General features: G+C 70.9%; 52 protein-coding genes and 4 tRNA genes (1 of these 56 only partly in view). 29 read left to right on the top strand and 27 right to left on the bottom strand.

All coding sequences use genetic code 11. The features are described 5' to 3' along the window. Positions 1–106: 106 nt before the first annotated feature. Positions 107–955 carry a MurR/RpiR family transcriptional regulator gene (locus AB0M08_RS36980; protein WP_364504244.1) on the bottom strand — a complete coding sequence of 283 codons (849 nt, stop codon included), beginning with the start codon at positions 953–955 and terminating at the stop codon, positions 107–109. A gap of 244 nt (positions 956–1,199) precedes the next feature. Here AB0M08_RS36980 and AB0M08_RS36985 point away from each other — a divergent pair, with 244 nt between their 5' ends. Genes AB0M08_RS36985 through AB0M08_RS37000 form a run of 4 tightly spaced genes read left to right on the top strand, consistent with a single transcriptional unit; the run spans position 1,200 to position 4,680 of the window. Continuing rightward, on the top strand, positions 1,200–1,817 hold the full coding sequence (locus tag AB0M08_RS36985; protein ID WP_364504089.1) for a helix-turn-helix domain-containing protein: 618 nt from the start codon (positions 1,200–1,202) through the stop codon (positions 1,815–1,817). Positions 1,818–1,838: 21 nt separating this feature from the next. Further along, positions 1,839–2,855: a saccharopine dehydrogenase gene (locus AB0M08_RS36990; protein ID WP_364504092.1), complete on the top strand. Its 1,017-nt coding sequence runs from the start codon at positions 1,839–1,841 to the stop codon at positions 2,853–2,855. 12 nt (positions 2,856–2,867) lie between these two features. Then, positions 2,868–3,683 (top strand): MOSC N-terminal beta barrel domain-containing protein, encoded by an 816-nt coding sequence (locus AB0M08_RS36995; RefSeq protein WP_364504095.1) that lies wholly within the window; start codon positions 2,868–2,870, stop codon positions 3,681–3,683. A 43-nt stretch (positions 3,684–3,726) separates the two neighbouring features. After that, on the top strand, positions 3,727–4,680 hold the full coding sequence (locus AB0M08_RS37000; protein WP_364504098.1) for an expansin EXLX1 family cellulose-binding protein: 954 nt from the start codon (positions 3,727–3,729) through the stop codon (positions 4,678–4,680). Positions 4,681–4,744: 64 nt separating this feature from the next. Here the strand turns inward: AB0M08_RS37000 and AB0M08_RS37005 are convergent, their stop codons facing one another. Then, entirely contained in the window at positions 4,745–5,455 is a 711-nt protein-coding gene (locus tag AB0M08_RS37005; RefSeq protein ID WP_364504101.1) for a hypothetical protein, read from the bottom strand. A gap of 201 nt (positions 5,456–5,656) precedes the next feature. Beyond that, positions 5,657–6,103, bottom strand: coding sequence for an Asp23/Gls24 family envelope stress response protein (locus AB0M08_RS37010; protein ID WP_364504104.1), 447 nt, complete (start codon positions 6,101–6,103; stop codon positions 5,657–5,659). A 360-nt stretch (positions 6,104–6,463) separates the two neighbouring features. On the opposite strand from AB0M08_RS37010, the gene AB0M08_RS37015 reads away from it, so the two are divergent. The 4 genes from AB0M08_RS37015 to AB0M08_RS37030 all read left to right on the top strand — a co-directional run bounded on the left by AB0M08_RS37015 (position 6,464) and on the right by AB0M08_RS37030 (position 8,078). Beyond that, complete coding sequence (locus tag AB0M08_RS37015) at positions 6,464–6,901, top strand: S-adenosylmethionine decarboxylase (protein WP_364504107.1); 438 nt, start codon at positions 6,464–6,466, stop codon at positions 6,899–6,901. A 20-nt stretch (positions 6,902–6,921) separates the two neighbouring features. Continuing rightward, the gene (bcp, locus tag AB0M08_RS37020; protein WP_364504109.1) at positions 6,922–7,398 is read left to right on the top strand and encodes a thioredoxin-dependent thiol peroxidase; all 477 of its coding nucleotides are present in this window, start codon (positions 6,922–6,924) and stop codon (positions 7,396–7,398) included. A 188-nt stretch (positions 7,399–7,586) separates the two neighbouring features. Further along, entirely contained in the window at positions 7,587–8,015 is a 429-nt protein-coding gene (locus AB0M08_RS37025; protein WP_364504112.1) for a hypothetical protein, read from the top strand. After that, a tRNA-Leu gene (locus AB0M08_RS37030) sits at positions 8,006–8,078 on the top strand. The genes AB0M08_RS37025 and AB0M08_RS37030 overlap by 10 nt, the downstream gene beginning before the upstream one ends. Positions 8,079–8,179: 101 nt before the next feature. Here the strand turns inward: AB0M08_RS37030 and AB0M08_RS37035 are convergent. The 4 genes from AB0M08_RS37035 to AB0M08_RS37050 form a co-directional block, all read right to left on the bottom strand. After that, positions 8,180–9,157, bottom strand: a complete 978-nt coding sequence (locus AB0M08_RS37035; RefSeq protein ID WP_364504115.1) for a hypothetical protein — start codon at positions 9,155–9,157, stop codon at positions 8,180–8,182. Next, complete coding sequence (locus tag AB0M08_RS37040; RefSeq protein ID WP_364504117.1) at positions 9,154–9,900, bottom strand: thioredoxin domain-containing protein; 747 nt, start codon at positions 9,898–9,900, stop codon at positions 9,154–9,156. The genes AB0M08_RS37035 and AB0M08_RS37040 overlap by 4 nt, the downstream gene beginning before the upstream one ends. Then, a complete protein-coding gene (locus tag AB0M08_RS37045) occupies positions 9,897–10,373 on the bottom strand; it encodes a MauE/DoxX family redox-associated membrane protein (RefSeq protein WP_364504119.1) in 477 nt (158 codons plus the stop codon). The genes AB0M08_RS37040 and AB0M08_RS37045 overlap by 4 nt, the downstream gene beginning before the upstream one ends. Before the next feature lie 130 nt (positions 10,374–10,503). Then, positions 10,504–11,061, bottom strand: a complete 558-nt coding sequence (locus AB0M08_RS37050; protein WP_364504247.1) for a sigma-70 family RNA polymerase sigma factor — start codon at positions 11,059–11,061, stop codon at positions 10,504–10,506. A gap of 86 nt (positions 11,062–11,147) precedes the next feature. Between AB0M08_RS37050 and AB0M08_RS37055 the strand changes: the two genes are divergently transcribed. The 4 genes from AB0M08_RS37055 to AB0M08_RS37070 all read left to right on the top strand — a co-directional run bounded on the left by AB0M08_RS37055 (position 11,148) and on the right by AB0M08_RS37070 (position 16,719). Further along, a complete protein-coding gene (locus AB0M08_RS37055) occupies positions 11,148–12,815 on the top strand; it encodes a copper resistance protein CopC (protein ID WP_364504121.1) in 1,668 nt (555 codons plus the stop codon). Between the two features lie 149 nt (positions 12,816–12,964). Next, a complete protein-coding gene (locus AB0M08_RS37060; RefSeq protein WP_364504124.1) occupies positions 12,965–15,799 on the top strand; it encodes a hypothetical protein in 2,835 nt (944 codons plus the stop codon). Between the two features lie 164 nt (positions 15,800–15,963). Then, entirely contained in the window at positions 15,964–16,554 is a 591-nt protein-coding gene (orn, locus tag AB0M08_RS37065; protein WP_364504126.1) for an oligoribonuclease, read from the top strand. Positions 16,555–16,643: 89 nt separating this feature from the next. Next, a tRNA-His gene (locus AB0M08_RS37070) sits at positions 16,644–16,719 on the top strand. A 121-nt stretch (positions 16,720–16,840) separates the two neighbouring features. Here AB0M08_RS37070 and AB0M08_RS37075 read toward each other — a convergent pair. Both AB0M08_RS37075 and AB0M08_RS37080 read right to left on the bottom strand, forming a co-directional pair. Continuing rightward, positions 16,841–17,356 carry a DUF4352 domain-containing protein gene (locus AB0M08_RS37075; RefSeq protein ID WP_364504128.1) on the bottom strand — a complete coding sequence of 172 codons (516 nt, stop codon included), beginning with the start codon at positions 17,354–17,356 and terminating at the stop codon, positions 16,841–16,843. Positions 17,357–17,584: 228 nt separating this feature from the next. Continuing rightward, positions 17,585–17,854 (bottom strand): hypothetical protein, encoded by a 270-nt coding sequence (locus AB0M08_RS37080; protein ID WP_364504131.1) that lies wholly within the window; start codon positions 17,852–17,854, stop codon positions 17,585–17,587. A 211-nt stretch (positions 17,855–18,065) separates the two neighbouring features. Here AB0M08_RS37080 and AB0M08_RS37085 point away from each other — a divergent pair, with 211 nt between their 5' ends. The 3 genes from AB0M08_RS37085 to AB0M08_RS37095 are packed head-to-tail and all read left to right on the top strand — an operon-like array spanning position 18,066 to position 20,762. Further along, the gene (locus tag AB0M08_RS37085; RefSeq protein WP_364504134.1) at positions 18,066–19,349 is read left to right on the top strand and encodes a cellulose binding domain-containing protein; all 1,284 of its coding nucleotides are present in this window, start codon (positions 18,066–18,068) and stop codon (positions 19,347–19,349) included. A 50-nt stretch (positions 19,350–19,399) separates the two neighbouring features. After that, positions 19,400–19,918 (top strand): SigE family RNA polymerase sigma factor, encoded by a 519-nt coding sequence (locus tag AB0M08_RS37090; protein ID WP_364504137.1) that lies wholly within the window; start codon positions 19,400–19,402, stop codon positions 19,916–19,918. Further along, positions 19,911–20,762, top strand: coding sequence for a hypothetical protein (locus tag AB0M08_RS37095; protein ID WP_364504140.1), 852 nt, complete (start codon positions 19,911–19,913; stop codon positions 20,760–20,762). Before AB0M08_RS37090 ends, AB0M08_RS37095 begins: the two co-directional genes overlap by 8 nt. 163 nt (positions 20,763–20,925) lie before the next feature. On the opposite strand, the gene AB0M08_RS37100 is transcribed toward AB0M08_RS37095, so the two are convergent. The 3 genes from AB0M08_RS37100 to AB0M08_RS37110 form a co-directional block, all read right to left on the bottom strand. Next, positions 20,926–21,219, bottom strand: coding sequence for a hypothetical protein (locus AB0M08_RS37100; RefSeq protein ID WP_364504143.1), 294 nt, complete (start codon positions 21,217–21,219; stop codon positions 20,926–20,928). A gap of 361 nt (positions 21,220–21,580) precedes the next feature. Continuing rightward, entirely contained in the window at positions 21,581–22,828 is a 1,248-nt protein-coding gene (locus AB0M08_RS37105; protein ID WP_364504145.1) for an Ig-like domain-containing protein, read from the bottom strand. A 134-nt stretch (positions 22,829–22,962) separates the two neighbouring features. Beyond that, the gene (locus tag AB0M08_RS37110; RefSeq protein ID WP_364504148.1) at positions 22,963–24,225 is read right to left on the bottom strand and encodes an Ig-like domain-containing protein; all 1,263 of its coding nucleotides are present in this window, start codon (positions 24,223–24,225) and stop codon (positions 22,963–22,965) included. A gap of 134 nt (positions 24,226–24,359) precedes the next feature. Between AB0M08_RS37110 and AB0M08_RS37115 the strand changes: the two genes are divergently transcribed. The 3 genes from AB0M08_RS37115 (at position 24,360) to AB0M08_RS37125 (ending at position 25,578) form a co-directional block, all read left to right on the top strand. After that, positions 24,360–24,432, top strand: a tRNA-Lys gene (locus tag AB0M08_RS37115). A 77-nt stretch (positions 24,433–24,509) separates the two neighbouring features. Further along, a complete protein-coding gene (locus AB0M08_RS37120; RefSeq protein ID WP_364504151.1) occupies positions 24,510–25,466 on the top strand; it encodes an SEC-C domain-containing protein in 957 nt (318 codons plus the stop codon). Positions 25,467–25,502: 36 nt separating this feature from the next. Beyond that, a tRNA-Lys gene (locus AB0M08_RS37125) sits at positions 25,503–25,578 on the top strand. A gap of 204 nt (positions 25,579–25,782) precedes the next feature. On the opposite strand, the gene AB0M08_RS37130 is transcribed toward AB0M08_RS37125, so the two are convergent. Continuing rightward, entirely contained in the window at positions 25,783–25,962 is a 180-nt protein-coding gene (locus AB0M08_RS37130; RefSeq protein ID WP_364504154.1) for a hypothetical protein, read from the bottom strand. A 198-nt stretch (positions 25,963–26,160) separates the two neighbouring features. Continuing rightward, positions 26,161–27,903 (bottom strand): glycoside hydrolase family 9 protein, encoded by a 1,743-nt coding sequence (locus AB0M08_RS37135; protein WP_364504157.1) that lies wholly within the window; start codon positions 27,901–27,903, stop codon positions 26,161–26,163. A gap of 130 nt (positions 27,904–28,033) precedes the next feature. On the opposite strand from AB0M08_RS37135, the gene AB0M08_RS37140 reads away from it, so the two are divergent. Continuing rightward, positions 28,034–28,651, top strand: coding sequence for an NADPH-dependent FMN reductase (locus AB0M08_RS37140; RefSeq protein WP_364504160.1), 618 nt, complete (start codon positions 28,034–28,036; stop codon positions 28,649–28,651). A gap of 40 nt (positions 28,652–28,691) precedes the next feature. On the opposite strand, the gene AB0M08_RS37145 is transcribed toward AB0M08_RS37140, so the two are convergent. Further along, positions 28,692–30,221, bottom strand: a complete 1,530-nt coding sequence (locus AB0M08_RS37145; RefSeq protein ID WP_364504163.1) for a sulfatase — start codon at positions 30,219–30,221, stop codon at positions 28,692–28,694. Positions 30,222–30,712: 491 nt separating this feature from the next. Between AB0M08_RS37145 and AB0M08_RS37150 the strand changes: the two genes are divergently transcribed. Genes AB0M08_RS37150 through AB0M08_RS37165 form a run of 4 tightly spaced genes read left to right on the top strand, consistent with a single transcriptional unit; the run spans position 30,713 to position 34,126 of the window. Further along, the gene (locus tag AB0M08_RS37150) at positions 30,713–31,783 is read left to right on the top strand and encodes an ABC transporter substrate-binding protein (protein WP_364504166.1); all 1,071 of its coding nucleotides are present in this window, start codon (positions 30,713–30,715) and stop codon (positions 31,781–31,783) included. A gap of 23 nt (positions 31,784–31,806) precedes the next feature. After that, the gene (locus AB0M08_RS37155) at positions 31,807–32,598 is read left to right on the top strand and encodes an ABC transporter ATP-binding protein (protein WP_364504169.1); all 792 of its coding nucleotides are present in this window, start codon (positions 31,807–31,809) and stop codon (positions 32,596–32,598) included. Further along, a complete protein-coding gene (locus AB0M08_RS37160; protein ID WP_364504172.1) occupies positions 32,595–33,341 on the top strand; it encodes an ABC transporter permease subunit in 747 nt (248 codons plus the stop codon). Before AB0M08_RS37155 ends, AB0M08_RS37160 begins: the two co-directional genes overlap by 4 nt. Beyond that, positions 33,326–34,126, top strand: a complete 801-nt coding sequence (locus AB0M08_RS37165; RefSeq protein WP_364504175.1) for an ABC transporter permease — start codon at positions 33,326–33,328, stop codon at positions 34,124–34,126. The genes AB0M08_RS37160 and AB0M08_RS37165 overlap by 16 nt, the downstream gene beginning before the upstream one ends. Here AB0M08_RS37165 and AB0M08_RS37170 read toward each other — a convergent pair. The 3 genes from AB0M08_RS37170 to AB0M08_RS37180 are packed head-to-tail and all read right to left on the bottom strand — an operon-like array spanning position 34,123 to position 36,379. Continuing rightward, positions 34,123–34,761, bottom strand: a complete 639-nt coding sequence (locus AB0M08_RS37170; RefSeq protein ID WP_364504178.1) for a response regulator transcription factor — start codon at positions 34,759–34,761, stop codon at positions 34,123–34,125. The genes AB0M08_RS37165 and AB0M08_RS37170 overlap by 4 nt on opposite strands. Next, positions 34,758–35,894 carry a sensor histidine kinase gene (locus AB0M08_RS37175; RefSeq protein ID WP_364504181.1) on the bottom strand — a complete coding sequence of 379 codons (1,137 nt, stop codon included), beginning with the start codon at positions 35,892–35,894 and terminating at the stop codon, positions 34,758–34,760. The genes AB0M08_RS37170 and AB0M08_RS37175 overlap by 4 nt, the downstream gene beginning before the upstream one ends. An 8-nt stretch (positions 35,895–35,902) precedes the next feature. Then, entirely contained in the window at positions 35,903–36,379 is a 477-nt protein-coding gene (locus AB0M08_RS37180) for a hypothetical protein (protein ID WP_364504184.1), read from the bottom strand. 145 nt (positions 36,380–36,524) lie between these two features. On the opposite strand from AB0M08_RS37180, the gene AB0M08_RS37185 reads away from it, so the two are divergent. Both AB0M08_RS37185 and AB0M08_RS37190 read left to right on the top strand, forming a co-directional pair. Next, positions 36,525–37,742: a cytochrome P450 gene (locus AB0M08_RS37185; protein ID WP_364504187.1), complete on the top strand. Its 1,218-nt coding sequence runs from the start codon at positions 36,525–36,527 to the stop codon at positions 37,740–37,742. A 71-nt stretch (positions 37,743–37,813) separates the two neighbouring features. Continuing rightward, positions 37,814–38,425, top strand: coding sequence for a hypothetical protein (locus AB0M08_RS37190; protein WP_364504190.1), 612 nt, complete (start codon positions 37,814–37,816; stop codon positions 38,423–38,425). Here AB0M08_RS37190 and AB0M08_RS37195 read toward each other — a convergent pair. The 3 genes from AB0M08_RS37195 to AB0M08_RS37205 are packed head-to-tail and all read right to left on the bottom strand — an operon-like array spanning position 38,367 to position 45,633. Then, positions 38,367–43,169 carry a DNA repair ATPase gene (locus AB0M08_RS37195; protein WP_364504193.1) on the bottom strand — a complete coding sequence of 1,601 codons (4,803 nt, stop codon included), beginning with the start codon at positions 43,167–43,169 and terminating at the stop codon, positions 38,367–38,369. The two genes, AB0M08_RS37190 and AB0M08_RS37195, sit on opposite strands and share 59 nt — an antisense overlap. After that, entirely contained in the window at positions 43,166–45,109 is a 1,944-nt protein-coding gene (locus AB0M08_RS37200; RefSeq protein WP_364504196.1) for a flotillin family protein, read from the bottom strand. Before AB0M08_RS37200 ends, AB0M08_RS37195 begins: the two co-directional genes overlap by 4 nt. After that, positions 45,109–45,633, bottom strand: coding sequence for a hypothetical protein (locus tag AB0M08_RS37205; protein WP_364504199.1), 525 nt, complete (start codon positions 45,631–45,633; stop codon positions 45,109–45,111). Before AB0M08_RS37205 ends, AB0M08_RS37200 begins: the two co-directional genes overlap by 1 nt. A gap of 109 nt (positions 45,634–45,742) precedes the next feature. Between AB0M08_RS37205 and AB0M08_RS37210 the strand changes: the two genes are divergently transcribed. After that, complete coding sequence (locus AB0M08_RS37210; RefSeq protein WP_364504202.1) at positions 45,743–46,561, top strand: helix-turn-helix transcriptional regulator; 819 nt, start codon at positions 45,743–45,745, stop codon at positions 46,559–46,561. 6 nt (positions 46,562–46,567) lie between these two features. Here the strand turns inward: AB0M08_RS37210 and AB0M08_RS37215 are convergent, their stop codons facing one another. Next, the gene (locus AB0M08_RS37215) at positions 46,568–47,224 is read right to left on the bottom strand and encodes a DUF305 domain-containing protein (RefSeq protein ID WP_364504205.1); all 657 of its coding nucleotides are present in this window, start codon (positions 47,222–47,224) and stop codon (positions 46,568–46,570) included. 83 nt (positions 47,225–47,307) lie between these two features. On the opposite strand from AB0M08_RS37215, the gene AB0M08_RS37220 reads away from it, so the two are divergent. Beyond that, the gene (locus AB0M08_RS37220; protein WP_364504208.1) at positions 47,308–48,708 is read left to right on the top strand and encodes a hypothetical protein; all 1,401 of its coding nucleotides are present in this window, start codon (positions 47,308–47,310) and stop codon (positions 48,706–48,708) included. A 13-nt stretch (positions 48,709–48,721) separates the two neighbouring features. Here AB0M08_RS37220 and AB0M08_RS37225 read toward each other — a convergent pair whose 3' ends face one another. Then, complete coding sequence (locus AB0M08_RS37225; RefSeq protein ID WP_364504211.1) at positions 48,722–49,888, bottom strand: helix-turn-helix domain-containing protein; 1,167 nt, start codon at positions 49,886–49,888, stop codon at positions 48,722–48,724. A gap of 83 nt (positions 49,889–49,971) precedes the next feature. Next, on the bottom strand, positions 49,972–51,783 hold the full coding sequence (locus AB0M08_RS37230; protein WP_364504214.1) for a diguanylate cyclase: 1,812 nt from the start codon (positions 51,781–51,783) through the stop codon (positions 49,972–49,974). A 450-nt stretch (positions 51,784–52,233) separates the two neighbouring features. Between AB0M08_RS37230 and AB0M08_RS37235 the strand changes: the two genes are divergently transcribed. Further along, the gene (locus AB0M08_RS37235) at positions 52,234–52,548 is read left to right on the top strand and encodes a hypothetical protein (RefSeq protein ID WP_364504217.1); all 315 of its coding nucleotides are present in this window, start codon (positions 52,234–52,236) and stop codon (positions 52,546–52,548) included. Between the two features lie 160 nt (positions 52,549–52,708). Next, positions 52,709–53,587, top strand: a complete 879-nt coding sequence (locus AB0M08_RS37240; protein WP_364504220.1) for a hypothetical protein — start codon at positions 52,709–52,711, stop codon at positions 53,585–53,587. Positions 53,588–53,934: 347 nt separating this feature from the next. Here AB0M08_RS37240 and AB0M08_RS37245 read toward each other — a convergent pair whose 3' ends face one another. The 3 genes from AB0M08_RS37245 to AB0M08_RS37255 form a co-directional block, all read right to left on the bottom strand. Further along, positions 53,935–54,759: a serine protease gene (locus AB0M08_RS37245; protein ID WP_364504223.1), complete on the bottom strand. Its 825-nt coding sequence runs from the start codon at positions 54,757–54,759 to the stop codon at positions 53,935–53,937. 304 nt (positions 54,760–55,063) lie between these two features. After that, positions 55,064–55,279 (bottom strand): DUF397 domain-containing protein, encoded by a 216-nt coding sequence (locus AB0M08_RS37250; protein ID WP_364504249.1) that lies wholly within the window; start codon positions 55,277–55,279, stop codon positions 55,064–55,066. 42 nt (positions 55,280–55,321) lie between these two features. Next, positions 55,322–55,425, bottom strand: the end of a protein-coding gene (locus tag AB0M08_RS37255) for a helix-turn-helix transcriptional regulator (protein WP_364504226.1). Its footprint extends 745 nt past the window's final position; the window shows 104 of its 849 coding nt (coding positions 746–849); its start codon lies beyond the right edge, outside the window; its stop codon occupies positions 55,322–55,324.

The following is a 55,425-nucleotide window of genomic DNA, read 5'->3' on the forward strand; positions in this document are numbered from 1 at the left end:
CCTTCCGGGAGCGTGGATCAGATGCGGTCCGAGCTGGGAATCCAGGGCCTTGCCCCGGAGGGAAATCCCCCGGATTCATCCGTGGGGATCGTTAACGTCTCCTCCATCACGCCGTGAACACGTTTCGCCGGGCGGCCGTCGCCTCGAACTCCTCGAGCCGTCGCTGCACCGGCTCCGGCGACGCGTCGCACATCGCCTCCAGCAGCACCATCGCCATCGTCATCGGGCCGGTGTGCAGGTCGAAGACGAGCCGGGTGCCGACCGCGGCGGGCAGGACGACGTCGGCGAGCTCGGCGACCGGGCTGACCACCGAGTCGGTGATCGCCACGACCGCGAAACCCGTGGCGCGGGCCTCCCGGATCGCGTCCACGGCCTCGCGAGGGTACCGGGGGAGCACGATCGCCAGCAGGGCAGCGGCACCCGCGGCGCGGGCCTGGTCCAGCCGGTCCTGCAGGCCGGTGCCGCCGGTGTCCAGGACGCGCACGTCGGGGAGGACCTTGGCGGCGAAGTAGCCGAAGTAGGCGGCGAGCGGGGCGGCGGCCCGCAGGCCCAGCACCGGCAGCGGACGGCTCCCGGCCAGCAGCGCGGCGGCGGCGCGGACGTCGTCGAGGCGGTGCAACTGCTCGTCGAGCCGGCGCAGGTGTTCGGTCTCCGCGTGCACGGCCCGCTGCATGGCGTTCCGGCCGGTGTCGGGCTCGCCGGCCGCCGCGGCGGCCAGCGACCGCAGCTCCTGGCGGAGAGCGGGATAGCCCGCGTACCCGAGCGTCATGGCGAACCGGGTCACCGACGGCTGGCTCACCCCGGCCAGCTCGGCGACCTCGGCCGCGGAGAGGTAGGCGGCCCGGGCGGCGTTCTCCACCAGGCTGTGCGCGATCCGCCGCTGGGTCGGGGTGAGACGCGCCCCCTGGAACAGGTCGGCCACCCGTTCGGCGGTCCGCACCGCGTCGCCGTGCACGCCAGAAGGCCCATTCACGCCAGAAGGTTATGCATGAGAACTTTCACGCACCAGGCCATGCACTCTCCCGGGCGACGCCGGAGTCTGCCGATGTCCCGGGCGGAACCCAGCCGTGATAGGAGAGCCGCTGATGGACGTCCTGGTCGGCTACACCCAGCCGGACCTGACCGGCTTCCCCGAGGAGAGCTGACCCCGGCTCCCCTTTTTCGCTAGAGTATTCCTCTAGCGTAGAAGGGAGTGGCGGATGGGGAAGCGAGCGGCGAGTGCCGCGCAGACGCGCGGGAGGATGCTGGCGGCGGCACGGGAGCTCTTCTGCGCCCGCGGGTACGCGAGCACCTCGATGCAGGCCATCGCCGGTGAGGCCGGTGTGGCGGTGCAGACGGTGTACTTCACGTTCGAGAACAAGCGGGCGATCCTCAAGGAGTTGCTCGACGTCGGGGTGGCCGGTGACGACGAGCCGGTCGCGACTCTCGACCGGCCGTGGGTGGCGGAGGCGCTGGCCGCGCCGCCCACGACGCTCCTGCGGCTACTGAGCAGTAATTATGCCGCGACCCACGAGCGCGTCGCGGGGCTGCTGGACGCGGTGCGGTCGGCGGCGGCCACCGATCCGGAGATCGCCGGGATGTGGCGGGTCAACATCGCCCAGCGGCACACGGTGCTCGCGGTCTTCACCGGTGCGCTCGCCGCCAAGCGGGCGCTGCGGCCCGGCCTCGACCCGCTGCGCGCCGCCGACGTCGCGCTGGCCGTGCTCGCGCCGGAGTCCTACCGGCTGCTCACCGGCGACCGGGGCTGGACCGGCGAGGAGTGGGCCGACCTCAGCGCCGGGGTGTTGATCGACACGTTACTGGCGGACGGCAACTGACTGGAGTCATGCTCTAGTCAAATGACGACGGAGGGCGGAGTGATGGCGGACATCCTGGTGATCGGTGGGTACGGCGCGGTCGGCGCCGGGGTCTCGGTCCTGCTGGACGAGTGGTTCCCGGGCCGGGTGATCGCGGCGGGCCGCCGCCCGGACGCCGCGACACTGCCCGCCACGATCCGGCGGGCCCGGCTCGACCTGGCCGACCCGGCGAGCCTCGGCCGGCTGCTCGACACCCACGCGATCGAGGCCGCGGTGCTCTGCGTCGAGCCGGCCGACGCCACGGTCGCCGCGACCCTGCTCGACCGCGGGATTCACCTGATCGACATCGGGGCCACCGACGGACTGCACCGGCAGGTCGAGGCGCTGCACGACCGCGCGGTCGCGGCCGGGGCCACCGGGGTGCTCAGCGTCGGCCTGGCACCCGGGCTGACCAACCTGCTCGCCAGGCGGGCGTCCGAGGAGGTCGGTGGGGCCACCGCGATCGACATCACCGTCATGCTCGGCGCGGGGGAGCGGCACGGGGCCGACGCGGTCGCCTGGACGGTGGCCGGACTGGGCCGGGAGACCGCCGACACGCCGCGGCGGGTGGCGATGCCCGGACACGGGGTGCGCAGCGCGTTCCCGATGGACTTCTCCGACCAGCACAGCCTGCGGCGGACGCTGGGCACCGCGGTCACCACCCGGATGTGCCTCGACTCGGCGCTCTCCACGGCGCTGCTCGCCGGTCTGCGCCGGCTCGGCGTCTTCCGGGCCGCCCGCCGGTGGCCCGCGGTCCGCCGGCTGGTCACCGCGGCGCTCTCCGGGATCCACCTGGGCGGGGACGCGTACGCCATCCGGGTCGACGCGGTGAACGGCGACCGGCGGGCCACCCTGACCCTCGGCGGCAACAGCCAGAGCCGGGTGACCGCCCTGGTCGCGGCGCACGTCACCCGGACCGTGCTCACCGGTGTGCTCCCGGCCGGCGTACACCACGTCGACCAGTTGCCTGCCCTCGCCGCGCTCCCCGAGACGGCCGGGCTGCCCGCGGTACCGGCGTGACATCGTGGGGGCATGCGTCTCGTCTCGCTGCACACGTACCCGATCAAGGGGTGTCACCGCCTCGACCACCAGGAGGCGGAGGTCGAGCCGTGGGGCCTGCGCGGTGACCGGCGATGGATGATGGTCGACGCCGACGGCGTCGGAATCACCCAGCGTGACACGCCGCTGCTGACCCAGCTCGCCGCGCGGCCCCGGCCCGGCGGAATGCTGCTCAACGCTCCCGGGCTGCCCGACCTCGATCTGGGCGAGCCGGCCGACGGGCCGAAGATCGGCGTACGGGTGTTCCGTAACAAGCCCGAGGTCCCCGCCCGGATCGCGGAGAGTGAGTGGAGCAGCGCCTTCCTCGGCCGGGACGCGCGGCTGACCTGGCAGGCCGACCCGACCGGCCGGACCATCCCGGAGTTCGCGCTCCCCGGCGACCGGGTCAGCCTCGCCGACGGCTACCCGATGCTGCTCGCCAACACCGCCTCGCTGGACGCGGTCAACGACTGGCTGGTCGAGGGGGGTGACGAGCCGGTGCCGATGCACCGGTTCCGGCCCAACCTGGTGATCGACGGCGCCGCGGCGTGGGCCGAGGACGACTGGCTGGGCGGGACGCTGCGGATCGGCGGGACCACCTTCCGGGTGGCGAAGCACTGCGCCCGCTGCCGGGTCACCACCATCGACCAGGAGAGCGGCGCCACCGGACGGCAGCCGCTGAAGGTCCTCGGCAAGCACCGGCGGTTCGACGGCGGGCTGATGTTCGCGGTCAACCTGATCCCGGACCTTCCGGCCGGAAAGACCGCTGTCATCCGAATCGGGGACCCCGTTGTCTTAGGAGTGTCTTAGGAGATTTGCCCCCGGGTCGGCGTTGCGACCAGGATCCCTGGTCGTGAGTGCTCATCGACGCCCCCTCAATGTCCGATGGCTCGCCGCCGGCGGCGCGGCCGTCCTCGCCGGGATCATCGGCGTCGCGCTGTTGCTGCAGACCGGCGGGTCGGCCTGCGCCGCGCCGCCGAGCACCACGACGAAGAGCGGCAAGGCGACCTTCTACGACCTGGCGGGGACCTCGGGCAACTGCTCGTTCGAGGTGCCGTCCGACGACCTCTACGTGGCGCTGGGGCCGGCCGAGTACTCCGAGGGCGCGGCCTGTGGGGCGTACCTCGACGTGACCGGGCCCAAGGGCAAGGTCCGGGTCAAGGTCTTCGACTCCTGCCCCGAGTGCGAGGCCGGTCACCTGGACCTGAGCCGGACCGCGTTCAAGAAGATCGGCGCCGAGGTCGACGGGATCATCTCGATCAAGTACAAGCTGGTCACGAACCCGTCGGTGCCCGCCCCGATCACCGTCCGGATCAAGGAGGGCGCGTCCCAGTACTGGTTCGCCGCCCGGATCGACAACCACGCCAACCTGCTGTCGTCGGTCAAGGTCGCGAACTCGGGCGGCAGTTTCAAGGCCGCGTATCGCACCGACTACAACTACTGGCTGATCGACAGCGGCGCCGGCTCCGGCCCCTACAAGATCAAGATCACCGACGTGTACGGCAACACGGCGACGCTCAGCGGCATCGACATGGACCCGGGAACGGTCCAGAAGACGTCGGTCACCATGAGCGGCGGTTCGTCCACGGTGACCTCGAAGTCGTCGTCCTCGTCCTCGTCCTCGTCCGCCGCCTCTTCGTCGAAGAAGGCGTCCGCGTCGGCGAAGCCGAAGGCGTCCGTGTCCGCGTCGGCGTCCGCGTCGTCCGCCCCGCCGGTCGAGTCGGCCACCACCGAGCCTGCGGTCACCAACGAGGCCCTGGTCAACCTGGCCGCCGGAGAGCCGACAGCCGCCGCCTCCTGCGGCTGACCCGGCCCGGCTCGTCTTCCCCGTCAGAGGCGCCTCCGCGCCCGAGCGGGAGGCGGGCTGGTCCCTATCCGGCGGCGTTCAGCAGCGCCCGCAACGGCGCGTGCGGAAAACGCCCCGTCTCCGGCCCGCGAAGACTGTAGAAGTCCCGCTCGTGCCCGTCCCCCTGCCGCCCGAACAGGTTGCCGTCCGCATCCCGCTCCCAGACGACACCCTGCCCCCGCAGGTCGGCACGCTCCAGCCAGTCCGCCGCCCGCGGCCAGTACCCGTTCCAGCCCGCCGGCCGCAGGTCCGCATAGGCCTCGTCGATCGCCGCCGCGGCCGCCGTCACATCGTCATCCTCGAAGAAGGCGACAAAACGGCAGAGAAGAGCCAGAGCCAACCCCTTCTCCGGTACGCCCACCGCACCGCAGATCCTCTCCAACTCGGACCAGCGCAGCGCGAACGGGTGCCAGTGGGCCAGATCGTCCCAGCCGAGTTCGGCGGGTTCCACGGCCCCCGGCACCAGGATCCCGAGCTCGTAGGAGTCGAGTGACACGTCGATGTCGAGGACCAGCCGGTACCCGCCACCGACCGCGAACTCCACCACGACCGACGAGTCCTCGCCGTCGCGGTCCTCGCCGTCGCCCTCGCCCTCGTCGTCGCCCTCGTCGAACGCGTCCTCGACGTCGAGGTCACCCAGCCGGTCGGCGCCGGGCCCGTCCGCGTAGGCGAACGTGTACCGCGCCCAGAACTCCGGCTCCCGCACCGACGCGGCCAACTCCGGGGGAATCGTCATCCCCCGATGATCCCGCTGCCCCACCCCGCCCGGCGCCCAGGGGTGCCCGTGCGGGGTGGCGCCCAGGGTGCCCGTGCTGCCGGTGGTCAGGGACCCGCCGTGCCGGCTTGGGACCCGCCGTGCCGGCTTCTGGCTGGTTCTGAGGGGTGTCTCGGCGGGGCGGAGGCACCCTTAAGAACCAGCCAGAAGCAGTCCGGGAGGTCAGGCCGCCGGGGGAGTCTCGGGGGCCGGGTCGGCAGAGGGGGCGGCGGGTGCGGCCGGGGCCTCGGGTGCCGCGGTGGTCAGGGCGATGTCGTCGACGTTGACGTGGACCGAGAGCACGCGGAGGCCGTACGCCTGGACCGCCTCGGTGACCTTCTGCTGGACGGCCGACGTGACCTCGGCGACCACGTTGCCGGCCGCGAGGACGACGACCACGTCGATGGTGACCGTGCCGTCCTTGACCTTCGCCGACACGCCCCGCGCGGCGTCGCCCGTCTCGTCCAGGCCGACCTTGTCGAGGATCGAGTTGAAGAAGCGGGAGACGTCGCCACCGAGGTCGGCGACGCCGGGGACCTCGCGGGCGGCGGCCGCCGCGATCTTCTCGATCACCTCGCTGGAGACGCTGGTGGTGCCGTGTGCGGCGGTGCCGCCGGTGATGTCGCTCATGACGTGAACTCCGCTCTGGACTCCGGTGCGGGGAGCGTACTGAAGATCGCCGGGCGACCGCCATCCCGGGAACGGTCGGTATCCCGTCCATTCCCGACCGGCCGACCGCCTCTTGACCGAGGCTGGACACCAGGCTGCGTACGATAAAAGCGGCGTGAGAGATGTGCCAAAGAATGACCACTGTGTAGTGAAAGCGCGCGCCGCGCCGCCCGGAAGGCGCGGAAAACGGTGGCCGCGCGGGGTTGGGAAACGAATTCCACAGAAGTACTAGACTCCTGGAATTTCTGGCATGCGCCATTGCCCGGAAGATGAGCTACGTTCGGCTCAAGCCATTCTTTCGGGCGGCATCCGGAGGTCCCGATGATCTCGCAGGGCACTGACCACTACGGCGACGAGCTGACGCTGCGGCTCTCCGCGATCGCCGACACCGCACCCCTTCACGACGACCAGACGCTGGTCACGTTCATGCGCGAGCTGGTCGAGCGGATCGGCATGACGGTCATCGCGGGCCCGCTGGTGGCCACCGAGGACGGTCCGCCGGAGAAGGCCGGCAAATCGGCCGTGGTGATCCTGGCGGAATCGCATGCGGCCGTCCACACCTATCCGCACCTTCGCGAGATATTCGTCGACGTCTTCTCGTGCAAGCCTTTTCGTGAGGAGGACGTGCTCGCCGAGTTCCGGAGGCTGGTCGGCGACTACGAAATCGCGGAGCGAAAGCTCACCCGCCGCGGCGAGGAGTGGCCCCGCGACATCACCGCGGCGCGGCGCCTGTGGAGCGCGCGGCGGGTGCACGCCTGACCGGCACTATCGTCGGTTCCATGACTGAAAACGTGCGTCTGGCCGCCGGCGACGCCGCACCCGACTTCACCCTGCCCACCGACACCGGGGAGACGCTCACCCTCAAGGACCTGCGCGGGCGCAAGGTCGTGCTGTACGCCTACCCCGCCGCGATGACGCCCGGCTGCACCACGCAGGCCTGCGACTTCCGCGACTCGCTCGCCTCGCTGCAGGCCGCCGGGTACGAGGTGGTCGGCATCTCCCCGGACAAGCCCGCCAAGCTGGCGAAGTTCCGCGAACACGACGCCATCACGTTCCCGCTGGTCAGCGACGAGGACAAGAGCGTGCTGACCGCGTACGGCGCGTTCGGCGAGAAGCAGCTCTACGGCAAGACGGTGACCGGCGTGATCCGCTCCACGTTCGTGATCGACGAGAACGGCAACATCGAGCGGGCGCTCTACAACGTCAAGGCCACGGGCCACGTCGCGAAGCTGCGCCGCGACCTGGGGCTGGACTGACGACTTTCTTAGGTCCGGGCCGCCGTCGCCGATGGTGAGGGCAATCGCCACCGCCACGGAGTAGACCGAGGCGGACCCGGGCTCACGGCGGCCGTCATGCGGTACCCAACCCGCAAGGCGGCCGCCGTGCGCGTTCTTCCTTGCTCAGTGCCTAGTGGCGCTAGTGAACTAGCTCCATGCCTGGGGTCATGAAGCACACCCCGGAAATCCTGGCGCGGGCAGCGGTGCAGGCGAACAGCGTTGCCGGTGTCCTCCGGATTCTGGGTCTACGACAGAGCGGCGGCATGCACGCACACATCAGCCGCCGTCTCAAACAGTTCGGCATCGACACCTCGCACTTCCGAGGTGCCGCCCATAACCGTGGCGATCGAGATCTGTGGACCAAGCCAGTTCGCGAACGCCTGGACAATCGTCCGCGTAACCTGCGCTTCCTCTGCCCCAACTGTCACAGCCAGACCTCGACCTACGCGGGATCCCGGCGAGGTGGATCGGCTCCGGACGACGTCGTCTACGACGACACGGCGACCACGCCGACGGGGTTTCCGCTAGGCAGGAGGCTGCCTCGTCGGCAAGAATGGCCGTGGGATGTGTACATTTATGCACCCAAGGGGCCGTAGCCCAACGGCAGAGGCGCACGGTTTAGGTCCGTGGTAGTGCGGGTTCAACTCCCGTCGGCCCTACCCGTCAAGCCGCCGACCTCGATTGCTTTCCAGCATACGAGGTCGGCGGTCTGATCCATCACCGGTTCGAGTGCTCAGCGACGGTTTCCGGGCGGCACTCCCTAGCTCGCTGCGAGCGGTTCGGGAGCGGCGACGGGGTCGGGCGTCGCGGCGCGCATCTGGAGCAGGCCCGCCAGGGCGAGGCCGCTGCCCAGGCCGATGGTTGCCGCTACCGCGGTGCGGGCCAGCCACGCCGGGCCGGCGGTGGGCAGGACCGGGTAGAAGAAGACGTCGGCGCTGCCGAAACCGGCGAAGGCGGCCAGCACGAAACCCGTCAGGGTCAGGAAGAACGGCGGGTGGCGGTACGCGGCGGCCAGGCCCAGGGCGGCGGCCAGCAGGAGTACGCCGGACCAGCCGGATCCGTCCAGGGCGCTCGACGTGGCGTACGTGAGAACCGAGAAGGCCGTGAGGAGCGTCAGGGGCGTGATCGAGCGGGGGAGGCGCCAGGCGAGGCCGGCGGCCGTCAGGCCGAGAAGGACCGCCGTGAGCCACCAGGCCCAGGCGGCCGGGGCGGGCTCGTAGTCGAGGGTGCCGGTGATCTCGAAGGTGCGGGCCTGGTCGCGGAGGGGGACCGTCCAGTCGCGGAGGTGGCGGGTGGTCGTGGACGTCACGGCGGTGCCGGTCCAGTGGGTGCGCTGGTCGTGCCAACGGACCGTGGTGCCGGACGAGATCCGGGACCAGGTGGGCGCGGTGGTGACGTCGGCGGTGGACGGGACCGGGGTGTCGCCGGCCAGGGTCTCGTTGATGTACGTCGCGGGGGAGCTGGTGTTCTGGTACGTGCCGTCCGGGCGGATCTCCAGGTACGGCTCGCCGGAGTAGCCGAGGATCTCGATCGTGCGGGACGTGTCGTTGGTGAGTTCGAGGCGGGCGCCGCCCTCGACGACGCGGACCGAGAGGCCGGACATCGGGGAGCTGATGCCGGTGACGGCGGTGCGGTACGAGGTGACGTTCGCCGACTCGCCGCCGTGCGCGGACGCGGGCGTGGCCGGCACGAGGAGCGCGCCGGCCACGGCCAGGAGGGGCAGGAGACGACGGCTCAACCGGCGGCCTCGGTGATGGTCTCGGTGATCAGGGCGGTGTCCGGGACGCCGCCGCTGGAGCTCTCCAGCTGCTTGCCGTTGACCACGATCGTCGGGGTGCCGGTGTAGCCGCGGTCGGAGAAGACGTCGGTGACGTGTGTCGCCCATGCCTTGTAGGTACCAGCGTTGACCGCGTCGGCGAACGTGTCGCTCGTCAAGCCGACAGACTTCGCCAGCTCGATGATCTTCGCGTTGGTGAGGCCGTCGGAGTTCTCCTCGGGCTGGTTGGCGTAGAGCACGTCGTGGAACTCGGTGAACTTGCCCTCCTGCGCGGCGGCCGCGGCGGCGCCGGCGGTGCGCGTCGAGTACTCGGTGCCGTTGGAGGCGCCGTCCAGGATCGCGACCGGGTGGTACCGGAGGGTGATCGTGTTGGCGGTGGCCAGGTCCTTCAGCGTGGAGCCGCTCGCGGACTCGAACTGGTTGCAGATCGGGCACATGAAGTCCTCGTACACGTCGACGACGACGCTGCCGGTGCCGACCGCGAAGCCGGTGCCGTCGTCGACCGCGACGCTCGGGGTGACCAGTGTGCCCTTGTCCTTGCTGTTCAGCGTGTAGTACCCGGCCAGGCCGGCGATCACCAGCACCAGGACCACGGTCACCGAGGTCCAGAGGGTCACCTTGCGGCGGCGCTCGGCGGCCCGCTGCTGTTCGACGATCTTCCGTGCCCGCTCGGCCCGGTTGGCGTCCCGGTTCTTCTTGCTCATCGTTCCCCCATTTCGCCCATCAGGGCGCTGTCGACGGAGAACCGGGTCCGTGGCCACCAGAGCAGGATCCCGGCCAGGACGAGGAAGCCCACGTCGCGTGCGATGTCCAGGCCGTACTCGGTGGTGCGGCCCGCGGCCAGTTCGCCGCCGGTGCTGAAGCAGCCGCAGTCGATCCGCAGCCCGCGGGCCCACGCCGAGACGATGCCGCCGATGAAGAGCGCCAGCAGTACGGCGGAGATGGCGGCGGTGAGGCGGGTGGCGAGGCCGGCGAGCAGCAGCAGCCCGAGCGCGATCTCCAGGAACGGCTGGACCGCCCCGACGACCTTGGCCACGTCGTAGGACATCAGCTGGTACGCGTTCACCGCGCGGCCGGACTCCGCCAGATCACCGATCTTGGTGGCCCCGGCGATCAGCCAGACGGCGGCGAGGCCGAGGCGGGCCACCGTGGAGATCCACGGCCGCAAGGTTTCCATGGTCACGCCCTGTTAGACGGTGGTGATCAGGTTTGAGTTCCCGACCATCGTGTCGGCATGGCCGCCGTCACGTTCAGGGTCAATAGTCCTGACATTTCTGGAAACGAGCTTGAAGAACCCTGCAAAAAACCTAGCTTGCCTGGGCCTTGGACACCGCGGTGATCAGCTCGTCGCGGGCGCGGGCCACCCGGGAGCGGATCGTGCCGACCGGGACCGCCTCGACGTCGGCGGCCTCCGCGTAGGACAGCCCGAGGACCTGGGTCAGCACGAACGCGGTCCGCCGTTCGTCGCTCAGCCGGCCGAGCAGGTCGGCGCTGGAGAGGCGGTGGGCCGGGTCCGGCACCGGGAGTTCGGTCGTCGCCTGCGCCGCGAGCCGGGCGTCCAGGCGGCGGCGGCGCACGACGGCCCGCAGGTGGTCGGCGCACGTCCGGCGGGCGATCCCGAGCAGCCAGGTGCGTACGCTGGAACGCCCGGCGAAGCTGTCGAGCGCCCGGAATGCCCGAAGAAACGTTTCCTGCGTCAGATCGTCCGCTGTGCCCGGGTCGACCAGGGCCGCGGTGAACCGCCAGACCTCTGCCTGGGTCGCGCGCACGAACGCGGCCTGCGCGGATCGGTCGCCCGCACGGGCGGCGAGGGCCAGCGCGGTGGTCTCGTCCGTCTCCTGCTCACCTGGCGTCACGACCGGCATCGTACGCGTCTGGAGAATCATCTGGAACCATGCGTGTCGCCCGGACGACTACCCGCCTGTGGGCGATCGGAGCGTGATCGGAGAGCATGGCCGTCATGACCGTTGACCGACGCCGTTGCCTGACCGTCTTGGCCGGCCTGCTGTTCGGCATGTTCGGGACGCTGCTGGCCGCGGCGCCCGCGAGCGCGCACGCCGCTCTGGTCGCCACCGACCCGGGCAACGCGACCGTCGTGCCGGACGCGCCCAACAAGGTGACCCTGACGTTCAGCGAGTCGGTGCAGCTGATCACCGACAAGCTGCGCGTCCTCGCCCCGGACGGCACCCGCGCCGACCAGGGCGAGCCCACGGTGGACGGCGCGACCGTGACCATCCCGCTGCGGTCCGGGGGTGGCCGGGGCACCTACCTGGTCAGCTACCGGGTGATCTCCGCGGACAGCCACCCGGTGGCCGGCAGCATCACCTATTCGGTGGGTGCGGCGTCGACGCCACCGACGGAGGAGGCCGACGAGAGCGTCAACGTCGATCCGGTGGTGCGCGGGCTCATCCCGGTCGGCAAGTACCTCGGGTACGCGGGACTGGTCCTGCTGGTCGGGCCGGTCCTGGTCCTGGCACTGCTCTGGCCGCAGCGGCTGTCCCGGCGCGGCCCCGGCCGGCTGATCTGGACCGGCATCGGGCTGGTCACCGGCAGCACCCTGCTCGGCCTCTACCTCCAGGCGCCGTACACGCTCGGCACCGGCCTCTTCGACGTCCGGGTCGGCGACATGCAGGACGTGCTGGCCAGTACGTTCGGCGCGGTGATGCTGGTCCGGCTGGGTGTGGTGGTGGCCGCCGCGTTCCTGCTGCGGCCGCTGCTCGGTGGTTCCGGCGGTGGCGGGGAGTCCAAGCTCGACCTGGCCCTGCTCGGCGTGCTGGGCGTGGCGGCGCTGGCGACCTGGCCGCTGACCGGGCACCCGACCGCCTCCCCGGTGGCCGGCGTCTCGGTGGTGCTGGACGCGCTGCACCTGGCAGCGATGGCGGTCTGGCTGGGTGGCCTGGTGATGCTCTTCGCGTTCCTGCTGCCCAAGGCGAACGCCCGGGAGCTCGGCGCGATCCTGCCGATCTGGTCCCGCTGGGCGTTCACCGCGGTCGGCGCGCTGATCTTCGCGGGTGTGGTGCAGGCACTGATCGAGGTGTCGTCGCTCTCCGGGCTGGTGAACAGCACCTACGGGCGGCTGATCCTGGTCAAGGTGGCGCTCGCGGCGATCGTGATCGGGGTGGCGGCGTACTCGCGGAAGCTGGTGAAGGACCGGGTCGCCGCGGAGTCGCCCCGTGGACTGCGCCGGATCGTGCTGATCGAGCTCGGGATCACCGCGGTGGTGCTCGGGGTGACCGCGGCGCTGGTCCAGCTGGCGCCGCCGCGGACCGCCGAGGCCGCCGAGACGACGACCACGTCCACCACGGTCGAGCAGACGCTGACCGGTAAGGACATGTCGCTGCAGGTGAGCATCTTCCCGGCGACGGTCGGGAACAACTCGATCCATCTGTACGCGTACACCCCGGACAACAAGCCGCTGCCGGTCGTCGAGTGGAAGGGCACCGCGTCGCTGGAGGCCAAGGGCATCGAGCCGATCGAGATCCCGCTGCTCCGGATCACCGACTTCCACGCGATCGGCGACATAGCGCTGCCCCAGGCGGGCGAGTGGACGTTCAAGTTCACCGCGCGCACGACCGACATCGACCAGACCACCCTGACGATGACCGCAAAGATCAACTGACCTTTCCCGGTACGACCCCAGCGAGGGCCCGGTCCGTAACGGATCGGGCCCTCGCCGTATCTATCGGGGGCTGCGTACCCGTTTGCCCATTTTGGGGTTATTTGCCTCGGTATGGTGCTGGCCAGTACGGCCCGAGAAGGGGGAGAAGAATGCGGCTGTTCCGGCCTGTCCTCGGCATGCTGCTGCTGACGATCGGCGTGCCCACGGCGCTGACCGGCGGTGGTCTCTGGGCCGCCCTGCAGCATCGGGACGCCTCCGGTGCGTACGGCGCCGAGCTGCAGCGGCTCACGGCACCCGGGTACGCGATCGTCGTGCCGGACGTCGACCGCCTGCTCCGTGACGACGCGTCCTTCGCCCGGGTCGGCGGCGCCCAGCTCCGGATCGCCGCGCTCACCGCCGAGGGCCCGGCCTTCCTCGGGCTCGCCCCCGCCGCCGACGTGCAGGGCTTCCTGCGCGGCGTGCCGTACACCACGATCACCGGCGTCCAGGTCGGCACCGGCGAACTGCCGGTGACCGCCGCCAAGGTCGCCGGCGGCCGCGCCCTCCCGTCCGCCCCGGGCCGGCAGGACTTCTGGACCCGCACCGGCGGTGGCACCCTCAGCTGGATCCCGGGAGAGTCCGAGAGTGATCACTACAGCCTGGTGATCATGAACCCGAGCGGCGGCCACGGCATGCGCCTCGACGCCACCGCCGAGATCCGCCCCGGCTGGCTCGACTCCGGCGCCTGGGGCCTGCTCACCCTGGGCAGCCTCCTCTCGGTGGCCGGCGTCTTCATCCTCACCCGCCCGGCCCGCCGCCGCGAGGTCGTCTACGTCGTCGAGCCCAGCCAGGTCCCCGACCTGATGCTGGCCATCGGCGCTCCGCTCCCCCTCGCGGGCGCCCTCCTGGGCGGCGCGCCCCGCCCGCGCACACTGGCCGACGTCCCGTCCCGCCCACCGGCCCTGCCGCAGTTCGCCTGGCCCCCTTCCTCCACGTCCACTTCTTCGTCGAGTACGCCCCCGCCCGCGCCCTCCGGCCAGGCTTCGCCCGCAGACCCGCACTCCGGGATCGTCGCGGGAGGCATCACTCCGGTGGTCCCACCGGCCCTGGTCCCTACGGTCCCGTCTGCCCCGGTTTCGCCCGCCTCGGTCCCGGCCGCCGGGGTTTCGCCTGCCGGGGTTTCGCCTGCTCCGGGTGAGCCGTTGAGCCTGATCGGTGCGGGTTTGACCTCTTCTGCCGGGGTCACGGCCGATTCATCGGTATCAGCCTCTTCCGACCTCGCCGCTGCCGTGAGTGGTGGTCGCGCCGGTCGCCGTCGCGCCACCGCCCCTTCCGACCTGCCGGAGTTCCACGCCACCGCCGTCGGCGCCTGGGTCGCCGAGACCACGCCGGAACGCGTCCGCCAGACCGAGGCCCACGCCGCCGCCCGCCTGGCCGAGGCCGCCCGCACCCGCGCCACCGCCCCGGCCGGCTCGCCCGCCCCCACCGACCCACCCGCCCTGGTCACCGGCCCCGCTGCCACCGACTGGTCCGCGACGGGCCTCACTCGCGTCGGCCGTCGCCAGGTCGCCCGCCCCGCACCCACGCCAACCTCTGCTCCCACCGCACCCGCGCCCATCTCGGCTCCCACCTCGGTCACTCCCGCCGCGAGTGCGAAGCCGGAACAGGCCGAGGCCGACGCCCCGGACCAGCAGAAGGCCGAAACCGGCAAGGAGCAGCTCGAGCCCGTCTCGAATGACAAGCCTGAGCTGAGCAGCGAGCCTGAGCTGAGCGGTGAGCCTGAGCTGAGCGGTGAGCCTGAGCTGAGCGGTGAGCCTGAGCTGAGCGGCGAGCCCGCGCCGGGCCGTGGATCCGAGGCGGAGGAGGATGCCGAGTCGGACAGGGTCGGCCCCGCACCGATCGAGCCGGGGCCGCTGGAACCGAAACCGCCGATCGTGCCGTTCCCGAGTCGCCCGGTGGCTCCGGCCCGCTCCGCGGTGGATGAGGTGCCGGCCCCGCCTGTCGCCGTTGCCTCCCCCGCGAAGCCCGAAGTGCCCACCGCGCGGGCGGCTGCCCGGCCCCTGGTCTCGGTTCACACGGCCGAGGCCACCCACGACGCCCCGGCCGATCTCGCCCCGCCGGCCCGGGACGAACCCGGCCCTGCGACCGCGAAGACCGCCTCCGCCCCCCAGCAGGCCGGCTCCCGTAGCTCCATCCACACCGTCGAATCCGCCTCCACCGCCCCGGACGCCGCTGCCGACTCCGAAGCGGCTTCCGCCCCCGAGGCCGAGGCCACCCCCAAGCCGAAGCGCACCTCAGGGGTGACCCGCCTCTTCGCCCGCGCCCAGGGCCGGGCCAGCGGTACCCCCGATCCCGACCCCGCCCCCAAGCCCGCCTCCGCCACCAAGCGCACCCCCGCCTCCTGGCTCCGTGCAGCCGAGTCCGTCGCCGCCCGCACCACCACAGACCCCGAAGCCCCAGCCCCGGCTCAGGCTCCCGCGCAGGCTCCCGCTCCGGTTCAGGCCGTCGCCCCGGTCCCAACCCAGGCCGCCGCTCCGGTCCCAACCCAGGCTGCCGCTCCGGCCCAGGCCCCGGCCATGAAGACCTCCGCGAACTCCGAGACCGGACCCGCCACCCCCAAGGCCCCGCCCGCGGCTCGCCGCCCGCGCAAGACCGCCGCAGCCGAGAAGCCCGCAGCCGCCGCCGGGAAACCTGCGGCCGGGAAACCTGCGGCCGAGAAACGTGCGGCCGCGAAGGCCCCGGCCACGGCCGCCGCGAAGACCCCGGCCGCCGCGCAGAAGCCGCAGCCGGCCGTGGTCACCGGCAAGGCGCAGCCGGCCGTGGTCACCGGCAAGGCGGAGTCGCCCGTGGCCGCCGGCGAGCCGGGTGAGGCCGGCGAGGGGAAGCCGCACCAGCGCACGCCCAGCTACCGCGAGGAGGCCGCCGAGCTTCTCTCCGGTAGCACCGAGCGGAAGCCTCGCCGTGCCTCGAGAGCCCGCCCCAAGCCCGCACCCGACGGCGACTGACCGACGCGATCCGCACCCGAGAAGGGCCGCTCCAGCCGGGGTGGCCCTTCCGCCGTACCGGACAAAAGCATTTCGGAATCTCAAAAGCGGTTGAACAACGCGAACAGTCGTGCCGATGACACTCGCGTCGAACAACCTCGGGAGTCGCGGCGTACGCTGTCCGGGTGGCGGATCTTCTGGTGTGGATCGACTGTGAGATGACCGGTCTCGATCTCGGCAAGGACAAGCTGATCGAGGTCGCGGCGCTGGTGACCGATCCGGAGCTGAACGTGCTCGGTGAGGGCGTCGATCTGGTGATCCATGCCGACGACGAGGCCCTCGACGCGATGCCCCCGGTGGTCCGCGACATGCACGCGAAGTCCGGCCTGACCGAGGAGGTGCGCCGGTCCGCGCTCACCATGAGTGAGGCCGAGGAGATCATCCTCGCGTACGTGAAGGAGCATGTGCCGAACCCGCGGACGGCGCCGCTCTGCGGCAACTCGATCGCGACCGACCGTGGCTTCCTGGCCCGGGACATGCCGGCGCTCGACGCGCACCTGCACTACCGGATGATCGACGTCTCCTCAATCAAGGAGCTGTGCCGCCGGTGGTACCCGCGGGTGTACTTCGGCCAGCCGGCCAAGGGTCTCTCGCACCGCGCTCTCGCCGACATCCGGGAGAGCATCCGCGAGCTGGAGTACTACCGGCGCACCGTCTTCGTCCCGCAGCCCGGCCCGGACGTGGAGACCGCGAAGGCGATCGCCGCGGAGCTCTGACGCGCCGACGGTAACCCGCTCGACGGCCGCCCCGGGGATGTGGCTATGATTGTGCCGCACCACGGGGATGTTTCCTCCGTGCGGGCATGGTGGTCGTAGCTCAGTTGGTAGAGCACCTGGTTGTGGTCCAGGGGGTCGCGGGTTCAAGTCCCGTCGATCACCCCATGTGAAGTGCAGGTCAGAGGCCCTGATCGCGAAAGCGATCAGGGCCTCTGCCGTTCACGTGTCCGAATCTGGGAGCGGCCTGGCACTTCTGAGAGCGCGCGGGCTGCTGCTCAAGCCCCGGTCACCTGACGGGGATGCGTACTCCGGCGGTGAAGTGCGATTCGTGCAGTACTACCGAGGTGAGCTTCGTGCCTCTCGGTACGTCGAACACCAGGGTGCCCTTGACCTGATTTCCGGGGTTGATGTTCTCCAGGAACGTCTGCCCCTGCTCGTTGACGTAGATCTCGGCCCCGCCGTCCGCGGAGTACTGCACCCCGGCTGCGTCGTAGGCCTTCTGCGACGACGAATCCCATGTCTCCGCGGTCGTCGCCACGTTCTTCACTCCCACATTGACCAGGCAGAACTCTCCCTGAGCGGTAGCGCCCGCGTACCGGTCGCCGACCTTGTCCACGCCGCAGTGAAGATCCGTCACGGTGAACTCGAACTTGCCGTCCTTCGAGGCCTTGCCCATTTCCCCGGCGACGGCGTTCTCGCCGTTCTGGTTGGCGTCCATCTCCGACGCCGCGCCACCCACCACTGCGGCGGTCCCGCCGAGCACCAACATGGCCACGCCGCCGCAGCCGACGACCCCGGCCACGGCGATGCCGGCGACGATCCATGGCCAGCGCCGCTTCCGTGGTGAGAGCGGAGTGTTGACGGGTACCGCAGGTGAATATTGCGGTGAAGGGGCGGGCGGAGGAGTGAACTGCCGGGTCGGCTGCAGTTGACGAGGGTCGTATGTCATCGCGGGAACTCTCCACGGACCGGGCATGATGACTGGGTTGGCGGCCGGGCCCAGTCCCGAGACACCCGGGCCGCAGCATGCTCAACCGTCGATGCGGGGCCCGGTGATGGGCTGCCCCGGTGGGAACGAACGACGTTCGGCTGAGCAATGCCCCGCAGGGGTGATCCGGCCGTGGATCGTGTGGCGCCTGACAGTCAGCCATGCCCATTCGATGCGGGTCTCGTCGCCGGCTCCGCGGGCCGACTGCCACGGCAGCGACGCTTGCACGAGGGTGCGCAGATCGGCGGGCGACAGGGCGCTGGGGCAGACGACGACGCTGGTCACGGTGCCGAGCATCGCCTCGCTGGTCATTCGCTCGAGGCCATCGCCGCACGGTACGTCTGGCAGGTCTCGCTGTCCGGGGGAGCGGGGAGCCGGCTGTCTCGGTGGTGGAGACGGAAAGGCGAAAGCGCTGCGTAGCGGGCCGATGACCGAGAGATTTTCTCGTGGGAGCGCGCAACCTTTCGTTGTTCCGGGGCCACTGAGGTGGTGATCAACCCTCGTCCCCCCGGGAGAATCCCTGATGTTCGCCAAGCGTTTCGTCGTGCCGCTCGCGGTGGTGGCGGTCGGCGCCGGAGCGGCGGTGTTCGGCGTGCTGAACGCCGACGCGGCCGTGGCCTCCTCGTGTGCCGTGACCTACACCGTCGCCGGTCAGTGGAGTTCCGGCTTCACCGGTGACGTGAAGATCAAGAACACCGGCTCGGCGGCGATCGACGGCTGGACGCTCGGCTTCGCGTTCCCCTCGGGGCAGAAGCTCGCCGGTGGCTGGAACGGCACCTGGGCGCAGAACGGCACCGGCGTCACGGTGGCCGACGCGGGCTGGAACAAGAGCATCGCGGCCGGCTCCACCGTCACGCTCGGCTTCAACGGGACCTGGTCCGGCAGCAACGCGATCCCCGGCGCGTTCACCGTGAACGGGACGACCTGCGGCGCGACGGCAGCCACCACGACGAGCCCGACCGCGTCGGCGTCGGCGTCGGCGAGCAAGAGCGCGACCGCGTCGGCCACCGCCACGGCGAGCGCGTCGGCGACGAAGAGCGCGACCGCGACGGCGACCGCGACGGCGAGCGCGAGCAAGACCGCGACGGCGAGCGCGAGCACCAGCGCGACGACCGTGGCCAGCAAGGACTGCACCGACTACGCCGCCCTGGTCCGCGGCAAGTACTGGGTGAACAACAACGTCTGGGGCAAGGCCGACGGCACCGGATCCCAGTGCGTCTGGGAGAACGGGCTCAGCGGCGACAAGCTGAGCTGGGGCACCGACTGGACCTGGGACGGCGACACCACCAAGGTCAAGTCGTACGCGAGCGCGGTCCTGGGTTGGCACTGGGGTTGGAAGACGACCGGGACCGGGCTCCCGGTGCGGCTGAGCGCGGGTAAGCCGGTCGACACCAGCTGGAACTTCACGGTCACCCAGACCACGTCGAACATCATGAACGTCTCGTACGACCTGTGGTTCCACTCCATCGCGAACCCGGACTGGGCGGACCAGCCGACCGACGAGGTCATGGTCTGGCTCTACAGGTCGGGTGGCGCGGGACCGGTCGGCACCAAGCAGGCGACCGTGACGATCGGCGGCACCAGCTGGGACCTCTACCAGGGCAACATCGGCTGGAACGTGTACTCGTTCGTGCGTACCTCGAACACCACGTCCGCCTCTCTCGACCTCACTGACTTCACCGATGACCTGGCTGGGCGGGGATGGCTAGACAAGAGCAAGTATCTGTCCAGTGTGCAGGCGGGAACCGAGGTCTTCACCGGGTCGGGACGGCTCGACACCAGCGCGTACTCGGTGACGATCGGCTGACGCCGCCCGCACCGGGCCGACAAGCATCCCCGAGGGTCAGGACAACCAGCGTGGCGGAGCAGGATGCCGAAAGCGCCTTCCGGCGCTTCTTCGACGAGCATCACGCCGACCTGTCGCGCCTCGCCTACCTCGTCACCGGCGAGACTCAGGTCGCCGATGACCTGGCGGCGGACGCGTTCGTCGAGGTCTGGCGGCACTGGGCGCGGGTGCAGGCGGCCGACAGCCCGGTCGCCTACGCCCGCGGCATCGTGACGAACCTGGCCCGGCAGTGGATCAAGCGGCAGACCCGGGAGCGTGCCGGTCTGCTGCGTCTCGGCCTGCTCCGCCGCGAGCGCGGCGAGAGCGACACCCCCGCGATCCTCGACGTGCGGGCGGCGCTGCGGCGGCTTCCGCTGCGCCGTCGCGAGTGCGTGATCCTCCGGTACGCGTTCGACGTGCCGGAGAAGGAGGTCGCCTCGATCCTCGGCATCTCGGTCGGTGCGGTGAAGAGCCACACCTCCCGGGGTGCCGCGCAGTTGAGTGAGTTCCTCCGTGGAATGCCGCTGATGACGGGAGGTCACCATGGGTGAGCGGCCCCAGCCCGACCTGGGCGCTGTGCTGCGCTCGGAGGCCGAGCGGCACCTGCCCGACGGTGACGCCATGTTCGCCCGGATCAACCGGCGCCGCGCCGTCGCCCCGCCCGGCCGACGGATGACCTTCGGCGGGTTGTTCGGTGCTTCTCCGGGCGGCGTACTCCCGGGCTTCACCGTGCTGCGGCCGGTGATGGCGGCGGCGTCGGTGGTGGCCACCCTGGTGGTCGGCTTCACCGGCATCAAGCTGGTCACCGACCGGCCGGACCGGGCGCCCGCCGCGAACGAGGGCTCCGCCTCGGTCGCCCCGTCGGCGAGCGCGCCGGCCAGCGCGGAGCCGACCCCGGAGAGCACGACGAAGAAGCCGCACAGGGGCGGTGGCACCACGGGTCGCCAGGGCGGCGAGACGACCGGCACCACCGGCGCGCCCACGTCGCCCACACCGTCGTTGCAGCCGACCGCGGGCTTCCTCGGCTCGTCGGGGGTGCTCAACGAGTACTCCACTGATGACTGGGCGCAGGGCGACGTGACGCTGAACACCACCCAGGCGATCACCGTGCTGGAGGTGGCGGTACGCGTGGTGCGTACCGAGGGAGTGGTGAGCACCGGCAGCTGGAGTTCGATCCCGGCCGAGATGATCACGATCGGCGTGACCGAGGAGAAGGGCACCCTGCTCTACCGGTTCACCCTGAAGCCGGGCTCGACCCTGGCCCCGGGCAGTTACACCTTCGCCGTGCAGTACCAGCACTCCGGTGCCCACGACGTGACCGCCGACGTCTACGGTGCCGCGGCCTCCGCGGGGGAGGAGAAGGCGGAGGTGACGGGAGCTTTCCTCGCGAGCTGAGCCGGCCGTTCCCCATCCGTCCCCCCGGCCCTGCTCGCATCCCCAACGGGCCCGGTCCACAGCCATGGACCGGGCCCGTCCCTCACCCACTGACAATGCCGATCGTGGCAACTTTTGATCGATATATGGGCATAATCTGCCCATATCGAGATGAGGCGGGGTGTCAGGTGGCGGAGTCGAGGCCGCTGTCGGCGCAGACGCGGGACATGGTGGCTGCGGCGGCGGAGACCGCGGCGACGGCGTCGGGCTCGTCCGGTGTGCCGCGGGCCGCGGTGGCGGTGGCGTAGGCGTCCCGCAAGGTGGCCGCGCCGTCCGCCACCGGGGCGTCCGCGGTGGCGCTGGCCGCGACCACCGCGTCGACCACGCCCGGTTCCATCAGGGTGGACTCGCGGATCGCGTTGGCCAGCAGGCGGCAGGTGATCAGGCCCGGCGGGTCGTCGGCGAGCGGCGGGCTCACCGAGGCGGCGGGAGTGCCGGCCGGTGTGACCGGTGTGGACGGTGTGGGTGACGAGCAACCGGCTGCGAGGATAAGTGATGAGAATGCATGAAAAAAGCGGGCAAAGGGAGCCATTGGTGCAGCCTATGCGGGACCGGGAGAAGCAGCGCGCGACAGAGGCGGCGCGTGGGCTGGATGTGGCGCGTGGGCTGGATGTGGCGCGTGGGCTGGATGTGGCGCGCGCCGGGGGCGGCGTGTGAGCTGGATGCGGCGTGTGGCAGGGGGCGCGTGGTGGAAGGGAGCGCGTACCGGAGGAGGGGTGGAAAAGGGGCGCGGGCCCGGTCGGAAGTGACTGAGCCCGCGTTGCAGTGACCTCGAAGGATCAGAGGTAGCTGCCCTTCTTGTACTCGTCGTAGCTCATGTTCCAGTCGGTCCAGCCGTTGCCGTTCTTCAGCTTCTCCTCGGTGCCGGAGACGGTGATCACGTCGCCCATCAGCGTTTTTCCGAAGAGCCACTTGCCCATCGCCTCGGAGACGTTGACGCAGCCGTGCGAGACGTTGGTCCTGCCCTGCACGCCCTCGGACCACGGAGCGGCGTGGATGTACTGACCGCTCCACGTGATGCGCTGGGCGTAGTCGATGTCGGTGCGGTAGCCGTTCTCCGGGTCGGTGTCGGTGGTGTCGAAGACGGTGTGCTCCTTCTTCTCGATCACCACCATGGTGCCGCTGGAGGACGGGGTGCTCTTCTTGCCGAGGCTGACCGGGATGGTCTTGATGACCTTGCCGTCCTGCTTGACCGTCATCTTCTTGGTCTTGTTGGAGACCGTCATGATCAGCGATCGGCCGATCTTCATGTCGACGGTGAGGTCGGACTTGCCGTACCAGCCGTCACCCATCTCGACGCCCTTGAGCTGCACCTTGTACGAGACCTTGGAGTTGGCCTCCCAGTACACCTTCGGGCGCCAGTGAATCTCGGTGGAGCTGATCCAGTGCCAGGTGCCCTCCTGCGACGGCGTGGCGGTGACCACCATCTTCTTCTCGACGGTCGCGCGGTACTTCTCCGGGATGGCCCGGCTGAATTTGATGATCAGTGGCATCCCGACGCCGACCGTGGCGCCGTCGCCGAGGAAGCTGGTGACGCGCACCAGGTTCGCCGGCTTCTTCATGATGGTGAAGTCGCTGGTGGTGGTGTTGTTCTTGCCGTCGACCGCGGGGGTCGCGACGTTCACCGTGTACTTCGTGCCCCAGGCCATCGACTCGGACGGGGTCCAGGTGTTCTCGTCGGTGTCGACGGTGCCCTCGACCTCCTCGCCCTCGTCGTCGGTGACCGTGACGGTGGTGTTCTCCGGGTCGTCGGAGGTGTACTTCACCGCGGACCAGGCCTCGATGCCGGTCGCGGCGGCGGCCGGCGAGGTCACCGCGACGGTGCTCAGCGTCGGCTCGGGCGACGCGGTCGCGGCGGCGCCCGTGTCGGTGTCGCCGCCGCCCTGCCAGGAGGCCGACTTGCTGCCGCTGCACGCGGTGGTGAGCAGCATCGTCCCCGCCACCAGCACGGCCATGGTCGCCCGCACTCGGCGGCGACCGCTCCGGCCCACCGGCCGGCTCAGTGTGCCCTGCCGAACTGCTTTCATGTCCATGGTCCCCTCACGGCGTCGTTTCTCCCCGGCGCCCAATAGTGCTCCTCGTACGGCTGTTGACCAATCCCGGATTCGTGCCGTGCCCTCCGGCGGCCATTGATGTACCCGTTCGGTATGTGTCACACGCCTCAGCCGAGCGAGTCGGGCACCGGCAGTGCGCTACCCTGCGCGAACTTCTCCCAACTGAGGTCCCACGGGGTCCATCCGTTGCCGTAGTCGAGCTTGTCGCCGGTGCCCTTCACGGTGACCGGATCGCCGACCAGGGTTTTGTCGAAGAGCCAGACCGCGTTCGACGGCGAGACGTTGACGCAGCCGTGCGAGACGTTCGAGTTGCCCTGCGCGCCCGTGGACCACGGTGCCGAGTGGATGTACTGACCGCTCCAGGTCAGCCGCTGCGCGTAGTCGATGTTCGTGCGGTAGCCGCTCGCGCCGTCGGTGTCGGTGGTGTCGAAGACGGTGTGCGCCTTCTTCTCGATGATCACCATGGTGCCGCTGGAGGACGGGGTGCTCTTCTTGCCGAGGCTGACCGGCATGGTCTTGACCACCTCGTCGTCCTTGAGCACCGTCATCTTCTTGGTGGCGTTGTCCACCTTCATCTCGAACTTCCGGCCGATCTTCGCGGTGGCCGAACGGTCCTTGTCGCCGTAGTACCCGTTGCCGGTGGGCAGGCCGCCGACCGCGATCCGCACCGTGATCTCGGTGCCGGTCTGCCAGTACTCGGGGGCGCGGTAGTACGCCTGCGTCCCGCTCGACGTCCACGACCAGGTGCCCGGCTGCGACGGCGTGGTCTCGACGAACATCCGCTTCTGCACGGCCGCCCGGTCCGCCTTCTTGATGCCCGGGATGAATTCGACCACCACCGGCATCGCCACGCCGTACGTGTGGTCGTCGAAGAGGTAGAGCCCGGTTCCGGTGTGCTTGCCGGCCTCGCCCATCGTGGTGAAGGAGGTGGTCGAGGTGGTCGTGCTGCCGTCGGTGGCGGTCGCGGTGACCTTCGCCGCGTACGTCTGCTCGGTCTTCAGCGGCTTGGCCGGCACCCAGGAGGAGCCGTCCTCGCGCATCGCGCCCGCGACCGGCTTCCCCTTCGCGTCGGTGAGGGTGACCGTGGTGACCTCGCCGCCGCTGACCTTCACGCCGATCTCGGTGCTGATCGGCACGTTCTTCTTACCGGCGGCCGGGGTGATGCTCAGCGTCGCGGCGGAGGCCACGGTGGCGCTCTCCGGGACGGCGGACGCGGCGGTGGCCGGCGCGGCGCTGGACGAGGGGCCGGTGGTGCCGGCGGCGACGGCCGGGTCGGTGAAGGTCGGCTCCGTCTCGTCGCCGCAGGCGGTGAGCGGGGCGATCACGGCGAGCGCCACGATCGCCGCCATACAGCGGCGGAAGTCAACCATCGGTCTGGCCCCGTTCTGGAGTTCTCGGCGCAGCCATCCTGACTCATGCGGGCAAGTCCCGGGTCCCCCTTAAGGTGGTAAGTAGGCGATTTCAAGGATCTTCCGAGGCCGTGCTAACGTGGTGTCGAAGCCAAGCGCTGCTAGCTCAAGTGGTAGAGCAGCTGACTCTTAATCAGCGGGTTGTAGGTTCGAGTCCTACGCGGCGCACTTCTCGATGAAGGCCCTGACCGATCCGGTCGGGGCCTTCGTCATTCGCCGACTGGGTCCGACGGAAGAGGCTGGGCGTGCTCACTATCGACGATCTGGACGCTCTCGCACACGAGGCGTTCGAGCTCGAGGATCCGGCGCCGATCGCCGCGCGGCTGGTCGAGGCCGTGGAGCAGGGCCGGCTGGCCGATCCGGCGGACGCGCCGCATGCGCTGCTGCTCGCCTCCGAGGTGACCGAGCGCACCGGCGACCTGGCGGCCGCCCTGGTCCTCGCGGAGCGCGCGGTGGCCGCCGGCGGGGACGCCTTCGCCCGCTCCTGCGTCGGCGAGCTGCTGCTGCGGACGGGCCGGGCGGACGAGGGCATGGCCCTCTTCGAGGAGCTCCGGCCGGAGCTGCTGCGCGACCCGCTCGCCGCGTCGTTCGTGTCCGAGTCGATGGAGGCCGGCGGCCGGGGTGAGACCGTCGAGCAGTGGCTGACCTCGGCCGCGCAGGCCCTGCTGGACGAGGCCCGGGCGGCCGGTGAGCCGGACTACGACAAGATGCAGGTGGTCTACGCCCTGATCAAGGAGCGGCATCGCGTGCGCGAGGAGCTCGAGCTGCCGCACGACGAGATGGACGGCCTCTTCCACGAGATGCAGCAGGCGATCGAGGCCGGCGAGCCGGACGAGGGCCGCGCGGTGCTCTTCTGGCCGGAGGCCGAGTTCACCGAGCTGATCTCCCGCTGGCCGGATCGGGCCACCGAATACGGCAAGGACTGGGACGAGCACCGCGCCGGCCTGGAGCGGACCCTCGCCGGCTGGTCCTCCTCGGGGGCCATGCGGCTGGGGATCTTCCCGGGCTCGGTGACCGCCCTGGTCGCGTTCGCCGACGGGGAGAAGGCGGACCCCGGCACGGTGGAGACCCACTCGGCGTACGCGGAGGAGATCGGCGAGTACAGCCCGGTGCGGGAGTGGCCGCCGCAGCGGAACGCGCCGTGCTGGTGCGACTCCGGCGCGAAGTACAAGAAGTGCTGCCTGCCCCGGGCCCGGGACTGATCCGGGCCGTGTGCTAACGTTCTCCCTCGTTGGAAGGCGCTGCTAGCTCAAGTGGCAGAGCAGCTGACTCTTAATCAGCGGGTTGTAGGTTCAAGTCCTACGCGGCGCACCACACGAAGAAGGCCCCGACCGTCAGGTCGGGGCCTTCTTGCTGCCGAGCCTGGGCGGCACCGAAGCAGCCCGATGACGCAGAGTGACTTTTTGTGTATCGAAGGTCCCGTGTCTGGATCGAATTCGTCGGCCGGAACGGCGTCGCTCACGCGATCCAGATCCACGATCACACGGTCTACCGGGACCACACCCGCGACCGTGCCGGTCAGATAGACCTCTGGGCGACCGGCCGGCGGCGCTCCGTACGCGAGGCGCCGCCGGCGTTCGACAGGATCACCCGGCCGCAGAATTCGTCACGTCTTCCCAGGTAGGTAAGGCCTGCCAGGGCTTCCCCGCACATCGCGGCGGTGTATTCGACCATCCGCCGGCGCTCGATTCGGGTCATCGGGATCACGCTCCAGTCTCCTCAGGGCGCGCACATCGGGCGGGTTCTTCCGGCCGCCACCGGCGACGTCTCCGCCCGATGTGCTCACTCCGAAATACGCCTACAGAGCGTGATCGGTTCAAGGAGACCCAAAGAGGTTCGAGGAGCCTCAGGGAGGCACAAGAAACCCCAGGAAGTCTCAAGAAACCATGAAATGGCTCAAGAATCAGGAAACCGGGCGGCGAGCGCCAGCGCCAGCATCCCGGTGGCGGTGAAGTCGATCGAGGGCTCGTTGGTCGCGGAGATCAGCATGTCGTCGGCGTACCGGGCGTCGGCACGGTCGAAGGCCGCGTACGAGCCCGCCCGGCACATGCTCCGCCGGTCGTCCCGGCTGAGGGCCGCCACCCGGTCGGCGGCGTTCGGGCCGTTCACCACCGCGCCGGTCATCCGGGTCCGGGTCAGCGTGCCGATCTGGTCGTGGGGGCACTGTGGATACGTGGTCCCGGCCCCGATCACCAGGGAGAGGCCCCAGCCGTTCGCGCCCAGCACGACGTCCCGCGACCGGGTGCCGAACTCCGCGTACCGCGTGTCCCCGGAGACCTGCCGGTAGAGCGACGCGGTCGCCGCCCAGCCGAGCTGCCGGGCCGTGTAGTCCGCGCCGCCGGGGCCCGCGGCCGCGCCGAACGGGTCACGACCGGCCGCCGCGACCGCGGTGTCCAGGCGCTTGCGCAGGTCGGCGCGGAGCTCCTCGGACGGGGCGAGCCGGTACAGCTCGGCGTCGGCCAGCACCTGCACGTCGTAGACGGTCAGCCCGGCCGTGCCGCCGCGGAACCCGGCGGCCCACTCCGTCGCCCGCGTGGTCCAGCCGTCGGTCCGGGAGTCGCCGAGGCGCCGGCCGGCCAGGGCCAGCTCGGTCGCGCCGAGGGCGAGGTCGTCCTGCCAGCTGTCCTCCGGGTAGAACGCGCGCGGCTCGGTGGTGACCAGCTCGCCGACCTCCTCGGTCGCCGCCCGGTCGAAGATCGACGCGGCGGTGTCCAGCAGCGTCGCGGCCTCGGTGGTGGAGGGGGCCAGCTGGGCGGCGAGCGCGAAGGCCGCGGTTACCCGCCCGGCCAGGTTGGGACTGATCGGGTCGCCCGGCGCGGCGGCCCGGAAGACCGGGCGGTACCGCTGGTAGTAGCGGTCGTCGCCGGGCTCGACGTCCAGCTCGTCGTCGTCCTGGGGGAGCCGCCAGGCGTCGTGGTCGCCGAGGATCTCGTCGCCGTCCCCGCCGATGCCGACCTGGATGTAGAACGTGTCGCCGGTGGTCATCCGGGTGAGCCAGTCCAGGCCGTGCGCGATCTCGGCGGCCAGCCCGTCCGGCGCCGGGCCGTCCCGCTGCACCAGCTGCATGGCGATCAGGGCGTACGCGGTGGTGTGGGTGAACTTGAGGAAGTCGCCGGCGTCGTACCAGCCGCCCGCGGCGTCGGTCCGGTCGCCGGTCGGGTCGTCGACATCGGACTGGAAGACCGCGGCGTCCCGGTCGTCCAGGTGGGCGGGCTGCCGCCGCCAGGCCGTGCCGATCTGGTCCGGGCCGTCGCGGTGCGCCTGGAAGTATCCGACCGTGCCGGCGACCAGCGGGCCGAACAGGTCGGTGGCGGGTGCGATCCGGAACGGCGGGGACTCGGCGGCGACGCGGTCGTCCACGCGTACCCGGAAGGTGCCGGAAGCGTGCAACGCGGAGAGGTCGATCGGGTTGGTCGCGCGGAAGCGCGCGTTCCACGCACCACGGCTGGCGCCCGCGGCGACCCGGAGCACCACCCGACCGCGCTCATCGATGATCATCGCGGTGGCGCCGGCCGCATCCTCCGGCGTGAGCAACGTCGCGATCTTGCGTTCGCCGGGCGCCCAGCCGACCTGATCGAGACGGATCTGTGCCGCCGGCGGCTCCGGTGGCGCGGTGTCACAGGCGGTCAGGAGGAGCACTAACAGGAACAGTGGAGCCAATCGGCGGCGGGTGATCACGACGAGCGAGCCTGACGGACCGTCCGATTGCCGAAACGGACGCTTTGTGCGGGGGCGATCTGGGTGTTGGCTGGGAGCTATCGTCTCGGCCATGACCTGCGTCTTGTTGATCTCGGGGAACATCCGCGAGACGTCGTTGCACACCGCCGCACTGCGTACCGCGGCCCGGTTCGCTCCGGCGGAGGTCACCGCCGTGCTCTGGGACGGGCTGGCCGGGATGCCGGCCTTCGTGCCCGGCGAGCCGGAGCCGCCGCGGGCCGTCCTCGATCTGCGGCACCGGGTGGCCACCGCGGACGCGATCCTGATCAGTACGCCGGAGTATGCGGGCTCGCTCCCGGGCAGCCTGAAGAACACGCTCGACTGGCTGGTCGACGGCGGTGATCTGCGCGGCAAGCCGTCCGCCTGGCTCTCGGTGGTCGCGCCCGGCCAGGACGAGGGCGCCCGCACGACGCTGGAGTCGATCCTCGAGGAGCACGGCGGCGCGCGGCTGCTGCGGGCCGCCTGCGTGCGGGTGCCGCTGGAGGCCCGGTCGATCGACGAGCACGGCCTGATCACCGAGCCGCGGCTGCACCTGGCGTTGCAGGACATGCTGCACGCCCTGATCCGCGTGATGGCCATGGGGGACACCCGCCAGCGCCCCTCCTGGCAGGCGAACTCCAGCCTCTACCCGGTGATCAACCGCCCGACCGACCGCCCGACGTTCTTCTAAAGACCCTCTTTCCGGTACGAGCTTTCCGGTACGAGCGGAGCTACGCGATGCCCTGGCCAGCCTTCCAGCACGCGGCCTGGCCCTTGCAGGAGGTGAGCGCCTTGACGGCGGCCTGGAGCTGGGCGACCCGCTGCGGGGTCAGCGTGCCGGCGAGATTCCTCAGCTGGAACGGATCCGTGGTCCGGTCGTAGAACTCGCGCTCGCCGTCCACGTACTCCACCCAGGTGAAGGTGTCGGTGCGGATCGCGTCGTAGGACGGCGGGATGTTGATGCTGTCCTTCTCGTAGTCCGGGTCGGCCGGATCGGTCGCCGGGTCGTGGTGCTCGACCAGCGACGCCGTACGCCACGCGGGCTTGGTCCCGGAGCGCAGCAGCGGCACGAAGCTGTGACCGTCCACCGTGGCCGGAGTAGCGGCCTGGGCCAGCTCGCCGAAGGTGGGGCGCAGGTCGATGTTCTCCACCGAGGCGGTGACCGACTGCCCGGCCGGGATGTCCGGCCCGGCGACGACCAGCGGCACGTTGACGTCGGTGTCGAAGGCGGTCTGCTTGCCGGCGTTCAGGCGGTACTCGCCCATGTGGTAGCCGTTGTCGGAGCTGAAGATGACCACGGTGTTGTCGGCGACGCCCGCCTTGACCAGCGTCTCTCGCAGCGAGCCGAGCATCCGGTCCACCGACTGCACCGCCTGGACCCGGCGACGGAACGCCTGGTCGAGGGCGGCCTGCTCCTTCTTGCCGAGGGCCGGGTGGCGGGCGAGCCAGGCCGAGCCCTGCGGGACCGTGTTGTACGCGGCCGTCCGCGGCGCCTTGAGCCCGGGGAAGGCGTTCGTGTCCTGCGGCGCCGGGGTGTACGGCGCGTGCGGCGAGTAGGACGCCACCTCGATCATGAACGGCTTACCGCTCGCGGCCGAGGTGGTGACGAACTCGTTCGCCTTGGTGGAGAGGACGTCGTTCAGGTAGTCCTTCGCGGTGTGGCCGTACTTCTTGACCACGCCGTTCTCGTTCAGCGTGTAGTCGAAGTTCTTGTACGCGTTGCCGCCCACCACCCAGTCGTCCCAGCCCGGCGGCGTGTACGGGGTCCCGGTGATCTTCTTGTTGCCCGGCTCGTACTCGTTGAGGTACTTGCCCATGAAGGCGGTGCGGTACCCGGCGGCCTGCAGGTCGGTGGCGTAGGTGGACTTCTCCTCGCCGCGGCTGTTGAAGAGGCGGAACCCGCCGTCCGAGCCGTGGTTCTTGTAGATGCCGGTGTTGTGCGGGTACTGACCCGTGAAGATCGACGCACGGGACGGGCAGCAGAGCGAGTCGGTCACCGTGTAGTTGGTGAACGTGGTGCCCGCCATCTGCAGGGCGATCACGTTCGGCATGTACTGCACCAGGTTCTTCGACAGGTCGTCGGTCAGCACGAACACGATGTTCGGCCGGACGGCCGGCGCGCTGGTGGTGACGGCGGGGGCCACCTCCGCGGCCAGGCCGTGGAACTTGTCGCCGCCGGTCGACGACGAGCAGCCGGCCGAGGCGAGCATGACGGCGGCGGCGGTCAGGCCGCCGAGGGTGCGACGAAAGGGGGAAGACATGGTGCGGCTTCGACTCCGTCTCTCAGAGGTGGCCACAGGAGGGTATGCGGGACGGTCCAGCCGATGCGATACCGGGCGGTCGATACGCACCGATCGAGGACTCGCTGTGATGATCTTTAAAAGAATCTCAAGTACGGGGTCGATCGATGGCTTCGTGACGCATAGTGGACACCCGTGCCGTTACCGGAAGGGGGCCTCGGAGACGTGGCCAGTACAGACCCCTTGATCGCCCGTATCGTCGTGGTCACTGAGAGTGTCGATGTGGAGCCGTACCGGCCCATCCGGCCCGGCCCGCGCCGGCCCCGGCTGCCGGTCCGCCCGCCGCGCTCGCCCCGGCGGTCACCCGGCGCCTGATAACCGCCTCGCCGGGCACTTCGGCGGCTCACGAAACAGGCAGGTGGAGAGCGCTACATCCCGGCCTGTTCCGCGAAACTGCGGTGAAACAGGCCGTGGTTAGCGTCGGGCCCTCCCTGAGGGAAAGTGAGCAACGCGTGACCGCGAACATAAACCGGCGTGCCCTTCTGCGTGGTGGAGCCGGCCTGGCCGGCTTCGGTATCTCCGCGGCCCTCCTCGCCGCCTGCGGCGACGACTCCTCGCCGTCCAGTTCCGCAAGTTCCGGGACCAAGAGCTTCGGCGCCCTGAACTACCAGCTCTCCTGGGTGAAGAACGTCGAGTTCGCCGGCGCGTACATCGCCGACACCAAGGGCTACTACACCGCGGCCGGCTTCAGCTCGGTCAACCTGATGGCGGGTGGTCCGAGCGTCAGCCAGGACGCGGTCGTCGCCTCCGGCAAGGCCTTGATCGGCATCTCGTCGCCGGACATTACGGCCGCCGCCATCCTCAAGGGCGCCGAGCTCGTGGTCCTCGGCGCGCAGTACCAGAAGAACCCGTTCGCGATCGTCAGCCTGGCCGAGACGCCGATCAACACCCCGCAGGACCTGATCGGCAAGAAGATCGGCGTACAGGCGACCAACGAGCCGGTCTGGACCGCCTTCCTCAAGGCCAACAACCTGGACGCCAGCAAGATCACCAAGGTGCCGGCCCAGTTCGACCCGTCGCCGCTGGTCTCCAAGGAGGTCGACGGCTGGTTCTCGTTCTTCACCAACGAGCCCAACCTGCTCAAGATGAAGAACGTCGAGACCGTGTCGATGCTCCTCAACGACCACGGCTACCCGCTGGTCTCCGAGGTCTACGTGGCCAAGAAGTCCAGCCTCACCGAGGACCGCGACAAGATCAAGGCGGTCCTGATCGCCGACATCAAGGGCTGGACCGACTCGATCGCCGACCCGAAGCTCGGCGCCAACCTGGCCGCCACCAAGTACGGCAAGGACCTCGGCCTGGACGAGGCCGAGCAGGTGCTCGAGTCGACCGCGCAGAACACCGTGGTGCAGACCGACGACACCAAGGCGAACGGCCTCTTCACCATCACCGACGAGCTGATCGACGAGACGATCAAGACGCTGGCCCTGGGTGGCGTGACCATCACCAAGGACCAGCTCTTCGACCTCTCGGTGCTCACCGAGGTCTACACCGAGAACCCGGCGCTGAAGGCGGCGTCCTGACCGGTACCGACGACCGGGGGATCGTGCTGCGCGGCCTGACCAAGCAGTTCACGATCCGCCGGTCGACCGTCACCGCGCTCGACAACGTGGACCTGGACACCCCGGCGGGCGCGTTCGTCGCCCTGCTGGGGCCCTCCGGCTGCGGCAAGTCCACGATCCTGCGGATCCTCGCCGACCTGGAGAAGCCCACCTCGGGCACGGCTCTGGTGCACGGCGAGGATCCGGCCGCCACCCGGCGCAACCACCACCTGGGCATCGCGTTCCAGGACGCGGCCCTGCTGCCGTGGCGCTCGGTGGAGGCGAACATCCGCCTGCCGCTGGAGGTCAGCGGGGTCAAGGCGGACGACGCCACGATCGCCGACCTGATCAAGCTGGTCGGCCTGGAGGGCTTCGAGAAGGCCCGCCCGGCCCAGCTCTCCGGCGGCATGCGGCAGCGGGTGGCGATCGCCCGCTCGCTCGTGGTCGAGCCGAAGATCCTGCTGCTGGACGAGCCGTTCGGCGCCCTCGACGAGATGACCCGGCAGCGGCTCAACCTGGAGCTGCAGCGGATCTGGACCGAGCGCGCCACCACCACGCTGCTGGTCACCCACTCCATCGCGGAGGCGGTCTTCCTCGCCGACACGGTGGCGGTGATGAGTGCCCGGCCCGGCCGGATCGTCGCCCAGGTGGAGATCGACCTGCCCCGGCCGCGCACCCCGGACATGATTCGGACCGCGCGCTTCCACGAGCTGGAGGACCAGCTCAGCGACCTGCTCTTCGGCAAGGCCGCGGAATCGGCGGAGGCGGAATCGGCCGCCGCGGAGCCGGTCGGATGACGCTTCCCCGGTGGGCGTACGGCGTGATCGGCATCGGTGGTCTCCTCGCGCTCTGGGAGATCGCCGGGCGGACCGTCTTCGCCGAGAGCCGCGCGGTGCCGCCGCCGACCGCGATCCTGGCGCAGCTCGGCACCGACGGGTTCGCGTTCTACTGGCCCAACGTCGCGACCACGCTGAGCGAGGCCGGGCGGGGCTGGCTCTGGGGCAACGCGATCGCCCTGCTGCTGGCGTTCCTGGTGGTGCAGATCCCGTTCCTGGAGCGGGCGCTGATGCAGCTGGCCCTGGTCAGCTACTGCCTGCCGGTGATCGCGATCGGACCGGTGATGGCGGTGATCTTCGACGGTGACACGGCCAAGGTGATCCTCGCCGCCATCTCGGTCATCTTCACCACCCTGGTCGGCGCGCTGGTCGGACTGCGCAGCGCCGACCGGACCAGCCTCGACCTGATCCGCGCGTACGGCGGGGGGCGGTGGACACAGCTCTGGCGGGTACGCCTGCGCGCGAGCCTGCCGAGCCTCTTCGCCGGTCTGCGGATCGCCGCCCCGGCCGCCATGCTCGGCGCGATCATCGGCGAGTACCTGGGCTCGGAATCCGGACTGGGAGTCGCGATGATCAACTCGCAGCAGAGCCTCGCGGTCGAGCGGACCTGGGGGATCGCCCTGGTGGCGACGGCCCTCTCCGGTCTCGCGTACGGCCTGACCGCGCTGGTCGGCCGCCTGCTCACGCCATGGGCGCCGCGATGAAGGGGCTGCTGCGTACGCTCAAGGGCCTCGGCATGGCGGTCCTCTCGATCGCCGTCGTCTGCGCCGTCTGGCAGATCCTGGTCAAGGGGTTCGCGCTGGACCCGTTCCTCACCCGGGGCCCGCTCGACGTCTGGACGTACCTCACCGACCCGGCCAACGACGCCGAGCGCGACCTGCTCTGGGAGGCCGGCAAGGTCACCGCGCTGGACTCGCTGATCGGCCTGGCCGGCGGCGCGATCGCGGCCCTGGTCACGGCGATCGCGTTCGCGCTGTGGCGGGGCGTGGAGCAGACCCTGCTGCCGGTCGCGATGGCGCTGCGCGCGGTGCCGCTGGTCGCGATGACCCCGCTGATCGCGCTGATCTTCGGTCGTGGTCTGGCCGGGGTCACGGTGATCGCCGGCATCGTCACGTTCTTCCCGGTGCTGGTCAACGTGTCGCTGGCGCTGCGGGCGGTGCCGAAGTCCTCGGTGGACCTGATGCGGGCGTACGGTGCCTCGCCGTACTCGACGCTCTGGAAGGTGCAGTTGCCGGGCGCGCTGCCGGCGCTCTTCGCGGCCCTGCGGGTGGCGGCGCCGCTGGCCCTGGTCGGTGCGCTGCTCGCCGAGTGGCTGGCGACCGGGAAGGGCCTGGGCTACCTGATGCTGGCCTCGGTCACCACGTTCGAGCTGGATCGCATGTGGACCGGCGTGACCCTGGTGACGGTGGCGTCGATCGTGCTCTACTCGCTGATCAGCGTGATCGAGCAGCTGACCCTGTCCCGGTACGCCCCCGAGCAGAGTCGTTAACCGCCCAGGCCGTGCTCGTAGGCGTAGCGCACGGCCTGGGCCCGGTCCCGCACCCCGAGCTTGGCGAAGAGCCGGTTCACGTGGGACTTCACCGTCACCTCGGTGACGAAGAGGCGCTTGGCGATCTCCCGGTTCGAGAGTCCGGCCGCGATGAGTCGCAGCACCTCGGCTTCCCGTGGGGTCAAATCTGATATATCCCGTTTTTTCCATGAAGCCTGGCCCGCGGCGGCCACCAGGCGCTGCTGTACCCGCGGGTCCAGGACCGACTGGCCGAGGGCGGCGGCCCGCACCGCCTGGGCGATCTGCGCGCGGCCCGCGTCCTTGGTCAGATAGCCCACCGCGCCGGCCCGCAGCGCCCCGAGGATGTGCTCGTCGTCAGCGAACGTGGTCAGCACCACCACCCGGGTCTCCGGGTGGCTCTCCCGGATCCGCGCGGTCGCCGTGACGCCGTCGACGCGGGGCATCCGCAGGTCCATCAGCACGATGTCCGGGCGCTCCCGGGCGACCAGTTCGACGGCCTGGTCGCCGTCGGCCGCCTCGCCCACCACCGCCACGTCGTCGAGCAGGCTCAGCATCAGGGCCAGGCCCTCGCGGACGGCGGTCTGGTCGTCGGCCACCACCACCCGGATAGTCACCCGGGCATCCTGACATCCACCCGCCACCCGTCCGGCTCCGGACCCGCCTCGACGCTGCCGCCGGCCATCTCGGCACGTTCCCGCAGCCCGATCAGCCCGTAGCCGCTGGAGAGCCCGGAGAGCGGGGGACCGGCCGGGCCGTGGTTCCGCACGATCAGGTGCACACCCCTCTCCGCGTACGCGAGAAGCACGGTGACCGCACTGCCGGGAGCATGCCGGCGGACGTTCGTCAGCGCCTCCTGCGCCGCCCGGAACAGGGCCAGACCGGTCTCGGCCGCCAGTTCCCGCGGCTCGCCCTCGACGGCGAAGCCGGCCGGTGCGCCCAGGTCGTCGCCGTACCCCGCGGTCAGCTCGCGGACCAGCTCGGGCACCGGCAGCGGGTCGCCGCGCAGTGCGCTCACCGCCCGGCGGGTCTCGGTCAGCCCGTCCCGGGCCAGCGTGCCGGCCCGGTCGACCAGCACCGCGGCCTCGGCGGCCCGGTCCCGTTCCAGCAGTGCGGCGGCCGTCTCCAGCTGGACCGAGAGCGCGGAGAGCGAGTGCGCCAGTACATCGTGGATCTCCCGGGCCAGCCGGGCGCGCTCGGCCAGCGTGGCCGCCCGGGCCTGCTCGTCGCCGAGCAGGCGCCGCTGCTCGGCGCTCTCCGCCCGCTGCCGCCGGATCACCCCGGCCGACAGGACCAGGGCCAGCACCCCGGACCAGACGCCGATCGCCGACCAGGGCATCCCGTGCGCCGCCAGCGCGGCGACCATGAGGAGCCCGGCGGTGCCGCTCATCGCGGCGAGCAGCGTCCCGGGCAGCGACATCGCGCCGACCACACCGGCGGCCACCAGATAGAACGGTCCACCGGCGATCTTGCCCACCGCGCAGAGCAGCAGCCCGGCCGCGAAGCAGCAGCCGACCGCGACGGCCTGTCGCCGGAGCGTCGGCTGGCGGATCGACATGGCCACCCCGGCGACCGCGCCGAGGGTCACCCCGGCCAGGATGGCCAGGCCCTGCGCGGTGTCGAGACCGGGCCGGGGCCGGTCCTGGAACATCGCGACGGTCACGATCACGACCGAGACGACGCCGCGCAGCTTGCGCCACGACTCCACGTGCCGATCGGTGACGGTGAACACGGCACCAGTCTGCGCCATGCTCGCGCTCATCGGGTGCCGGCGGAGATCCGGGCGCCGGTCGCCAGCGCCCGGGTGCCGACCACCGCGGCCTCGCCCACGAAGCTCAGGCCGAGCGCCAGGACCAGGGCGGAGGTGAGCACGGCCGGATCGGCACCGAGCGCGATGCCGGCCTCGTACTGGCCGAACCGCAGCAGGGCCAGCCCGGCCCAGACGAGCGCGGTGACCCAGGTGTAGCGCTGCCAGGCGTGCCCGTCCCGGACGAAGACCCGGACGGTCAGCCCGCGCGCCACCCCGCCGGCCAGCGCGATCAGCGCACCGGAGCCGAGCAGCGCGAGATCCAGCAGCGCGCGCGGGAAGCCGCCCGCGGCGACCTGGTACAGGCCCATTCCGACCAGGGCGATCGGCAGCACGACGAGGCGCCGGGCCTCCAGCGGCTCGCCGGTGAAGCGGCGGTAGAGCGCGTATCCGACCAGAGCGACGATGAGCAGCGTGGTGGTGTCCATGTCGGTCACGCTAGGAATCCGGGCGGGTGGAAAGCCGCCACCCACGGGTGGAGTCCGGGTGGAGTTCCCGGGATTCGGGGCGGTTCGCGGTGCGTTCTGCCGGTATCGTCACCATTCGATACCGATGGATTCCGGAGGCACCGTCATGACATCCGAGATCGTCGATCTGGCCGACCCGGCGTTCCAGTCCGACCCGCATCCGGTCTACGCCGACTGGCGGCGTGCCGGGCCGGTCCGCCGGGCGCTGCTGCCCGGTGGGACCGAGGGGTGGGTGGTCACCCGGTACGAGGACGCCCGCCGGGCGCTGACCGATCCGCGGCTCTCCAAACGGGCGAGCGGGAACGGGTCCGGCGGTTCCCGGACGGCCGGGCAGGCACCGGCCGGGGCCACCCCGCCGGAGATCGGCGCCGCGATCTCCCGCCACATGCTCGCCGTCGACCCGCCGGACCACACCCGCCTGCGCCGCCTGGTCTCCGCCGCGTTCACCGCCCGCCGGATCGAGGCGCTGCGCCCGCGGATCGAGCGGATCACCACCGACCTGCTCGACGCGATGGAGGGCGGGGAGCGGGCCGACCTGATCGACGCGTTCGCCTTCCCGCTGCCGATCCAGGTGATCTGCGAGCTGCTCGGCATCCCGTCGGACGACCGCGACGACTTCCGCGAGTGGTCGAACGCGGTCGTCGCCGGCAGCGCCGCCGGGGACCGGCTGGCGCCGTCGCTCAAGGCCATGGTCACCTACATCCAGGCGTTGCTCGCCGACCGGCGCACGCACGGCGGCGACGACCTGCTTTCCGGGCTCGTCCAGGTACGCGACGAGGACGACCGCCTCACCGAGCAGGAACTCTCCTCGATGGTCTTCCTGCTGCTGGTCGCCGGGCACGAGACCACGGTCAACCTGATCGCCAACGGCACCTGGCTCCTGCTGGCCGACCGGGCCCGCTGGGACGCCCTGCGTGCCGACCTCTCGCTGCTCCCGACGGCGATCGAGGAGTTCCTCCGGTACGAGGGCCCGATCGAGACCTCGACGTACCGGATCGCCACCGAGGACCTGGAGATCGGCGGCACCCCGATCCGGGCCGGTGACCCGGTGCTGATCGGCCTGCTCTCCGCCAACCGCGACCCGGACCGCTTCCCCGGCGCCGACGACCTGGTCCTGGACCGGGCCCAGAACCCGCACCTCGCGTTCGGCCACGGCATCCACTACTGCCTGGGCGCCCCGCTGGCCCGGTTGGAGGCCCAGATCGCGTTCACCGCCCTGCTGACCCGTTTCCCCGGCATGCGCCTGGCCGTCCCCGCCGACTCCATCCCGTGGCGCCCGGGGCTCCTCCTGCACGGCCTCTCGTCTCTTCCGGTATGCCTTTAGCGCCCTCCGTCACCGAACCCCGCCCGGGGCGGTGAGCAGCCCCGGGCGGGGGAGCGGAGAGAATGTCCGCCATGGCGGACCTGCATGATCCAGAATCCCGTGACCCGTCGCCGACGGCCTCGCTGCCGGTGGTGGAGGCGAGCGGCGTCTACCGCGCGGCCAACCACCGGCGGGTGGCGATCGCGGCCGGCGCCGGCGGGGCCGTGCTGCTGGCGGCGGTGATCTGGATGCTGTCGTCGGGCGGGGACGGCGAGCGGAGTCCGGCCGCGGCGCCGGGCGCGACGGCGACGACGGCGGCCGCGACCGAGGAGCCGGGGGAGGAGATCTCCACCGGGCCGGCGGCGACGGCGAGCACGACGACGCCGGCCGCGACGGCGAGCAACCCGTCGCTCACCCCGGACCAGCTGGTCGATCAGCTGGACGAGGCGATCGACCTGCTGGCGGAGAACGGCGAGATCGACGACGACGACGCCGAGTCGCTGGCGAAGCGGCTCGACAAGGTCGCCGACGAGATCGAGGACCGGGACGCGGAGAAGGCGGCCCGGAAGCTCCAGGACTTCGCCGAGAAGCTCGTCGACCTGCACGACGACGAGGATCTCAGCGATGCCGGCTTCCAGGCGCTCTCTATGGCGTCGACTCAGCTGGCCCAGGTGCTGCCGCAGATCCCGGCCGAAGACGACTGATCGCCGCCTCGATGCCGGCCACCCGGTCGGCGACCAGGCCGACCGCGCCGCCGACCCGGGAGAGCGGGTCCGAGCCGTCCCCGCCGAGCGCCTGCTCGCGCAGGTAGGCGGCCTTGACGTCGGCCCACCGCGCGGCCTGCTCCGGGGTCAGCCGGTCGCGGATCTCGGCGAGCTTGAGCAGGTTGGCCTCGGCGCCGCCGGTGAGGGTCTGCGCCTCGCCGAGGTAGTGGTCGTCGAGGACCGTCTCCAGCTCGTCGTCGTTCATCGCCGGCACGATCCGCTCGGCCAGCTTGTTCATGTTCCGGTACGACCCCTGCAGCTTGAACGGCGGCTCGGTCCGGCTCGCGTCGGCCTGGGCGGCCGACGCGATGTACGCCTGGTTGACCCGGAGCACCACCCGCTGTGCCCGGCGCATCTTCCGCAGCACGGCCAGGATCTGCTCCAGCTCGGCGGCGGAGTACGGATGCGCGGGCTTCGCGGTCTCGTCCCCCTCCGCGAGGCGCAGCAGCAGTGTCAGGTCGTCCCGGTCCCGGGCGGCCAGCGGCGCCAGCACCGGGTTCGTGGTCAGGGCGTTCTCCAGGTACGAGAGCTCGAACAGGTCCTCGCGCCCGGAGAGCACGTCGCCCAGGTTCCACACGTCGGCCCGGTTCGCCAGCATGTCCGGCACCCGGAAACGCCGCCCGGTCTCGGTGTACGGGTTACCCGCCATGCAGACCGCGAACCGCTTGCCCCGCAGGTCGTAGGTGCGGGTCCGCCCGTCCCAGACGCCCTCCATCCGGCGCTGCGCGTCGCAGAGCGAGATGAACTTCTGCAGCAGCTCCGGGTCGGTGTGCTGGATGTCGTCGAGGTAGAGCAGCACGTTGTTGCCCATCTCCAGGGCGAGCGAGATCTTCTCGACCTCCTGGCGGGCCGTCGCGTTCGGCGCCTCGGCGGGGTCGAGCGAGGTGACGCCGTGTCCCAGGGCCGGCCCGTTGACCTTCACGAAGACCAGGCCGAGGCGGTCGGCGACGTACTCCATGAGCGTGGTCTTGCCGTAGCCGGGCGGGGAGATCAGTAAGAGGAGCCCCGAGCGATCCGTCCGCTTGTCATCCCCCGCCGCCCCGAGCTGCCGGGCCAGGTTGTCGCCGATCAACGGCAGATAGACATCGTCGAGAAGCCGGTTGCGTACGAACGTGGTCATCACCCGCGGCTTGAACTCGTCGAGCCGCAGCCGCTCCCGCTCGGCGGCGGCCAGGGCCGCTCGCTGCTGCTGGTATATCCGATATCCAGGCATATTCTGCTGACGATGTGTCGTCGCCCGCGCGAGAAGGTCGTCCAGCCGGATGTCCAGCCGGCCGTCAGTGATCCTCGGATGCACCCCGAGTAGGCCCGACACGCTCTCGGTGAGGGCGGCGGAGACGTCGTACCTGGTCAGCGCGGTGCCGGCGACCTCGACCCCGATGGCCTCCAGCATGTCGGCCCGCTCCCCGGAGTCGGGTTTGGCCTGGTGGAAGGCTTCGAGCCAGGCTTGGACGAGCTGGCGCTTCATCTCGGGGGAATCGGCGAGGGCACGAAGGTCGTCGGTGTATTGCCGAGCGGCCTCCGAGCCTCCGAGCTCCCGGTGGAAACGGTCCAGGAAGGTCCGTGCCCCGGCGCTGGTGGCGAACCCCGCGGGCGCCGTGGCCAGCTCCTCGATGAGGTAACCGCCGACGTCCGTGCCGGCTGCCGCGTCCAGCTCGGCGCGGAGGTCGTCGAGGGCCGTGCCCGCCGATCCGAACAGCTGCCGGGCCCGGACCAGCGACGCCGCCCGCAGCTGCCAGCTCGCCCGCTGCTCGCCGGACGCGCCGAAGGCCCAGAAGAGCTGCGCCTCGACCCGGACCGACGGCTCGAAGCGGAGTAGGCCCGCCCCCGCGTGCAGCCGGAGCAGCACCTCGAGGATGGCCGTCGCGTCGGCGTCGTGCACGCCGCGCTCGTAGCCCTCCTCGTACCGTGCCTCCGCCGCCCGCCGGACCACCTCGCGCAGGGTGCCGCCGCCCGCGATCCCGGGGTTCTCGGCGAGGACCGCGGCGGCCAGGTGCTCCGCGCGATAGATCTCCCGGTTCTCGGAGATGAGGGGCTGGTCCCAGAACGGGCGGGTGCCGGCGAAGGCGGGATCGGTCACCGGCGCCCGGTAGTCGGTTCCGGTGATCGCGTAGGCCAGCCCGCCGTCGTGCGGGACCAGGGTCAGGTCGATCGCCTGCTCGTTGACCGCGAAGACGTGCCGCCCGAGCCGGATCCCGCCGTCGCCGAAGAGGTCCAGCCGGTCCCGCAGCGCGCGCCCTGCCTCCTGCCGCGCGGCCTTGAGCAGGCCGTCCAGCTCTTCGGCGCGTACCGTGTCGCCGAGCTCGCGCAGGTCCTGCGCGACCGAACGGACCTTGGCCGGCATCGGATCGGTGGCGAAGTACGTGTTGACCTCGTCCGGGTCGCCGAGCGTGGCGATCCGCCGGTGCACCGCGGCCAGGATCCGGCGGGCCGACTCGGCCAGCCGGTCCGCGCGGCGGGCCCGCTCGTCCAGCAGCGACTGCCGGCGCCCGGAGATCGCCTCGTAGACCTCGGTGCGCTTGGCGGCCAGCCGGTCGCCGAAATCGTCGACGTCGGCGAACCGGGTCTCCAGGTTCTCCACCTGGGCCATCAGCTTGGCGAGCTGCTCGTCGCAGCGTTCCGGGGTGTCCGCGGCGGCCAGCGCGGCCGCGACGGACTGCCCGAAGAGCGCGAACTCGGCGGCGAACGCGGCCCGGCCCTCGACCGAGGCCAGCTCCCGGCGGCGACCGTCCAGTGTGGCGCGTGCCCGGTTGAGGCCGCCGAGAACGGTGCCGATCTGCTCCAGGATGGACACCCGGACGGTCGCGTCGGCGATCTCCAGGCCGCCGACCACCTCGGTCACCACCTGCAGGCCGTCGGACTGCTCGGCGATCCGCTCGGCGACCGGCGACGCCTCGGCGACCGTCTCCACCGCGGCGGCCTTCGCGGCCAGCTCGTCGACGGTCTTCTGGTACGCGGCGAAGGCGTCCGGGCGGCGCAGGATCTCGACGGCGCGGCGGGCGGTCTCGTCGGTCGCGGTGGCGAGGGCCGCGTCGATCTCGTCCAGCCGGGCGAGGTCGATGTAGCGCATCTCCCGCAGCCCCGCCACGTGGCCGCGCTCGCGGCGCAGGTCGGAGAGGCGGCGCAGCCAGTCCGCGTCGGTGTCCCGGACCAGGCCGTCGGCCTTCGTGGCGGCTTCGGTGACCGCGGTCGCCGCCTGCTCCTGGAGGGCGACGACCGAGGCGAACTCGTCGAGCACCTGCTTCGCCGCGGTGCGTACCTCGTGCAGCGGCGCGGCGAGGTCCTCCAACTCGGCGTCGCCGAGCCAGTGGTAGTTGTCGAAGGCCCGGGTGCAGGCCGCGATGATCGCCTCGAAGACCGGGCCGGCCGCGGACATCTCGTCCACCATCCGGGTCACCACGAGGGCGTCCGCGATGCCGCGGACCAGGTCGGCGTTGCCCACCCGCTCCAGCGGTCCGCTACCGGCCGCCGGGGCCGCCTCCTCCGCGACGTACGGCGTCTGCCAGAGCTGGACCGGGTGGATCCGGGCCGGCTCGTCGTCGGGGGTGCCGCGGAGCACCACCAGCACGCCGTCGTCGAAGATCGCGTACCCCAGCCCGCCGATCGGGGTCGCCACCTCCTTGCGGATCACGTTGTACGGCAGTAGGAGGTACCGCCCGGCCTCGGCGGCGTGGAACACGTAGAGCACGTCCTCGCCGTTGACCGAGCGCACCACCCGCTCGAACTCCAGCCCGGCGGTGTCCGCGTCGAACGTCTTCGCCACGCCGGTGGCCAGGTAGTACCCGCCCGGGAAGATCACGCCCTGGTCGTCCGGGAGACGGCGGCAGGCCTGACCGATCCCGTCCAGCCGGCGTACGTCCCGGGTCCGGGTGTTGAAGACCAGATACCGGTACGCGGTCTCCTGGTACGGCAGCACCCGCAGCAGGATCAGCGCGCCGACCCGGGCGTACCCGATCTCCGCGTCCGCCAGGCTCTGCAGCGGCTCGTCGACCGGCTCGGAGAAGATGCCCTCGCCGTCCTCGGTGTTGTCCTCCACCTTGACGGTGAGCGTCCCGCCGACCGTCTCGACGAAGACCTCGTCCTCGATCGAGACGTGCGGGTGCCGCCCGAGAACGTGCTGCTCCCGGGTGGTGAGGGTCCACTCGAAGTCGTACGGCGGGGGCGCCACCGCGTCCCGTTCGCCCCGCGCGTCGAGGTACGTGACGCTCCCGTCGACACCGATCCGCCAGCGCAGCACCTTGCGGTCGTCGGCCCGGGCCCCGGTCTGGAAGACGGCCAGCAGCAGCTGCTCCACCCGCCAGAGCCGGACCAGCCGGGTCTCCCTGTAGTAGCGGTACAGCTCGGCGAAGTCCCGCCGGAAGCCGGGATCGTCGAGCAGGCCCGGCACCGGGTGCGGCTGGAACTCGCGGTCGAGCGAGACGAGCACGTCCTCGACCGCGGTCTCCGCCTTGAGCCCGAGGAACGCGTTGCCGCCGAAGAGCAGCGCGTCCCCGGCCGGCGCCACATCGCGGGCCACGCAGTTGTTGCCGGTCCGGATCCGCTCGGTGCCCAGCAGGCTGGTCTGCTGGGCACCGAAGGCCTCGACCCGGCGCGCGTTCAGTGCCTCGGCCCGGTCGGCGAGCTCGCGTGCCTTCGCACCGAGCCGGGACCGGAGCACCTCATAGGTGCCGGCGTCGATGGTCACTTGTCAGCCTGGTCCTTCTTGCCCTGGGCCAGGCTGGCCGCGACGGCGATGTTCGCGACGTCGGCGGTGGAGATCTTGCTCAGCGTCTCGGCCAGGTCGCCCTCGCCGTTCAGGTATCGGGCACCGAGACCCTGCGCGACCGTCGAGTTCTCCACGAAACCGTCGATGCTCTTGCCCAGGGCGATCGAGCCGACCAGCTTGTCGAAGAAGATCGAGTCGCCGCCGACGATGTCGATGTCGGCCTTCTCCAGACCGGCCGCGAGCACCATGGCCTGCGCCTCGGCGATCTCCTTGTGCACGGTGATGCCGGCCAGCCGGATCTCCTTCTCCGCCTCCAGACGCAGGCGGTACTCCTCGTGCGCCCGGGTGACCTCGTCCAGGGTGGCCATCGCGCCGGCCTTCTGCTCTAGGCCCTCGGCCTCGCCCTTCAGCTTCTCGCGGATCGCCTCGGCGGCGACCAGGGCCTTCTGCCGCTCGACGGCGGCCTCGGCCAGACCGGTCTTCTCGATCACCTCGGCCTCGGCGCGGCCGGTCTTCTCGATCACCTCGGCGTTGCGCTCGCGGACCTGGACGTCGGCGAGGCCGCTCGCGGCCGCCTCGGCCTGGGTGCCCTCGGCCAGGCGGATCTTGGCGCGGGCGTCGAGGTCGGCGGCCTGCTGGCGGGCCTCGGCGAGCAGCAGCTGCTCGCGGGCCTTGAACTTGGCCGCGGTCTCCGCGGCCTCGGCCGCCTTGATGTCCTTGACCAGGGCCTCCTGCGCCTCGGCCTCGGCGTTGATGATGACCGCCTGGCGGGTCCGCTCGGCCTCCTCGACGGTACGCAGGCGCTTGATGTTCTCCTCTTGCTCGGCGACCGTCTTCTCCACCGCGATCCGCTCCCGGATCACCTCGGCCATCGACCGCTTCTCGGTCTCGACCTCCTTGTCCTTGGCGATCGTGGAGAGCTCGGTCTCCCGCTGGCGCCCGATCACCTCGAGCATCCGGTCCTTCTCGATCCGCTCGCTCTCGATCGCGATGACCCGCTCGCGGTTCTTCTCGGCGACCGCGATCTCCCGGTTCTTGTTCTCCGTCTGCACGCCGAGCTGCTGCTCGGTCTTGAGCCGGGCACCCTCGGAGCGCAGCGTCTCCTCGGCCCGGGCCAGCGCGATCTCGGCCTCCTCGCGGGCCCGGATGGTCTCGATCTCGCGCCGCTGCTTGATCTCCGCGTCCGCCTGCCGGCGCTCCAGCTCGAGGATCGCCTCGCGGGCGTCCACGTCCTGGCGGGTGATCTCCTTCTCCTCGTTGCGGCGGAAGTCGTTGGTGCGGACCGCCTCGATCGCGGTCAGCTCGGTGATCTTCCGGATGCCCTGCGCGTCCAGGATGTTCTTCGGGTCGAGCGCGGCGAGCGGCGTCTGCTCCAGGAAGTCGATCGCCGCGTCCTCCAGGCTGTAGCCGTTCAGGTCGGTGCCGATCACCTCGATGATCTGGTCCCGGAACTCGTTGCGCTTGGTGTAGAGGTCGACGAAGTCCAGCTGCTTGCCGACCGTCTTGAGCGCCTCGGAGAACTTCGCGTTGAAGAGCTCCTGCAGGGTGGCCTCGTTGCTGGCCCGGCTGGTGCCGATCGCCTGCGCCACCTTGATGACGTCCTCGGTGGTCTTGTTGACCCGGACGAAGAACGTGATCCGGATGTCCGCGCGGATGTTGTCCCGGCAGATCAGGCCTTCGCGACCCGTACGGGAGATCTCGATGGTCTTGACCGAGATGTCCATGGTCTCGGCCTTGTGCAGCACCGGGAGCACCACGGCGCCGGTGAAGGTCACGTCGACGCGGCGCACCTTGGAGACGATCAGGGCTTTACCCTGCTCCACCTTCCGGAACATGCGGCTGAGGAAGAACACCACGCCGACCGCGACGAGCAGTACGACGGCGATGAGCACACCGAGACCGGTGGAGACGACGTCCATCAAAGACCTTTCCTAGCGATATCGGCGGGGAGGACCCAGAAGAACTCGCCTTCCGGGTCGACGTCGTAGATGAGGGCGACGGTGCCCGCGTGCAGTTCGTCCCGGCCGGCCTGGCGGACCTGGATGATCGCCGACGAGCCGTCCGCCGCGTGCACCTCGGCCTGGCCGAACGCGTCGGTGACCCGGCCGGTGCGGATCACACAGGTGAGACCGACGAAGTCGGCGCGGGAGGCGTCCGGCCCGTCCGGCAGCATCCGCTGCAGCGGGATGGCCAGCAGCCGGGCGATGACCGCGGCGAGCACGATCGCGGCGATCGGGATCACCCAGAGCGGGACCGGGCCGTGCCATTCGCCGCCGGAGAGGGTGGCGAACCAGGCGAGCGCGACGAAGAGGGAGATGTATATCGGAGCGGGGATGCCGAGGACGGCGCCGCTCTCGAAGTCGGCGCCCAGACTGATCACCACGACCCAGTAGATGATCACCAGCACCAGCAGTGGCGTGAACAGGACCGTGGGAAAGCTCAAGGCGGCATCTATGAATCCCATGACGATCTCAGAGTGCCAGCCGGGGTCAAGTAATCCCTGGTTAACGACGGCCTTCTTCCGGCCTTAGGGACAGGGAAGACTGGATCGCATGGATCGGGAACAGTTGGCACATTTCCTCCGAACCCGGCGCGAAGCGCTGCAGCCGGAGGACGTGGGACTGCCGCGGGGGCAGCGCCGGCGGACCGGCGGGCTGCGGCGTGAGGAGGTGGCGTCGCTCGCCGGGATGTCGTCCGACTACTACGGCCGGATCGAGCAGCAGCGCGGCCCGGCGCCCTCCGGGCAGATGCTCGCGGCCCTGGCCAGGGCACTGCACCTGAACCTCTCGGAACGGGATCACCTGTTCCGGCTGGGTGGGCATCCGGTACCGCTGCGGACGTTCCGCGACGACCACATCAGCCCCGGCATGATGCGGATCGTCGACCGGCTCGGCGACACCCCGGCGATGGTGATGTCCCGGTTCGGCGAGACGCTGCGGCAGACCCCGATGGCGGTGGCGCTCTTCGGCGACGAGACGCACTTCACCGGGCTGTCCCGCGCGGTGGTCCACCGATGGTTCACCGATCCGGCGTCCCGGCGGATCTATCCGGAGCGGGACCACGGGAAGCACGGGCGGATCTTCGCGGCCCAGTTGCGGCAGATGTACGCGGCCGCCCCGCACGGCCGGGCCGGGGAGATCGTCTCGGCGCTGCTGGCGGCGAGCCCCGAGTTCGCCGCGATCTGGGACACCCACGAGGTGGGCCTGACCCACGTCGAGCACAAGGTCCTGGTCCACCCGGAGCTGGGCGAGATCGAGGTGCACTGCCAGACCCTGTACGAGCCGGAGCAGGAACAGGCCCTGCTGGTCTTCACCGCGGTGCCCGGTTCCGCCAGCTACGAGAAGCTCCAGATGCTGTCCGCCGTCGGCTGACCGGGGTCAGAGTCCGAGGTCCGCCATCCGGTGGATCTCGGACATCTGCTCCACCGCGGTCTCGTTGGCGAGTTCGTTGAGCCGCTCGTCCGACCCGCCGCGCAGCAGATCCGCCGCCATCTGCTGGGCGCCCTCGTGGTGCTCGGTCATCATCGTGACGAACCGGTGGTCGAAGTCCGCGCCCCGGGCCGAGGTCAGCTCGGCGAGCGCCGCCGCGGACTGCATCCCGGGCATCCCGCTGTGGTCGTGGTCCGGGTCGTTCTCCGGCTGCCCGCGCTCGGAGAGCCACGCCTGCAACACCGCGATCTCCGGCCCCTGCCCGGCGACGATCCGTTCGGCCAGCGACCGCAGCTGCGCGCTGCCCGCCCGTTCCGGGGCTAGTTTCGCCATCTGAACCGCCTGCCGGTGGTGGGCGATCATCATCTGGGCGTACGTCACGTCGATGCTGTTGTAGGGCGATCCGTCGGGCGCCCGCACGTGATCAGAGTCGGACACCGCGGCCGATTCCCCCGGCTTTCCCGGCAGCACCACGCGCACCGCGGAAGGGGACGCCGCAACGGAAGCCGGGCGCTGGTCCGACGCGCGCACCGCGACCGTGACCCCACCCGCCGTGACCAGCGCGACCGTTGCCCCGGTCAGCGCCCACACCCGTCTCCGGTCCATCGCTTCCTTCCCGAACGCCCCACAGGCCCGTCTTCCGGCAGCTATGGTAACGACAAATATCTATATCGCCGGAGGTTAGCTCGATGAAGCACCTGGCCTCACGTGGAACGGCCGTCGCTGCGATCCTGCTCGGCCTGCTGGTGGCCACGCCCGCCCACGCCGACACTGCCATCCCAGGCGTCGACGAGATCGTCAGTAGCCCGAACATCGCCCAGGTGGCACATCTGGACACGGCCGGGCCACTGGCCGGGGCGTTCAACACCGACTGGGCGTTCAAGGGGACGTACGCCTTCGACGGCAACTACAACGGCTTCACCGTCTACGACATCAGCGACCCGCGTGACCCGCGGGTCGCCACCCAGGTGCTCTGCCCGGGCTCGCAGAACGACCTGTCGATCTACGGTGACCTGCTCTTCGTGGCGACCGACTCGCAGCGCACCGACGACTCCTGCGCCAGCGCGTCGGTGCCGGCCAGCTCGCCGGCCGAGACGCCGCGCTGGGAGGGCATCAAGGTCTTCGACATCAGCGATCCGCTCAATCCGGCGTACGTCAAGGCGGTCAAGACGGACTGCGGCTCGCACACCCAGACGATGGTGCCGGGCAAGGGGAAGGACCACTCGGTCTACCTCTACGTGCAGTCGTACAACCTCTCCGGCGCGAGCTACACGAACTGCGCGCTGCCGCACGACAAGATCTCGATCGTCAAGGTGCCGTTGAAGGACCCGACGGCGGCGGCCGTGGTCGCCACCCCGGTGCTCTTCCCGGACGGCGGGTTCGGCGGCGACGCGGACAGCAGCGCGACCACCGGCTGCCACGACATCACCGCGTACCCGGCGAAGGACATCGCGGCCGGTGCCTGCATGGGCGACGGCGTGCTGCTGGACATCTCGAACCCGGTGGCGCCCTCGGTGATCACCACGGTCCGGGACACCGAGAACTTCGCCTTCTGGCACTCGGCGACCTTCAACAACGACGCCACCAAGGTGGTCTTCACCGACGAGCTCGGCGGGGGCGGCGGCGCCGAGTGCAACGCCACGGTCGGCCCGAACCGGGGCGCCGACGCGATCTACGACATCGTCGGCAAGGGGAAGAAGCTCTCGCTGAGGTTCCGCAGCTACTTCAAGATCCCGCGGGCCAACGCGGACACCGAGAACTGCGTGGCGCACAACGGCTCGCTCATCCCGGTTCCCGGCCGCGACATCCTGGTCCAGGCGTGGTACCAGGGCGGCATCTCGGTCTGGGACTTCACCGACTCCAGCCGGCCCACGGAGATCGCGTACTGGGAGCGGGGTCCGCTGAGCACCGAGAGCCTGGTCGTCGGCGGTTCCTGGTCGGCGTACTGGTACAACGGCTTCATCTACTCCAGCGACATCCAGAAGGGCCTGGACGTGCTGGAGGTCAAGGACCACCGGATCGACAAGGCGAAGCACGCGCGGACGTACCTCTTCAACGCGCAGACCCAGAGTGACTACCGCTCCTGGTAGGGCCTGACGGGCGTCAGGCGGCCGGTCCCCGACCGTGGCCGGCCGCCTGCTGCCAGGCCCAGAGCGCCCACCACCAGCGCATCGTCTCCATCACGGTGAGCTGTTCCTCGCCGTCGCCGAAACCGGTCAGCTCGCGTAGCCGCCGCATCCGGTACCGGACCGTGTTCGGATGCAGATGCAGCGATCCCGCGGTCCGGTCCAGCCGCTGGCCCCGGTCCAGGTAGGCGAGCGCGGTCCCGACCAGATCCCGGTGGAAGTCGTCGCCCGGATCCAGCGCACCGAGCAGCTCGTCCCGCAGGAACTCGGCCAGCAGCGGCTGCCCGGCCAGCGCCGTCTCGGCCGCGAGGTCGGTCACCCTGCGCGGTCCGGTCACCCCGCGGACGCGAGCCGCGTGCAGCGCGGCCAGGGCGAGGCGATGCGCCTCCGCGACGTTTTTCAGAGGTACGGCCGGAGTGCTCACGATCCGCTCAAAAGGTGCTGCCGTGAAGCTCGGAAGCCGTGGCGCCACCCCGCTCAGCCGCCCGCTCACCGGTGCCAGCACCCCGCCGCAGCGCGCGAAGGCCTGTTCCAGCTCGCGGGCCCGGACCGGGTCGGTCACGTCGGAGACCACGCAGTGGTACCGCCCCTCGGCGGTGAGCCCGAACCGGGCCAGGTCCTCGTCCGCGCCGTCCGCGCCGAGCAGCAGGTGCCGCAGCAGCCGGATCCGGATCGCCCGGCGGTCGATGTCGAGCTGCCGCTCCGCCGCCCGGTACCCCTCCAGCACGTGCCGTTCCAGCGCGGTCCCGTAGCGGTCCAGCCGGAGCAGCCCCTGCAGCAGCACGTCGTCTGGCAGGCCCGCCTCCCGGCCGCGCGCGATCGCGATCTCCAGGATCCGGCTGCGGCCGCCGTGCAGCCCGGAGAGGAGGGCACCGACCGGCACGCCGAGCGCCGCGCCCTCGGCACCGAACCGCTCCGCGTCGCCGAAGTCGCCGTCGTCCGGCTCGCCGGTGTTCAGGAACGCCGTGCAGCCCGCGGTGATCAGCGCGGCCACGTGGCGGCGGCTCTCCGCCGGTGGCAACCGGGCCGCGTCCGGGGACTGCGCGCGTGCCGAGGCCACCACGTCGTCGACCAGCCGCCGGTCGGTGGCGAGGTCATGGACCAGGGTCGCGAGGAGCTCGGGGGCCGCGGGGTGGGAGCGCATGTGATCCGTCGCCTAACGATATGAGTCTTTCTCTTGTTTTCCGGTGGTTACCGAAAGGTAACAGGCGTGGGGATCGATGGGAATCATGCTCGCTGCTTCCGCGCGTGCTTCCGCCGGTACATCGCGGCGTCCGCCTCGCGCAGGACCCGCTCGCCGTCGCCGGCCCCGCCGCCGGCCACCCCGACGCTCGCACCGACCGTCAGCCACGCACCCGCGATCAGCATCGGCTCGGCGAGCACCACGGCGATCCGGCCGGCCAGATTCGCGGCCTCCTCCTCGGTGGTGCCGGGCAGCAGCACCGCGAACTCGTCGCCACCCAGCCGGGCGGCCGTCTCGCCGACGCCGAGTAGCCCGGTGAGCCGCTCCGCGACGGCGGTCAGCACCAGGTCGCCGGCGTGGTGGCCGTGCTCGTCGTTGATCTGCTTGAAGCCGTCCAGGTCGATCAGCAGCACGCTGACCCGCCCGTCCGCATCGGTCACCTCGGCGAACCGCCGGTGCAGCAGCGCCCGGTTGGCCAGCCCGGTCAGCGAGTCGTGGTCCGCCTGCCGGCGCAGCTCGTCGTGGAGCGCCCGGGACTCGGTGGCGTCCCGGGCGTTCAGCACCACCCCGCGGATGCTCGGGTTGTCGAAGAGATCGGTGCAGATCACGTCCAGCCACCGGTACGACGCGTCCGCGTGCCGCCATCGCAGCTGGATCGCGATGCCCACCCCCGGGTTCGCCGTCAGCCGGTTGCCGAGCAGCACCACCGCGGGCAGGTCGTCCGGGTGCGTACGGTCGTCCAGCGAGGAGCCGGCCAGCAGCTCCGGCGCGGTGCCGAGGACGCGCTCGGCGGCCGGGCTGGCGTACCGGATCACGCCGCCGTGGTCGACCACCATGGTCAGGTCGGAGGTGTGCTGGACCAGTGCCCGGAACCACTCCCGCTGCTCGTCCAGCTCGCTGAGCAGCCGGTCGTTGTCGCGTACCGCGGAGAGCTGACGGGCCAGCACCAGCGCGGTGATCGCCACCGCGCCGATCGCCACACCCCACACCCGCAGATCCGGATCGCCGTCCTGCAGCGCCACCACCACGAGCACCTGGGTCGCGATCACCGCGAGGTACGGCAGCCGGCTCGGGTACTGCCCGGCCACCACGGACCTCGCCGGGTCGACCGGCCGGGTCAGCACCAGCTGCAGGCGCAGCGAGGCCGCCACGGCGACACACGGCAGGAGCTGGAGGAGGTACAACACCCGGGGCTCGTCGCCGCCCGGGATCACCGAGCCCAGCGAGGAGCTCAGCGCGGTCCCGGCTAGCCCCAGCGCGCCCAGCCAGCCGGCGCTCCGGGCGAACGGCGCGGTCCCGCTGAAGATCAGTTTGAGCAGGCCGAACGCGATCAGCAGCATCACCACCGCGGTGGCCGCCGCACCCCACCGCTCGGTCGCCTCCCGGCCGCCGGTGAGCCGGCCGGCGAGCAGGAAGTACCAGAGGAACGCGGCGACGCCGGTGAGCACCGTGGCGGCGTCCAGCCAGAGCCGGAGCCGCTGCCAGCCGGTGCCGCCCAGTGGATGGCGCAGCGTCGCGACCACCGCGATCGTCATGCCGGCCACCACACACGCGGTCTGCACCACGCTGAGCTCGGCGCCGGGGTGGGCGTACGTCAGAAGGGTCTGGAAACCGTCACCGACCGCGCAGCTGGCGCAGGCGGCGATCACCGCGAGCCAGAAGCGGCGGCCGTGCCGCGGCACGGCCGGATGGTTCGCCAGCCGCCACGCGAACCAGACGTTCAGGCCGTCGATCGCGGTCTGCAACGTCCACGAGACGGCGTCGCCGCCGAGCCCGCCGAGGAAGAGCGGCACCATGAGCAGCCCGGCCAGAACGAGCGCGAGCAGCACCGGATCGGCGCCGGCAGGTCTCCGCATGCCGGCTCCATCGGCGTACGGCGGACCGATGTGAGCAGTCACCTGAAATGCTCGTCAAGAGACCTGGGCAACAGGCCGGTTATCGCCCATAATTGCCGGAACCGTGCGCATTGACGTGCGACCGGGTACTCGGCGCCGGCGGGCGGGTGTTCCGCACCCGCGGGGTTGATCCGTCCGACGCCGTTCGCAGCCGGGCCGGCTCCGACGCGGGCGAAGGAGCCGGCCCGGCGCGTCCCCTCGCCCCAGGCCACCGCCCCGCCCCGCGCTGCCCCGCCCCGCCCCGCGCTGCCCCGCCCCGCGCTGCCCCGCGCTGGATCTGCCCCGCCCCGCGCTGCCCTGCGCTGGATCTGCCCTGCGCGCGCTTCGCCCGGCGTCCACTCCATGCCCGTTCCCGGCGCGTCCGGGTGTGGGTCCCACTCCCCACCAGGACATATTGGTACTTTGGTAGACATGACAACGACCCTCTGGCGCGCCTCGGTGCTCCGGTCGTTGCCCGCGTTGCTCGCGCTGGTGCTGGCGTTCTTCGCCGCCCCCGCCTCGGCTGTCCAGCTCGCCGGGACCCGCGACGCCTCCGTCTCCACCACCGCCGTCGCGCACAGCGTGCCGGCCACCGAGACCCCCGCCGCTCAGGCGACGGTCCCGGAACCGCCCGCCCTCTCGCCGGTCTCCGCCGGCGCGCCGGTCGAGGACCGTACGCGCGAACTGCGCTCCCAGGTCATCACCGGCACCACGGGTTCGCGGGCCCCGCCCGCGGCGGTCGCCTGACCTCTGCGGCGCCGATCGCCGTCCGGGGTCAACCGACCGCGTCAGTTCCCGGCAGTCATTCCTGGCATTCTCCGCCTCCGCCGGTCTCCATGGCGCGTGACCCGACATGCGACCCGAGACGAGCGGAACGGACCCACCCACCATGAACATGGTTGCCGACATGCTGTTGACCGAGCCCGCCCCCGCGGCGATCTGGGCCTCGCTCTGGCTGGCCGCCCTCCCCGCGCTGGTGGTCCTGGCCAGCCCGCACGGCGTCCGCAACCCGCGACGCGCCCTCTTCGACACGATCGGCTTCCTGCGCCGCCGCGAGGAGGCCCGCGAGGCCGAGCACCGCCACCGCGTCGAGGAGGCGGTCTCCTCCGCCCGCTACGCCGCCGAACTCCGCGTCGCCGCCGACCAGGCCGCCTGCGCCGTCGACCGCTGGCAGTCCCAGTGGGAGACCGCCGCCGCCCGGTCCGCCGCAACCTTCCAGGCCTGGCACGCCGCCGACACCCGCCTGCACCGCACCCGCGCCGCCGCCCCCTTCCACACCCCTTTCACCGACCAGACCCCTTCCGAGTACGCCGACCGCGAGCGCTACCTCCACCTGGCCGTCCGCGCCGCCGCCGACCGCGGCGAACTCCCCACCACAGCGGTAGCCGACGCCCTCACCACCCGCAGCGAGTCCCCAACCACCCCCGCCCCCGCGCTCACCTCCACCCCCATTCCCGCCCCCGCGCCCACTTCCGATCCCGCGCCTGCTTTCGCGCCCGCCCCGGCCGCTGTTCCGGTCGGCGGCGCCTGGGATGCCCGACTCCACCCCGCTGAGCAGGAACTGGTCGTCCACCGAGCCGCGGCCACCCACCTGGCCGCCCTGCACCGCGCCGCCCGCACCGCCGAGCGGCGCGCCTGGGACGACCTCCAGCGCGCCACCCGCAACCGCGACCACCTGCGCCGCGAGGGCACTCGCGCCACCATCCACGCCGCGTCCCTCCGCCACCTGCTCCCCTCTACTCCCACTCACGCCACCCCTTCCCGCGCCCACCTCCGCGCCGCCTGACCTCCACGCGCTCTGTCGCCGGGGCGATCGCGCTTCACCCTCCGGCTGTAGGCAGGGCGCCCGGGTCTCACGCCCGGCGCCGGGGGGGTCACAGTGCACATCCGGTGGCGTGGGGGCGCCGCCGCACACGTTGGGTGGCGGAGGCGGTCGACGCACACGTTCGGCAGAGAAGGGGCGCCGGCCATGATCGTGGATCTGGGCCGTCCGCGACGTCGCCCGGTCGAGCGGGCCCGGCTGGCGGCAGCCGATCGACCGGTCGGTGACAGCCGACTGCCCGGCTGGCTCTGGGGGCTGTATCGGAGCACCGAATACAACCGTCAGGGCCAGCCGGGCAGCGGGGGAGACGATCAGGGCTTGGTGAGCAGGCAACCCGAGATGGTGAGGTCGATGTTGCGGCTGCTGTCCAGGCACGTGGTGAACCAGTAGGTCTCCTGGCCGTAGCTCTGGCCCTCGTACGCCGTGGTGGTTCCGTCGTCCGCCACCTCGCACGGGTTGTCGAGGGTGCACATCTCGCCGGACTCGTTGCCGGTGTTGTTGATGCCGACGACCTCGCCGCTGGTCTCGTCGACGATCGGGGAGCCGGAGGTGCCGCCGATGGTGTCGCAGTCCGGGTCGTAGCGGACCGAGTCGTGCCAGGTCCACTCGTCCTCGCGGAGCGTACTCACGAAGCTGTCGATCTTGCAGTTCCAGATCTGCTTCCAGTATCCCGACGGGATGGCGATGGTGGTGCCGGCGACCGGGTGGCTGGCCGAGATGGTCAGCGGGGTGGCGCCGTAGCGGGTGGAGAGCGTGGCGTACGTCGCGGTCAACCGGTAGAGCGTGACGTCGGTGCCGGTCATCGTGGCGTACAGGACGCGGTCGGCGCGGACCGTGCCGAGGCGGGTGCCGGCGCTGTTGAGCAGGCCGCCGGTCCGGCTGCTGCTGACGTTCTGGAGTACCTCGCCGGCGTCGAGGAAGCCACCCTCGTAACAGTGGCCGTTGGTGAGCATCAACGCCTGGTCGGTGCTGACCGAGGTCGGGTACCGGACCAGCGACGCCGAGCAGTTGCTCAGCGAGATGGTGTTGGCGAGGGTGACGGCGGTGACGGCCTGCGCCGCGGTGGGGCCGGCGAGTACGGCGGTGGCGGCCGCGACGGCGGCGACGCCGATCGAGAGTGCGCGTCGGAGGCGCATGGCGAGGGTGGTCCCTTCTTCTCTGGCGACGGAGCCCTCCGAGCCGACGGGGATGGAGCCGGCGGATTGGGTGGGGATGCGAGCCGGGTCTACGGCCCACCGTCACCGATCGAGCTAACGGTGCTCGCACTCTCGCATCGGCGTACATCTATGTCAATGGGTTGGGATCTTGGCCGAAAATGAACACTGGAACGGTAGAAGGGGCTGTGCCACCCCGGTGGGAGTGTCACAGCCCCTCATGTCGGCACCGGAGAAGTTGATCCTGAATCAGGACTTCCATCGGTGCGGGCCTATCGCTAGGCTCTCACGAAGCGATATCGAACTCGCCGTCCTTGGCAGAGTCCACGAAGGCGGTCCACTCCGCCTCCGTGAACAAAAGTGCTGGGCCTGTCCGGTTCTTGCTGTCACGGACGGCGATTCCCTCGTCGATGAATGCGACTTCGACGCAGTTACTACCGCCACTGCCGTTACTGCGACTGCCCTTCTTCCAGACGGCACCATTGAGCTGATGCGCGAGCAACTCGAGCACCTCCCTTCGGTATGAGGATTGCTTCGGGAGTTGCTAAGCGTCGAGCAGACTCTCGATCATCTTCATCGTAGTGCGGTGATCGAGCGCCTTCGCACTCAATCGCTCGAACTCCTGCCGATGCTGGGCAACCTCGGCCG

This window comes from Actinoplanes sp. NPDC051851 (assembly GCF_040681165.1).
Classification (GTDB): Bacteria; Actinomycetota; Actinomycetes; order Mycobacteriales; family Micromonosporaceae; genus Actinoplanes.

Bases quoted from the DNA above. Each gene is read 5' to 3' on its own strand.
- AB0M08_RS36985 (WP_364504089.1), top strand. From the start codon at position 1,200: ATGGGGAAGCGAGCGGCGAGTGCCGCGCAGACGCGCGGGAGGATGCTG.
- AB0M08_RS36990 (WP_364504092.1), top strand. From the start codon at position 1,839: ATGACGACGGAGGGCGGAGTGATGGCGGACATCCTGGTGATCGGTGGG.
- AB0M08_RS36995 (WP_364504095.1), top strand. From the start codon at position 2,868: ATGCGTCTCGTCTCGCTGCACACGTACCCGATCAAGGGGTGTCACCGC.
- AB0M08_RS37005 (WP_364504101.1), bottom strand. From the start codon at position 5,455: ATGACGATTCCCCCGGAGTTGGCCGCGTCGGTGCGGGAGCCGGAGTTC.
- AB0M08_RS37010 (WP_364504104.1), bottom strand. From the start codon at position 6,103: ATGAGCGACATCACCGGCGGCACCGCCGCACACGGCACCACCAGCGTC.
- AB0M08_RS37015 (WP_364504107.1), top strand. From the start codon at position 6,464: ATGATCTCGCAGGGCACTGACCACTACGGCGACGAGCTGACGCTGCGG.
- bcp (WP_364504109.1), top strand. From the start codon at position 6,922: ATGACTGAAAACGTGCGTCTGGCCGCCGGCGACGCCGCACCCGACTTC.
- AB0M08_RS37025 (WP_364504112.1), top strand. From the start codon at position 7,587: ATGAAGCACACCCCGGAAATCCTGGCGCGGGCAGCGGTGCAGGCGAAC.
- AB0M08_RS37040 (WP_364504117.1), bottom strand. From the start codon at position 9,900: ATGAGCAAGAAGAACCGGGACGCCAACCGGGCCGAGCGGGCACGGAAG.
- AB0M08_RS37045 (WP_364504119.1), bottom strand. From the start codon at position 10,373: ATGGAAACCTTGCGGCCGTGGATCTCCACGGTGGCCCGCCTCGGCCTC.
- AB0M08_RS37050 (WP_364504247.1), bottom strand. From the start codon at position 11,061: ATGCCGGTCGTGACGCCAGGTGAGCAGGAGACGGACGAGACCACCGCG.
- AB0M08_RS37055 (WP_364504121.1), top strand. From the start codon at position 11,148: ATGGCCGTCATGACCGTTGACCGACGCCGTTGCCTGACCGTCTTGGCC.
- AB0M08_RS37060 (WP_364504124.1), top strand. From the start codon at position 12,965: ATGCGGCTGTTCCGGCCTGTCCTCGGCATGCTGCTGCTGACGATCGGC.
- AB0M08_RS37080 (WP_364504131.1), bottom strand. From the start codon at position 17,854: ATGACCAGCGAGGCGATGCTCGGCACCGTGACCAGCGTCGTCGTCTGC.
- AB0M08_RS37085 (WP_364504134.1), top strand. From the start codon at position 18,066: ATGTTCGCCAAGCGTTTCGTCGTGCCGCTCGCGGTGGTGGCGGTCGGC.
- AB0M08_RS37095 (WP_364504140.1), top strand. From the start codon at position 19,911: ATGGGTGAGCGGCCCCAGCCCGACCTGGGCGCTGTGCTGCGCTCGGAG.
- AB0M08_RS37105 (WP_364504145.1), bottom strand. From the start codon at position 22,828: ATGAAAGCAGTTCGGCAGGGCACACTGAGCCGGCCGGTGGGCCGGAGC.
- AB0M08_RS37110 (WP_364504148.1), bottom strand. From the start codon at position 24,225: ATGGTTGACTTCCGCCGCTGTATGGCGGCGATCGTGGCGCTCGCCGTG.
- AB0M08_RS37130 (WP_364504154.1), bottom strand. From the start codon at position 25,962: ATGACCCGAATCGAGCGCCGGCGGATGGTCGAATACACCGCCGCGATG.
- AB0M08_RS37140 (WP_364504160.1), top strand. From the start codon at position 28,034: ATGACCTGCGTCTTGTTGATCTCGGGGAACATCCGCGAGACGTCGTTG.
- AB0M08_RS37145 (WP_364504163.1), bottom strand. From the start codon at position 30,221: ATGTCTTCCCCCTTTCGTCGCACCCTCGGCGGCCTGACCGCCGCCGCC.
- AB0M08_RS37160 (WP_364504172.1), top strand. From the start codon at position 32,595: ATGACGCTTCCCCGGTGGGCGTACGGCGTGATCGGCATCGGTGGTCTC.
- AB0M08_RS37165 (WP_364504175.1), top strand. From the start codon at position 33,326: ATGGGCGCCGCGATGAAGGGGCTGCTGCGTACGCTCAAGGGCCTCGGC.
- AB0M08_RS37175 (WP_364504181.1), bottom strand. From the start codon at position 35,894: ATGGCGCAGACTGGTGCCGTGTTCACCGTCACCGATCGGCACGTGGAG.
- AB0M08_RS37180 (WP_364504184.1), bottom strand. From the start codon at position 36,379: ATGGACACCACCACGCTGCTCATCGTCGCTCTGGTCGGATACGCGCTC.
- AB0M08_RS37185 (WP_364504187.1), top strand. From the start codon at position 36,525: ATGACATCCGAGATCGTCGATCTGGCCGACCCGGCGTTCCAGTCCGAC.
- AB0M08_RS37190 (WP_364504190.1), top strand. From the start codon at position 37,814: ATGGCGGACCTGCATGATCCAGAATCCCGTGACCCGTCGCCGACGGCC.
- AB0M08_RS37200 (WP_364504196.1), bottom strand. From the start codon at position 45,109: ATGGACGTCGTCTCCACCGGTCTCGGTGTGCTCATCGCCGTCGTACTG.
- AB0M08_RS37210 (WP_364504202.1), top strand. From the start codon at position 45,743: ATGGATCGGGAACAGTTGGCACATTTCCTCCGAACCCGGCGCGAAGCG.
- AB0M08_RS37215 (WP_364504205.1), bottom strand. From the start codon at position 47,224: ATGGACCGGAGACGGGTGTGGGCGCTGACCGGGGCAACGGTCGCGCTG.
- AB0M08_RS37220 (WP_364504208.1), top strand. From the start codon at position 47,308: ATGAAGCACCTGGCCTCACGTGGAACGGCCGTCGCTGCGATCCTGCTC.
- AB0M08_RS37225 (WP_364504211.1), bottom strand. From the start codon at position 49,888: ATGCGCTCCCACCCCGCGGCCCCCGAGCTCCTCGCGACCCTGGTCCAT.
- AB0M08_RS37230 (WP_364504214.1), bottom strand. From the start codon at position 51,783: ATGCGGAGACCTGCCGGCGCCGATCCGGTGCTGCTCGCGCTCGTTCTG.
- AB0M08_RS37235 (WP_364504217.1), top strand. From the start codon at position 52,234: ATGACAACGACCCTCTGGCGCGCCTCGGTGCTCCGGTCGTTGCCCGCG.
- AB0M08_RS37240 (WP_364504220.1), top strand. From the start codon at position 52,709: ATGCTGTTGACCGAGCCCGCCCCCGCGGCGATCTGGGCCTCGCTCTGG.
- AB0M08_RS37245 (WP_364504223.1), bottom strand. From the start codon at position 54,759: ATGCGCCTCCGACGCGCACTCTCGATCGGCGTCGCCGCCGTCGCGGCC.